Below are 57,671 nucleotides of genomic sequence, written 5' to 3' on the forward strand. Positions count from 1 at the left end.
TTGGCCTCGTTGTCGTCCATGCGGAACATGCTGATCGCGGTGGACAGCTGCGGGGTGTACCCGACGAACCAGGCGGACTTGTTCTCGTCGGTCGTACCCGTCTTGCCCGCCACGTCGCGGCCGGGCAGCCTCGCCGCGGTACCGGTGCCCTTGTCGACCACGGTCTTCAGGACGTCGGTGACGTTGTCGGCGACCTTTGAGGTGAACGCGTCCTTCGCCTGCTTGGTGTGCTGGAAGACCACCCCGTCCTTGCTGCTGACCTTGTCGACCGAGTACGGATCGTTCTGCTTGCCGCTGGCCGCGAAGGTGGCGTAGGCACCGGCCATGCGGATCGCGCTCGGGGAGGAGGTACCGATGGAGAACGAGGGATACCTGGCGCTGGCCAGGCTGCCCTCCAGGATGCCCGCGTCCAGGGCGCTCTGCTTCACCTTGTCCAGGCCGACGTCCATGCCCAGCTGAACATAGGCGGAGTTCACCGAGAACTGCATCGCCTCGCGCAGGTCGATCTTGTAGTCCGGCGGGTCGCCCACCGACTCATCGCCGTCGTTCGTCTGCAGCCACTCCTCGCCCTTCTCGTTCTTCCAGACGGTTCCGTTGTACTCCTTGATCTTCAGCCTGTTCTTGCCGCTGTAGAGACTCTTCGGCGAGGCGACGGTGCGCTCGTCCTGCGCCTGCTCCGGCCCGAGGTCCGGATTGCGGACGCCCCACTTCATCGCCGCCGCCAGCACCAACGGCTTGAACGTCGATCCCACCTGGGCACCGGTCGCGTCGGCGTTGTTGGTGAAGTGCTTGGTGGCGTCCTCGCCACCGTAGATGGCCTTGATGGCCCCGGTGCCCGGGTCCACGGAAGCCCCACCGAACTGTACGAATTTGTCCGTGTTCGGGCGCAAGTTGGGCTTGATATTGGCCTTCCGAACGTTCTTGACCGCGGTCTCGAGCTGCTCGACCTTCTTCTTGTCGAAGGTCGTATAGATCTGGAGCCCGCCCTGCTGCAGCTTTTCCTGGGTGATGTGGGTTGTGTCGCTGTGAGTGACCAGGTAGCTGTTGGCCAGGTCGACGAGATAACCGATCTGGCCGCTCAGCCGGGTGTTCGACCGCGGGTTCTGGACCTTGGGAAGGGCCGTGTACTTGGCGCGCTCCGTGGCGCTCAGATGCCCGTACTTGACCATCTTGTTGAGGGTGTCCTGCATCTGCAGGGTCGCGCGCCTCTGGTTGGCCTGGGGAGTGGCGTTCTTCGGGTCGATGGACGTGGCGCCCGCGGGGTCGTAGTACGTGGCGCCCTTGAGCATCGCCGCCAGGAAGGCGCACTCACCGGGGTCCAGCTTGAGGGCGGGCTTGTTGAAGTACGCGTGCGCGGCGGCCTCGATACCGTAGGCGTTCCGCCCGTAGTACGCGGAGTTGAGGTAGCCGGCCAGGATGTCGTCCTTCTTGACGGTGGCGCCCACCTTGATGGCGATGAAGATCTCCTTGAACTTTCTGGAGATCGTCTGTGACTGGTCGTCCAGCCTCGCGTTCTTCACGTACTGCTGGGTGATGGTGGAGCCACCCTGGGTCTGACCACCCGTGGCCATGTTGAAGACGGCCCGGGCGATGCCCGTCGGGTCCACACCGCTGTCGGTGTAGAAGGTCTTGTTCTCCTGGGAGATGACCGCCCACCGCATCGCCGGAGGGATCTGCGAGAGGTTGACGATCTGCCGGTTGGTCTCGCCACCCGTGGCGACCATCTGGCTGCCGTCGGCCCAGTAGTAGACATTGTTCTGGGACTGCGCGGTCTTGGCGACATCCGGCACGCTCACCATCGCGTACCCGACGCCCGCCACCGCCACCAGGCTCCCCATGAAACCGATGAACAGCCCCGTGACCAGCTTCCAGGAGGGCACCCAACGCGCGACGCCATACCTGCCCGCGCGCGGGTAGTCGATGAGGCGTTTCCTGGCGGCAGCGGCCTCCCTGCCACGGCCCGCGCCGTCGGCCGCTCTGCGTCGGCCGCCCGTGTTTCTCTGAGCCGCCCGGCGGGCCTCGGCTCGGCCACCGTACGGGCGCTCCTCACCTCCCGCTCCATACGGGGCGGACGGAGACCCGGTGGCGCCTCGCGGTGCCGCGCGGCGGCCGGGGGACGCCGACTGGCCGCGTCGGGCCGCGGCACGTCCGCCTCCCTGCGGCTGCGGCGGTTTGCGACGGTGCTCGCTCATCGAACGACTACTCCTAGGGCAGGCGCACCCTTGCGCGCCTGGAAACGGCGGCTGGTTTCCGGTCCCCCCGAAGTACGGATGCGGTCGTTTCGGCATTCACCCGTACTGCACCAAGGACGAGGACGTCCCCCATAGGTCACTCGGTTCCCGGTGGTGTGCATGGCGCACAGACTACGCACCGGCAAATCCTGCCGAGCCCCGAACTTCACCCCAAACCAGGCAACTTGCGTCCTACGAATCGGTGATGTGATCCCGTTCACCGTGCCCCCTCTTGTCGCATCCGGAGGGGCGTTCTATCGTGCTGATGTATCGAGTCGATACATCAGCACGGCATAAAGACCGTGCGGACGGGACTGCGAAAGGAGGGAGGCGCGCATGAGCCGGCGTTCCGGGATCCTCGAGTTCGCCGTCCTCGGCCTGCTCCGCGAGTCCCCGATGCACGGCTATGAGCTGCGTAAACGACTCAATACGTCACTGGGTGTATTCCGCGCGTTCAGCTACGGGACGCTCTATCCGTGTCTCAAGACTCTGGTCGCCAACGGCTGGTTGACCGAGGAGCCGGGGAGCGTCTCCGACGACGCGGGCGCCGCCCCGCTCGCCGGGCGACGCGCAAAGATCGTCTATCGGCTGACACCCGAGGGCAAGGAGCACTTCGAGGAGCTGCTCTCCCAGACGGGTCCCGACGCGTACGAGGACGAGCACTTCGCCGCTCGTTTCGCCTTCTTCGGACAGACGTCCCGTGACGTGCGCATGCGCGTCCTGGAGGGCCGCCGCAGCCGACTGGAGGAGCGCCTGGAGAAGATGCGTGCCTCGCTGGCGCGCACCCGGGAGCGCCTCGACGACTACACCCTCGAGCTCCAGCGCCACGGAATGGAGTCCGTGGAGCGCGAAGTGCGCTGGCTGAACGAGCTCATCGAGAGCGAGCGGGCCGGACGGGACCTCAGAGGTTCCCCTGCCGACGGCTCCGCTCCTGGCAGCACATCTGGAGCAACGGGCGGCCTGCCCCGGCACCGGGACAGCACCCGGCCGGATCCGTCCGACGACACCACCCCGTGAGGCCCGGTCGGGGCCTCACACGTACACACAGGGAGCAACCGGAATGGGTTCGGTTCGCGTAGCCATCGTCGGCGTGGGTAACTGCGCCGCATCGCTGGTGCAGGGAGTCGAGTACTACAAGGACGCCGACCCGGCGTCCAAGGTGCCGGGTCTGATGCACGTCCAGTTCGGCGACTACCACGTGCGTGACATCGAGTTCGTCGCCGCGTTCGACGTGGACTCCAAGAAGGTCGGCCTCGACCTGGCGGACGCCATCGGCGCCTCGGAGAACAACACCATCAAGATCTGCGACGTCCCGTCCACCGGCGTGACGGTCCAGCGCGGCCACACCCTCGACGGTCTCGGCAAGTACTACCGCGCCACCATCGAGGAGTCCGCCGATGAGCCGGTCGACGTCGTCCAGGTCCTCAGGGACAAGCAGGTCGACGTCCTCGTCTGCTACCTGCCCGTCGGCTCCGAGGACGCGGCGAAGTACTACGCCCAGTGCGCGATCGACGCCGAGGTCGCCTTCGTCAACGCCCTTCCGGTCTTCATCGCCGGCACCAAGGAGTGGGCCGACAAGTTCACCGAGGCCGGCGTCCCGATCGTCGGTGACGACATCAAGTCGCAGGTCGGTGCCACCATCACGCACCGCGTCATGGCGAAGCTGTTCGAGGACCGGGGCGTGATCCTGGACCGCACGATGCAGCTGAACGTCGGCGGCAACATGGACTTCAAGAACATGCTCGAGCGCGAGCGCCTGGAGTCCAAGAAGATCTCCAAGACGCAGGCCGTCACCTCCCAGATCCCCGACCGGGACCTCGGTGAGAAGAACGTCCACATCGGCCCGTCCGACTACGTGGCCTGGCTCGACGACCGCAAGTGGGCCTACGTCCGCCTCGAGGGCCGTGCGTTCGGCGACGTCCCGCTGAACCTGGAATACAAGCTCGAGGTCTGGGACTCCCCGAACTCCGCGGGTGTCATCATCGACGCCGTGCGCGCCGCGAAGATCGCCAAGGACCGCGGCATCGGCGGACCGATCCTGTCCGCGTCCTCGTACTTCATGAAGTCTCCGCCGGTCCAGTACTTCGACGACGAGGCCCGCGAGAACGTCGAGAAGTTCATCAGGGGCGAGGTCGAGCGCTGACGTCGCTCCCGTGCCCGTGCCGGGGTCCCCGGGGCATCTGCCCGGGGACCCCGGCACGTGTGTGAGGCTGTGCCCCATGTCCGTCGTGCGCGATCTGCGGGTCCTCCTGCGCTTCAGCCGTTTCAGGCGCCTGCTCGCCGTACGGCTGCTGTCCCAGGGGGCCGACGGCGTCTACCAGATCGCACTCGCCACGTACGTGGTCTTCTCCCCCGCGAGACAGACCTCGGCCACGGCCATCGCCTCCGCCATGGCGGTGCTGCTCCTGCCGTACTCCCTCGTCGGCCCCTTCGCGGGCGTCCTGCTGGACCGCTGGCGGCGCCGCCAGGTCTTCCTCCACGGCAACCTGCTGCGCGCCCTGCTGGCCTGCGCCACCGCCGCCCTGATGGTGAGCCATGTCCCGGACTGGCTCTTCTACGTCTCCGCGCTGTGTGTCACCGCGGTCAACCGTTTCATCCTCGCGGGCCTGTCCGCGGCGCTGCCCCGGGTGGTCGACACCGAACGCCTGGTGATGGCCAACTCGCTCTCCCCGACGGCCGGCACGCTCGCCGCGACCGCGGGCGGCGGACTCGCCTTCGCCGTACGGCTGGTGATCGCCGACTCCGATGCCGCGGTGGTGCTGCTGGCTGCGCTGCTGTATCTGGGATCGGCCCTGGCATCGCTGAGTCTCGCCCCGGGGGCCCTTGGCCCGGACAGGGATGCGGTGCCGCCGCACCTCGGCGCCGTGCTGCTCGGCACCACGCGTGATCTGGTGGCCGGTGTACGGCATCTCGCGGCACCCCCGCGCCGGGAGGCCGCCTGGGCACTCACCGCGATGACCCTGATGCGATTCTGCTACGGCGCGCTGCTCGTTCTGCTGCTCATGCTGTGCCGCTACGCCCTGTCCGGGACCCCGCGCCAGGGGCTGGCCCTGCTGGGGCTGGCGCTGGGCGTGTCCGGGGCCGGGTTCTTCGCCGCAGCCGTGGTGACACCGTGGGCGGCGGGGCGGCTCGGTCCCGGCCGTTGGATCGCGGTGTGCGCGGGGTCCGCCGCCGTGCTGGAGCCCTCACTCGGCCTCCCGTTCGCCGCGGGGCCCATGCTGGTGGCCGCGTTCGTCCTGGGGCTGACCACACAGGGCGCGAAGATCTCCACCGACACGATCGTTCAGTCCTCGGTCGACGACGGCTTCCGCGGCCGGATCTTCTCGGTCTACGACGTGCTCTTCAACGTGGCCTTCGTCGGTGCGGCCGCGGTCGCCGCCGCCATGCTGCCTCCCGACGGCCAATCAGTCGCTCTGGTGGTCATGGTCGCTGTTGTCTACGCGGCCGTTGCCTTGTTCATGTCCCGCTTTGAGCGCCGGTAAGTGTCACATCAGGGCCACGGTGCCCTATGGGACTTCAGAGTTGTCAGTACATACCTGTAGCTTACGGGCGTCTTACTTCGCACCAATACGCACCCGCGTTCGAGGGGGACCCCGAAAGTGACCACTCCGCCGCCCCAGGGCACGAATCCGTACGCCCAGCAGTCCACCGTGCCCATGGGGCAGCAGCCCGGCCAGCCGGGAGTCGCCCAGCAGCCGTACACACCGCAGCCGCCGTATCCGCCGCAGGGATACCCGCAGCAGCCGGGGTACCAGCAGCAAACGGGATACCAGCAGCTGCCGTACCCTCCCTTCCCCCAGCAGCAGGGCGCTCCGGCGCCACTACCGCCGCAGGCGGGTCCGGGCAAGCGCGCCGGCAAGAAGGGGATACAGATCGTGGGCGCCATCATGGGCGCCATCGTCATCGCCGTCATCGTCGCCGCCATCAAGTTCGGGGCGGGCTGGTTCCCGACCCGCGACGACGCGGAGACCACGTCGGCGGGTTCCTGCATGCACAACGACGGCACATACTCCAACCCCAAGCTCAACGAGGTCGGCTGCTCTTCCAGCGACGCCCAGTACAAGGTCGTCCAGAAGTTTGACGGCAGCAGCAACCAGAACAAGTGTCAGGACGTCAAGGAGGCGACGCTCTCCTACGTTCAGTACGGCGGCGGCCACGATGTGGTGCTCTGCCTGATCGAGCTCAAGAAGTAGTTCGGTCCGTACACGCGAAGGGCGATGTTTCACGTGAAACATCGCCCTTCGCGTGTGCCGCCGCGCTTGTTCCGGGGTCATGTTTCACGTGAAACATGACCCCGTTTCTCAACTCTCGCCCTGCTCGGCCCACCACTCCTTGAGCGCCCCCGCCGCGGCGTCGTACCCCATCGGACCGTTCTCCAGGCGCAGTTCCAGGAGGAACTTGTACGCCTGGCCGACGACCGGGCCGGGGCGGACCCCCAGGATCTCCATGATCTGGTTACCGTCCAGGTCGGGTCGGATCGCGTCCAGCTCCTCCTGCTCCTTGAGCTGAGCGATGCGCTCCTCCAGGCCGTCGTACGCTCGGGAGAGCGCGGCCGCCTTGCGCTTGTTGCGGGTCGTGCAGTCCGACCGGGTCAGCTTGTGGAGACGTTCAAGGAGCGGGCCCGCGTCACGGACGTAGCGGCGCACCGCGGAATCCGTCCACTCTCCCGTGCCGTAACCGTGGAACCGCAGGTGGAGTTCGACCAGACGTGAGACGTCCTTCACCAGGTCGTTGGGGTACTTCAGCGCCGTCATCCGCTTCTTGGTCATCTTGGCACCGACCACCTCGTGATGGTGGAAGGAGACCCGGCCGTCCTTCTCGAAGCGGCGCGTCTTCGGCTTTCCGATGTCATGCAGCAGCGCGGCGAGTCGCAGTGTCAGGTCGGGGCCGTCCTGCTCCAGCCCCATCGCTTGCTCAAGGACGATCAGCGTGTGGTCGTAGACGTCCTTGTGCCGGTGGTGCTCGTCACGCTCCAGCCGCAGAGCGGGCAGCTCCGGCAGAACATGATCGGCGAGCCCTGTCTCGACCAGGAGCGTGAGCCCCTTGCGTGGGATGGCGGACAGGATCAGCTTGTTCAGCTCCTCCCGTACACGTTCGGCGGAGACGATCTCGAGACGCCCGGCCATCTCCTTCATCGCCGTGACGACCTCGGGAGCCACCTCGAAGTCCAGCTGGGCCGCGAAGCGCGCGGCCCGCATCATCCGCAGTGGATCGTCCGAGAACGACTCCTCCGGGGTCCCCGGAGTGCGCAGCACCCGGCCGGCGAGATCGTCGAGCCCCCGGTGCGGATCGATGAACTCCTTCTCGGGCAGCGCGACGGCCATGGCGTTGACCGTGAAGTCACGCCGGACCAAATCCTCCTCGATGGAGTCGCCGTACGACACCTCGGGCTTACGCGAGCTCCGGTCGTAGGCCTCCGACCGGTACGTCGTCACCTCGATCTGGAAGCGCTGAACAGCGTCTCCGACGCGGGCTTCTTTCTGGGCCCCGACCGTGCCGAAGGCGATCCCCACGTCCCATGTGGCGTCCGCCCACGGCCGCACGATCTTGAGGATCTCCTCCGGGCGGGCGTCCGTGGTGAAGTCCAGATCGTTGCCGAGCCGGCCGAGGAGGGCGTCCCGTACCGAGCCGCCGACCAGAGCGAGCGAGAAGCCCGCTTCCTTGAAGCGGCGGGCGAGATCGTCGGCGACAGGGGAGACCCGCAGCAGTTCGCTCACAGCGCGCTGCTGTACCTGACTCAGGGCACGGGGATTGTCTTCGTTGGCGTTCGGCACAACAGAAAAGGGTACGTGTCCCGGACGCGGGTGGGCGCCCGCATTAAACCTGCACGAGCTTTCCGTAAGCGCACCCCGACGCTCCGTGGCGACAGGGCGTGCCGTGCCCGCCTTCACCGGGCAGTCCCGCTCCGTTCCGATCTTGTGGTCCGGACCGCGGCACTTCCCTTCCGCGCACATCGTTACCATGCGTGGACGCACATTCCGACGACCACTGACGACGACGAGGGACGGGCGAGCGCGTGGCCGAGGCGGCAGACTTCCAGGGGATGAGTTCCTCACCTGCCCGCCGGTGGCTCCGGCGTACCGGAGCCCTGCTCGCGGGCGCACCCCTGCTGGCCGGCCTGCTGCAGCTGCCCGCCGGCCCGGCTGCGCACGCCGCCGGGAGAAGCGCCGCGGTGGAGGCCGGCAGCTCCCCCGCGGTCAGTGTCTCCCTCAGCTCCCTCAGCCCCAGCGTGCCGACGGACAGCGACACCCTCACCGTCTCCGGTACCGTCACCAACAATGGCAAGCAGGCCGTCACGGACGCCCACGTGGGTCTACGCGTCGGCCAGGAGCTGACCAACCGCGCGTCCATGGACTACGCCGCACGACGCACCGGCTATCTGCCGAACGTCGACGGCACCGAGGTCGGCGGCAAGTACGTCGAGAAGTTCGCCCGGCTCCCGGCGGGCGCCACCCAGGAATTCAGCATCTCCGTGCCCGTCAAGGAGCTGGACCTCGGCTCCGACGGGGTCTATCCGCTCGGCGTCTCGCTCTCCGGCCGGACCGCCGCGCAGCCCTACGAGCAGGTGCTCGGCATCCAGCGGACGTTCCTGCCCTGGCAGCCCGACGACGCCGCCGCCAAGACGCAGACGACGTTCCTGTGGCCGCTGGTCTCCGATGTCCACATGACCGCGGAGACGCTCCCCGACCAACAGCAGACACCCGTCTTCCAGAACGACGACCTGGCCAAGGAGATCTCTCCGGGCGGCCGCCTCTCGCAGCTCCTGTCACAGGGCAAGGACCTCGACGTCACCTGGGTGGTCGACCCCGACCTGCTCGCCTCCGTGGACGCGATGACGGGCAGCTACAGCATCAAGGGCGACGGCGGCAGGGTCACGGCGGGCAAGAACCAGGCGGTCGCCAAGCAGTGGCTCGCCGACCTCGAGCAGGCGGTGCAGAACAAGGAGGTCGTCGCCCTCCCCTTCGGCGACCCCGACCTGGCCTCGCTCGCCCACAACGGGAAGAACGTCACCGGCTCCCTCAGCCACCTCAAGGACGCCACGGACGTCGCCGGGAGCACCGTGGAGACCATCCTCCACGTGAAACCGGACACGGACTTCGCCTGGCCCGTGGACGGCGCGATCGACCCGTCCATCATCAAGGTCGCCACCTCGGCCGGCGCCGACAAGGTGATCGCCCGCAGCGACAGCCTGCGGGAGACCGGCGGCCTGTCCTACACACCCACCGCCGCGCGCCCCATCGGGGGCGGCACCACGGCGGTGGTCGCGGACAAGGGCCTGTCGACCGCGTTCGACGGCGACATGACCACGGCCGCGAACTCCACCCTCGCCGTGCAGGATTTCCTGGCTCAGAGCCTGATGATCAACCTGGAGGAGCCGGGCAAGCAGCGCAGCATCGTGGTCGCTCCCCAGCGGATGCCGTCCGCGAGCCAGGCCCAGTCGATGGCGGAGGCGCTGACGGCCCTGCAGGGCAGCCACTGGTCGCAGTCGGCCGATCTGTCCGCTGCCGCCAAGGCCGAGCCGGACCCGGATGCCACGACAAGGGTGCCCGCTCCGTCCCGCTACCCCTCCCCGCTCCGCCGGAAGGAGCTGCCGCATGCGGCGTTCGACCAGATCGAGAACACGCAGGACAAGCTCGACAGCTTCCAGGTGATCCTCAACGACCCCGCCCGCGTCGTCACACCCTTCGGGCGGGCCATAGACCGCGCCATGTCGACCTCCTGGCGCGGGCACGCCGTCCAGGGGTCGGCCTTCCGCCAAGGCGTGGAGTCCTATCTGGACGGGCTCACCGGCCAGGTCCGGCTGATCGACAAGTCCGAGACGAAGCTCTCCGGCCGCAGCGCGACGATCCCCGTGACGGTGCAGAACAACCTCATGCAGGGAGTCGACCACCTGGTCCTGCGCCTCACGTCCCAGCAGCCGACACGTCTGAAGATCGGCAGCGGCCCCTACTCCGAGCAGCCCATCTCCGTCTCGGGCGGGCACAGCCAGTCCGTGAAGTTCACCACCACCGCCAACGCCAACGGGCGGGCCACGCTGATCGCCCAGCTCTTCACCGAGGACGGTCATCCCTACGGCCCTCCGATCAGCTTCGACGTGAACGTCACCGAGATCACCCCCACAGTGATGCTCGTCATCGCCGGCGGCGTCCTGCTGCTGGTGCTCGCCGGGTTCCGCATGTACACCCAGCGCAAGCGCCTGGCCGCACGGCAGGCCGAGGAGGAGCAGAACGACAGCCCGCGGAACGCGGAGGACGGGGTTCTGAACACGGCCGCCGAAGGCACCGTAGACACTGGGGACACCGCTGGATCCGCGAAGGCACCTGCACAGGGGTCGGACGCGGGGACCGGGGCAGACGACCCGGAGCACCCGAGTGACCCGGGGCCGGACACCGCACCGGAAAGCACCGACCCGTCCGGGACGGGTGAGAGAGTGGACCGTTGAGCGATGTCGTGGCCAAGGGCCCGGGGACAACGAGGTGGGGTAAATGAACGCGCCGTACGACGGTGACCGCGAGCAGGGCGCCGTGGACAGCTCGGGCCACCCCGAGGGCCCGCCACCGCACCAGCCCGGTCAGGTACCGCCGCAGCCGCCGGCCGACATGTACCTTGAGGACGCCTACCACCAGGACCCCTACCAGGGGCATGACCTCTCCGCTCAGGACCCGGTGACCGAGGCGCTCTACGACCGCGCCGCGCACCCCCCGCCGCCCCCCGGCCCGTACCAGCCGCAGCAGCCCCTGTACGGGCGGCCGCCGACGCCGCAGTACGCCCCCGATCCCCATGTGTGGGCCCAGCCGCCGGCGCCCGAGCCGGAAGGGCCGTCGCAGCACCTGCCGTACGGCGACGATCCCCGCACCACCCAGTTCGTGGGCGTCGACGACCTCGTCACCCGGACCGGTGAGGAGCGCCACGAGCCGGACGCCTTCGCGCACCTGTTCAGGGACCAGCAGGGCGGCGGACAGCCGTATGTGCAGCAGCCGTCCGTACCTGGCCCGGCACAGGCTCAGGGCCCGGTCGGGCCCCACCCGGCACCTGCCTACGCCCAGGTGTCCCCGCAGGAGCGGGCGTACGCCACCCCGGCCCCGACCGCGGCCGCAGCACCGGTGTCAGCGCCCGCGGCGACCGTCGAGCCCCCCGCGGCCCTCGCGCCGGAGGAGAAGAAGGGCGGGCGGGCCTCCAACCTTCTGAAGTCCAGCGCCGTGATGGCGGCGGGCACGATGGTCTCCCGGCTCACCGGGTTCATCCGCTCGGCGCTGATCGTCTCGGCGCTCGGCGTCGGCCTCCTCGGCGACACCTTCCAGGTCGCCTACCAGCTGCCGACGATGATCTACATCCTCACCGTGGGCGGTGGCCTCAACTCCGTCTTCGTGCCGCAGCTCGTGCGCGCCATGAAGGAGGACGAGGACGGCGGCGAGGCGTACGCCAACCGGCTGCTGACCCTGGTCATGGTGGCGCTCGGCGGCCTCACGGTGGTCGCGATCCTGGGGGCGCCCTTCCTGATCCGTCTGCTGTCCGACTCGGTCGCCAGCGACCCGGCGGCCAACGAGGTCGGCGTCACCTTCGTCCGTTACTTCCTGCCGTCGATCTTCTTCATGGGCATCCACGTGGTGATGGGGCAGGTCCTCAACGCGCGGGGAAAGTTCGGCGCGATGATGTGGACCCCGGTCCTGAACAACGTCGTCATCATCGTGACGCTCAGCGCGTTCATCTGGGTGTACGGCAGCGCGGCCCACTCCGGGATGAAGGTGACGAACATCCCGCCGGAGGGGCAGCGGCTGCTCGGAGTCGGCGTCCTGCTCGGCATGGTCGTCCAGGCCCTGGCGATGATCCCGTACCTGCGCGAGACCGGTTTCCGGCTGCGGCCGCGCTTCGACTGGAGGGGCCACGGCCTCGGCAAGGCCGCGACGCTCGCCAAGTGGACCGTCCTGTTCGTCCTCGCCAACCAGGCGGGCGCACTCGTCGTCTCCCAGTTGTCCACCTCGGCGGGCAAGCACTCCCCGGTCGTCGGCACCGGCTTCGCCGCCTATGCCAACGCCCAGCTGATCTGGGGACTCCCGCAGGCGATCATCACCGTCTCCCTGATGGCCGCCCTGCTGCCGCGCATCTCGCGCTCGGCCGCCGAGGGCGACGGCGGAGCCGTCCGCGACGACATCTCCCAGGGCCTGCGCACCACGGCCGTCGCGATCGTGCCGATCGCATTCGGGTTCGTCGCGCTCGGCATCCCGATGTGCACCCTGATCTTCGGCTCGTCCGGCACCGGCGCCTCCACCAACATGGGCTACATGCTGATGGCCTTCGGCCTCGGCCTCATCCCCTACTCCGTGCAGTACGTCGTGCTCCGCGCCTTCTACGCGTACGAGGACACCCGCACCCCCTTCTACAACACGGTCATCGTCGCCGCCGTGAACGCGGGCGCCTCGACCGTCTGCTACTTCATGCTTCCGGCCCGCTGGGCCGTGATCGGCATGGCGGCCTCCTACGGCCTCGCCTACGCGATCGGCGTCGGCGTCGCCTGGTCCCGGCTGCGCAAGCGGCTGGGCGGCGACCTGGACGGTGCCCGGGTGCTGCGGACGTACGCACGGCTCGGCATCGCCTCGGTGCCGGCCGCCCTGCTGAGCGGAGCGACCTGCTACGAGATCGGCCAGACGCTGGGACAGGGTGCGGTCGGCTCACTGGCAGCCCTGGTCGGCGGTGGCGTCCTGCTTCTCGGTGTCTTCTACGTGGCAGCACGCAAGATGCGCATCGAGGAACTCAACTCAATGGTCGGCATGGTCCGAGGGCGCCTGGGGCGCTGAGGCGGGGGTAGGCGCACAACCATCGTCCGCCGTCGCGTGTCGTGCATAGCGGCGGACTGTGGGCACAATTGGTTTCTGCGTCGGACAGCGCGCAACGGATGGGGAGGCAGGTACGACGGTGGCGGAACGGAGCACGGCTGCCGTCGACGTGGCAGACAACAGCGGTGACGAGCCGCTGGCCGCCAAGGCGGACCAGTCCACGTCCGACGGGGTGGCCCAGGACCGGGAGCGGGACACGGACAGCGACGAGCCGCAGGGGAGCGGCGGGACCGAGCGTCCCGGAAAGACCTCACCACCTGAACTGCACAGCGGCCACAAGCTCGCCAGACGCTACCGTCTCGAGGAGTGCGTCACCCGTCTGGACGGATTCAGCAGCTGGCGTGCGGTGGACGAGAAGCTCCGCCGCGCCGTCGGCATCCATGTCCTTCCCTCGGACCACACGCGGGCGCGTTCCGTACTGGCCGCGGCCCGCTCCTCCGCGTTGCTCGGCGACCCGCGATTCGTGCAGGTCCTGGACGCGGTCGAGGAGAACGACCTGGTCTATGTCGTGCACGAATGGCTGCCCGACGCCGTCGAACTGACCACGCTGCTCGCCACCGGGCCGCTGGAAGCCCACGACGCCTACCAGATGGTCACCCAAGTGGCCCAGGCCATGGCCGCCGCCCACCGCGAAGGCCTCTCCCATCTCCGTCTGAACCCCAGCACCGTTCTGCGCAGTTCCTCCGGGCAGTGGCGCATCCGCGGCCTCGCGGTGAACGCCGCCCTGCGCGGCATCGGGTCCGACACTCCGCAGCGCACCGACACGGAGGCCATCGGCGCGCTCCTGTACGCCGCCCTGACCCAGCGCTGGCCCTACGAGAACGACGCCTACGGTCTGTCCGGCCTGCCCAAGGGCGTCGGCCTGATCGCGCCCGACCAGGTACGGGCCGGTGTGCACCGCGGACTGTCCGAACTGGCCATGCGCGCGCTGGCCAACGACGGTGCCACCGCCTCCCGTCACGAGGCTCCGTGCACCACGCCGGAGGAACTGGTCAAGGCGATCGGTGAGATGCCCCGCATCCGCCCGCCGGAGCCCTCGTTCACCGCACCGCCCGACTACCAGCGCACCACGTACCAGCAGGGCACGTACGGGCGCCCCGTGACCCACCCGGGCGTCACCCAACCCGTACCCACGCCGCCGCCCCCACTGCAGAGCCGCACCGGCAAGGCCCTCAAGTGGGCGGTGTCCGCACTGCTGATCGCCGCGCTGGGCCTGGGCAGCTGGCAGCTGGCCGAGGCCCTGATGGACCAGGCCAAGAAGTCGGACAACACGAACCAGACGCATACGACGGACGGCAACGAAAAGAACGGCGGCGTCACGCCCAAGCCGAAGAGCGGTGAACCGATCGCCATCAGCAGGGCTCAGGACTTCGACCCGTTCGGTGACGGATCCGAGAAGCCGTCCGACATACAGAAGGCCTACGACAGCAGCCTGAGCACCTATTGGCAGACGGACTACTACAAGAGCGCCGACTTCGGTCGGCTGAAGCCGGGCGTGGGCATCATTCTGGACCTCGGCAAGGTCCAGCAGGTCGGAAGAGTGACGGTTTCCTTCGTAGGGGACACTTCGGTGGAACTCCGCGCAGCGAATGGGACCACTGACGCCCAGCCGACGTCCTTCAGCGGCTACAAGAAGGTCGCCGAAGGCTCGGGCACGACCGTGACGCTCAGGCCGCACCAGTCCCTCGAGACCAGGTATCTCCTGGTGTGGCTCACGAGTCTGCCGCAGACGGAGGAAGGCACCTATCGTGGCCGAGTGGCGGACGTCAGAGTCACCCACTGATTCTGCTCGCCGATGGTGGAAGCCCACGGTCACACAGCGGTCGGCGTCAGGCACCAGCCGACCAGGGCGCACGTGCATCCAGCCCGGGAAGAAGACCGGCAGGGCCTGCCGACGACTTGGCAGGCCCCGATGTCGTGTACGGACCCACGGGGGAAGACCGGTCCCGTAAGGTTGCCCTGAAGGAGGGGCCGATGGCAGAGGGCGTCGGGTACGGCGAAGCAAGCGATCAGGATCTGATCTCCCGTCATACAGCCGGCGACCCCGACGCCTTCGGAGAGGTCGTGCGTCGGCACCGTGACCGGCTGTGGGCCGTGGCGCTGCGGACGCTGGGGGACCGTGAGGAGGCGGCCGACGCCGTTCAGGACGCTCTTGTGTCCGCCTACCGGGCCGCCCATACGTTTCGGGGCCAGTCCGCCGTCACGACCTGGCTGCACCGGATCACGGTGAACGCATGCCTGGACCGCGCCCGTAAGGCGGCCTCCCGGAAGACCTCACCCGTGGACGACACGGAACGGCTGGAGCAGCTCCTGGAGCCGCATGAGTCGGCCTCGGCGCCGGCCGAGCGGAACGATCTGCATCGCCAGCTGCTGGAAGCCCTCGGCACCCTGCCTCCGGACCAGCGCGCCGCTCTCGTCCTCGTGGACATGCAGGGCTACCCGGTCGCGGAGGCCGCCCGCATTCTCGATGTACCGACCGGCACAGTAAAGAGCCGGTGCGCCCGAGGCAGAGCAAGACTGGTGCCGTTGCTCGCCCATCTGCGTGTGGAGAGCGACGGCGCGGATGTCAGGAAGCCGGGCGGCGGACGGAACCGGGCGCAGGGGACATCCGTCCCACCCGCAGCAGGACCACAGGATGCAGGGCCGAGCGATTCAGCTGCTGTGAAGGGCGGAGGTGGGCGAGCGTGACATCCACGACCGATAGGGCCGGGCACCCGGACGTCGAGGAGCTCTCCGACCTCAGCGAAGGACTTCTGCCGCCGCCCCGGACCACGGACGTGCGGCGGCATCTGGACGACTGCGACTTGTGCGCGGACGTGTACGACTCCCTGGGGGAGATCCGCGGGCTCCTCGGCACGCTTCCCGGCCCACCGCGCATGCCCGACGACGTGGTGAGCCGTATCGACGCCGCTCTCGCCGCGGAGGCGCTGAACCCCACGGCAGCAGCAACCGCGCCCGACACCGCCGCTGCCGACTCTCGCAAGCTCGTCGCCGCGCATGTTTCACGTGAAACAGCGCCCCCTTCCCCCGCCGGCCGCCCGTCGGGCCGCGCCCGCGCGGCCACCGGGCCGGGCCGCGCCCAGCGCACCCGTCGCGGCCGCCTCAGGACCGTGGTCCTTGCTGCCGTCTTCACGGCTGCGGCCGTGAGCCTGAGCACTCTGCTCATGCGGACGCACGGTGGCCACACGGAGAAGCCGTCGATTGCCGCTCCACAGCACACCGACGCCGCGCACACCTACTCCGAGGGCACGCTGCAGAGCCAGGTCACGAGCCTGCTCGCGGGGAAGACGGACCAGGGCCGCTCCAGCAGCGGCAAGCCCTGGGGCGTCCAGTCCGAGCCCAGTACAACCGGGTCCTCCGGCATGCGGCCGAACAAGACGTTCCAGGACACCACCGTCAACGTGCCCAGCTGCATACAGCGGGCCATCACCACCAACGAGAGCATCCTCGCCGCCGACAAGGGCGTGTACCGGGGAAGCCTCGTCTATCTCCTCGTCACCCCCGACGCCTCCGACAGCACGAAGGTCACGGCCTACATCGTCGACGCGACGTGCGTGAAGCAGGCCTCGGGGTCCCCCGGCAAGGTCCTGCTGACGCAGTCGTACGCCCGCTCCTGAGGTTTCCCGTCCCGGACGGTTCCTACCCGGGTGTCATTGGGAACTGTGTGCGGTGCCGTGTCTCCGTGTGCCCGGACACACCGGGAATGCGGGCCCCTTAGGATCCGTTGGGTGGGGTGAGAGCGCCGAGCAAGGCTCCCCCCGGCAGTAGGTAGCAGCAGTCTCCAGAGACGAGGAATCAAGCCGTGAGCGACGTCCGTAACGTGATCATCATCGGCTCCGGGCCCGCCGGTTACACGGCGGCGCTCTACACCGCGCGCGCGTCGCTGAAGCCACTGGTGTTCGAGGGCGCCGTCACCGCGGGTGGCGCGCTCATGAACACCACCGAGGTCGAGAACTTCCCCGGCTTCCAGGACGGCATCATGGGCCCCGAGCTCATGGACAACATGCGAGCGCAGGCCGAGCGCTTCGGTGCCGAGCTGCTTCCGGACGACGTCGTCTCCGTAGACCTCGCCGGTGAGATCAAGACCGTCACGGACACCGCGGGCACGGTGCACAAGGCGAAGGCGGTCATCGTCGCCACCGGCTCCCAGCACCGCAAGCTGGGCCTGCCGAACGAGGACGCCCTCTCCGGCCGCGGAGTCTCCTGGTGCGCCACCTGTGACGGCTTCTTCTTCAAGGACCAGGACATCGCCGTGATCGGCGGCGGTGACACCGCGATGGAGGAGGCCACCTTCCTTTCGCGCTTCGCCAAGTCCGTCACCATCGTCCACCGCCGTGACACCCTTCGGGCCTCGAAGGCGATGCAGGACCGCGCTTTCGCCGACCCGAAGATCAAGTTCGTCTGGGACAGCGAGGTGGCGGAGATCAAGGGCGACCCCAAGCTTGAGGGCCTGACGTTGCGGAACCTGAAGACCGGCGAACTGAGCGAGCTGCCGGTGACCGGCCTGTTCATCGCAATCGGGCACGACCCGCGCACCGAACTGTTCAAGGGCCAGCTCAACCTGGACGAGGAGGGCTACCTCAAGGTCGAAGCCCCCTCGACCCGCACCAACCTGGCCGGCGTCTTCGGCGCGGGCGATGTCGTCGACCACACCTACCGCCAGGCGATCACCGCCGCCGGTACCGGCTGCTCCGCCGCCCTGGACGCCGAGCGCTACCTCGCCGCCCTCGCGGACAGCGAGCAGCAGGCCGAGCCCGAGAAGACCACCGTCTGACCCCCGATTCGCCCAATCGCATCACCGAGGTAAGGAGCCCGCCGTGGCAGGCACCCTGAAGAACGTGACCGACGCCTCCTTCGAGGAGGAGGTCCTCAAGAGCGACAAGCCCGTCCTGGTGGACTTCTGGGCTGCCTGGTGCGGCCCCTGCCGCCAGATCGCCCCGTCGCTCGAGGCGATCGCCGCCGAGTACGGCGACAAGATCGAGGTCGTCAAGCTCAACATCGACGAGAACCCGGCGACGGCCGCCAAGTACGGCGTCATGTCGATCCCGACCCTGAACGTCTACCAGGGGGGCGAGGTCGCGAAGACCATCGTCGGTGCCAAGCCGAAGGCCGCGATCGTCCGCGACCTCGAGGACTTCATCGCCGAGTGAACGGCGGGCCGCCGAGTGAGGCGGCTGATGTTTCACGTGAAACGCGTTGGGGCCGACCCCTGAGGGTCGGCCCCAACGCGTGTGCCCCGGTTACAGAGGCCGCAGTGCCGGCTCCTTCTGCACGGCTCCCAACAGGCGGTCCAGTGCCAGCTCGACGTCTTCCTTCCAGGAGAGGGTCGAGCGCAGTTCCAGTCTGAGCCGTGGGTACGTCGGGTGCGACCGTACCGTCTTGAATCCCACCGCCAGCAGATGGTCGGCGGGCAGCAAACACGCCGGCTCCTTCCAGCGTGCGTCGCCAAACGCCTCGATCGCCTTGAAGCCCCGACGCAGCAGATCTTTGGCAACCGTCTGGACCATCACCCGGCCAAGTCCCTGGCCCTGGTAGCCGGGCATGATGAAGGCGGTCATCAACTGGACCGCGTCCGATGACACCGGGCTCGTGGGGAAGGCCGTGGAACGCGGAACATAGGCGGGCGGTGCGTACAGCACGAAGCCCACCGGTACGTCGTCCACATAGACCACCCGGCCGCAGGAGCCCCAGTCCAGCAGAACGGCCGAGATCCACGACTCCTTCTCGAGCGCGGACGTGCCGGCCTTTACTGCGGCTTCTCCGCTGACGGGGTCCAGTTCCCAGAAGACACACCCGCGACAGCGCTTGGGAAGGTCCGGAAGGTTGTCCAGCGTGAGCGGTACGAGCCGACGCCCCATGAAAGCAGTTCCTCGCTTCCTTCGCCCGCAGCACTGCGGGCGGCTGTCAGAGCGCTCCGCTCCCTGAGCAGGCTGCCGACGAACCCGCCGACCGCTCCCACACTCAGGCCTGCGGTCACCAGTCCGGTCCGGCTCATGGTTCGCATGGCCCTCGCCTCCCCGATCAAGGTGCCGCCAGGTGGATGCGCCATACCCGAACGCATCGTATCCATGATGGTGATTCGATCGATACCGCCTGAAAGAAAAGAGCGGACCGCGTTCCGGTACACACCGGACACGGCCCGCCCGGAGCGTCACCGCTCGTGCCGGGGCTCCGCCCAGAGCCCTCAGTCCTCCGGCTCCTCGGAGTCGCCGTCCTGAAGGCTCTTGTGCAGGACAGGCCCCTCGCCCGGAGCAAACGTGCTGAGGATCCGCTCCAGGTCCTCCATCGACGCGAACTCGACGGTGATCTTGCCCTTCTTCTGTCCGAGGTCGACCTTCACCCGGGTCTCGAAGCGGTCCGAGAGCCGGGTCGCCAGGTCGCTGAGCGCCGGCGAAACCCGGGCGCCTGCGCGTGGCCCCTTGGAACGCGGGGCGCTGCGCGGCCGAGACCCCATAAGGGTGACGATCTCCTCGACGGCGCGCACGGACAGCCCCTCGGCCACGATGCGGTGCGCCAGCCGGTCCTGCTCCTCCGAATCATCGACGGACAGCAGCGCCCGGGCGTGTCCAGCGGACAGCACCCCGGCCGCCACCCGGCGCTGCACCGCCGGGGACAACTTCAGCAGTCGCAAGGTGTTGGACACCTGAGGACGCGACCGGCCGATCCTGTCGGCGAGCTGGTCGTGAGTGCAGTTGAAGTCCTTGAGGAGCTGGTCGTAGGCGGCTGCCTCTTCCAGCGGGTTCAGCTGGGCCCGGTGCAGGTTCTCCAGGAGTGCGTCCAGGAGCAGCTTCTCGTCGTCCGTGGCTCGCACGATCGCCGGGATGACCTCCAGGCCGGCTTCACGGCTGGCCCGCCAGCGCCGCTCACCCATGATCAGCTCATAGCGCGCCGGACCCACCTGACGCACCACGATCGGCTGGAGAAGGCCGACCTCCTTGATGGAGGTGACGAGCTCGGCGAGCGCGTCCTCGTCGAACACCTCACGGGGCTGCCGCGGATTCGGGGTGATGGCGTCGAGGGGCAGCTCGGCGAAGTAAGCACCGATCGGCGGCGCAGGCCTCTCCACCGCTCCCTGCGCGGCCGTCTCCTCGGTTTCACGTGAAACAGTCGGCAGTGTGGCCACCTTCGCAGCCGCCACTCCTCGGTCCGTCGTCAGCACGGGCACCGCCGCAGGTGCGACGGATGTTCCGCCGCCCCCCGTGGCCTGAGCCGCCGTCTTGTCCCCTGTCGGTGCAGCAGGGATCAGTGCGCCGAGACCACGGCCCAACCCCCTCCGTCGCTCGCTCACTGGATCCCCTCCACCATGCTTTGTTCCGTCCGGGCACCGAGATGGGCGTGCTGTGCGTCGTAGTGGACGCCCACGCCCTTCAGCGCAATTTCACGTGCGGCCTCAAGATACGAGAGAGCACCGCTCGAACCTGGATCGTAAGTCAGCACCGTCTGTCCATAGCTCGGTGCCTCGGAAATACGGACCGAGCGAGGAATGCTCGTCCTCAGCACCTCGTCGCCGAAGTGGTTGCGCACCTCTTCCGCGACTTGCGACGCCAGGCGCGTCCGGCCGTCGTACATGGTGAGCAGGATGGTCGACACATGCAGGGTGGGGTTGAGGTGCCCTCGCACCAGGTCGACATTGCGCAACAGCTGCCCCAGCCCCTCCAGTGCGTAGTACTCGCACTGGATCGGAATGAGCACCTCCTGTCCGGCGACCAGGGCGTTGACCGTCAACAGGCCGAGGGAGGGCGGGCAGTCGATGAGGATGTAGTCCAACGGCTGCTCATAGGCCTGGATCGCCCGCTGCAGTCGGCTCTCCCGCGCCACCAAGGACACCAGCTCGATCTCCGCACCGGCGAGGTCGATCGTGGCGGGAGCGCAGAAGAGACCTTCCACGTCAGGGACCGGCTGGACGACCTCCGCGAGCGGCTTGCTCTCGACCAACACATCGTAGATGGATGGGACCTCTGCGTGGTGGTCGATCCCCAGTGCGGTGGACGCATTGCCCTGCGGGTCCAAGTCGACCACCAGGACGCGGGCGCCATGCAAGGCGAGGGAAGCGGCGAGATTGACGGTCGTCGTGGTCTTGCCCACGCCACCCTTCTGGTTGGCGACCACGATGACCCGGGTTCGCTCGGGCCGTGGCAGGCCCTCACCGGCGCGACCCAGTGCCTCCACCGCAAGTTGGGCAGCACGACCGATGGGAGTGTCGTCCATCGGAGGCGGTGTTTCACGTGAAACATCCTCCCCCATCGACTCGGTACGGGGACCGGGGACCGGATCGGTCATCGGTCCCGCGATGTTGGCGTCGGACCGCAAGGATTCACTCTCCTCGACATCAGGCTCGCAATGAACAGAGCCTCCCATGCCTGCGGGGTTGGGAACCAGTGAGGTCTGGCCTTCTGTGGAGAAATCCACCTCTGTGGACAACTCCGTACCCTCCACGGGGGATACCGCGCTACGGGGGGACGACTCTCCGAGAGATCCAAGGGGCTTACGGTCGCGGGGTTCGGCCGCAGCCCGGCCGCGACTGATGATGCCGTGCAGCAGTGAGCGACGTTTCACGTGAAACACGATGCACAGCAGCCGCGGTCGAGACTCAGCGACACTCCGAGATGCATAGGTTTGGCAGCTTGTGTGGCGTACCGTCCACACTCAGACCAGATCGGACAATCGCCGGATCAACGACGCCGACGTGCCCGCCCCGTCCGGGCCGCCTTCGCCCGTTTGGCCGCGAACCGCACCCCACCGGGACTCTCCCCGACCTCTACCCGCACCACGGTCGACGGTGGGTCCACAATGCCGTCCCCGACATGGAGGATGGACGTCTCGACCGCACCGAGCTTGGCCAGAGCAGTGGCCGCGCTCTTGAGTTCCTCCTCCGCCGTGTCGCCCTTGAGGGCCAGCATCTCCCCGTAGGGGCGCAGCAGCGGAATACCCCAGGTGGCCAGACGATCCAGCGGAGCCACCGCCCGCGCGGTCACGACATGGACCGGCGGAATCTTGCCCATGACCTCCTCGGCGCGACCACGAACGACGGTCACATGGTCGAGGCCGAGCAGTTCGACGACCTCGGTGAGGAAGTTGGTGCGCCGCAGCAGTGGCTCGAGCAGCGTGATCTTCAGGTCTTCCCGGACGAGCGCCAGGGGAATGCCGGGCAGGCCGGCACCCGAGCCGACATCGCACACCGTCACCCCCTCGGGGACGACCTCGGAGAGCACCGCGCAGTTCAGCAGATGCCTCTCCCAGAGGCGGGGAACCTCACGCGGACCGATCAGCCCTCGCTGAACACCCGCCTCGGCCAGCAACTCGGCGTACCGGACCGCATCCGCGAAGCGATCACCGAATACGTCACGTGCCTGCTCGGGCGCAGGGGGGAGCTCCGCTGCCTCCGTCACGGGGACCGTCCTTCCGTACCGCATCAGCGCCACCAGCGCCGATCACCAGAACTACCAGGCTGACAAAGTTCGGCCCCGCCTGCGCTACAGACGGGGCCGGAGAGATGTACGGACCGATTCAGGCGGGAAGCACGACGACGAAGCGCTCCGGCTCCTCGCCCTCGGACTCACTGCGCAGGCCCGCGGACTTCACCGCGTCGTGCACCACCTTGCGCTCGAACGGCGTCATCGGCTTGAGCTTCACGGGCTCCCCGGTGCTCTTGACCTCGGCCGCCGCCTTGGCACCGAGCTCGGAGAGCTCCGCACGCTTCTTGGCGCGGAAGCCCCCGATGTCGAGCATCAGCCGGCTGCGGTCGCCGGTCTCCCGGTGCACGGCCAGGCGCGTGAGCTCCTGGAGCGCCTCCAGCACCTCGCCGTCACGGCCGACCAGCTTCTGCAGGTCACGGCTGCCCGTGTCGCTGATGATCGAGACGGACGCGCGGTCGCCTTCGACGTCCATGTCGATGTCGCCGTCGAGATCGGCGATGTCCAGCAGACCCTCGAGGTAGTCCGCCGCGATCTCACCCTCCTGCTCCAGGCGAGTCAGGGTGTCTGCACCCTCGGCAGCGGCGGAGGTGGTGCCTTCCGTCACGGGATGGACTCCTTCTTACTTCTTGGACGAGGACTTGGGCCGCTGCGGACCCTTGCGCTGACCGGACTGGGCTCGGCTGCGGGTACCACTGCCGGGCTGCGGTGTCGCCTTGTCGGCCGCGTCGGCCGGCTTGGCGTCCTGCGGTGCGTCGGCCTTGTCCAGCGACGGCGAGGAGGACGTCGGCTCGGAGCCCCCGGCCGGCTTGGCGCCACCGGACTGGCGCTGCGCCTTGCTCTGCCGCCTGGGCTGCTGCCGCTTCGGTCCGGCGGCACCGGCGACCGTCGTAGCGTCCTCGGCGGTGGCGACAGCCGTGGCCTCGCTCTTCACCACAGTGCCGTCGGGTTGGGCCGCGAGGCCCGCCTTGGTCAGACCGTTGATGAACTTGCGCTCGAACTCATTGCGGTCGCGGCCCTTGGCGACGATCGCCTTGATGATGGCCTTCTCGCTCCGCCGGCGGATCTTGCCGTGGTGCGTGACGTGCTTGTACAGGCGCTCCAGGTAAGCGGCCTGAGCCTTGGAACCCGGGGTCGGATTGTTGTGGATCACGTACATCTGCTGGCCCATGGTCCACACGTTGGTGGTCAGCCAGTAGATGAGGACACCGACGGGGAACCGGATGCCGAAGAAGGCGAACATGATCGGGAAGACGTACATCAGCATCTTCTGCTGCTGCATGAACGGTGTCTTCACCGTGGTGTCGACGTTCTTCGTCATCAGCTGGCGCTGCGTGTAGAACTGCGACGCCGACATCAGGACGATCATGATCGCGGTGACGACACGGACGTCGGTCAGCGAGGCACCGAGCTTATGCGCCGTGTCGGCACCGTCCAGGAACTTCGCGGCCAGCGGGGCGCCGAAGATGTGCGCCTTCTGCGCGCTGGCGAGCAGCTGCTGGTTGATGACACCGATGGTCTTGCCCGACGCGATGCCGTTGAGCACGTGGTAGAGCGCGAAGAAGAACGGGGACTGCGCCAGGATGGGAAGGCACGAGGAGAGCGGGTTGGTCCCCGCGTCCTTGTACAGCTTCATCATCTCTTCGGACTGACGCTGCTTGTCGTTCTTGTAGCGCTCCTGGATCTTCTTCATCTCGGGCTGGAGCGTCTGCATGGCCCGGGTCGCCTTGATCTGCTTCACGAAGAGCGGGATCAGGCAGATACGGATCAGGATCACCAGGGACACGATGGAGAGGCCCCAGGCCCAGCCGGTGTCAGCGCCGAAGATCGCGCCGTACACCTTGTGGAACTGGACGATGACCCAGGAAACGGGTGTGGTGATGAAACTGAAGAGGCTGGCAATCGTGTCCACTAATCATGCTCCTTGGGCATGGGACGAGGTCTTCGCGGCCGGGCTCGAAGGGAGCATCCCCTCGGTGGCCGGTTCGGCGGCGGAGGGCCCGCCCTTGCGTGCACGCCAGGCGTCACGCAGCATTTCGTGCCACCGCGGACGCTTGCGCGGCGGGACATGGTCCACACCGCCGAGCGACCACGGATTGCACCGCAGGATGCGCCAGGCGGTCAGTGCCGTCCCCTTGATCGCACCGTGCCGGTCGATGGCCGTGTAGCCGTAGTGGGAACACGACGGGTAGTACTTGCACACGGGCCCGAGCAGCGGACTGATCGTCCACTGATAGAGCTTGATCAGGGCCAGCAGCGGGTACTTCATCGCGTGCCCTCTCCTCCCAGCCGCCGGAGAGCGGCATCCAGGTCTCGGGCCAGCTGTGCATGGTCGGCGTCACCCGCACCGGGCAGCGCTCGTACGACTACCAGGCTACCGGGGGGCAGCAGAGCCACTCGGTCACGCATCAGGTGGCGAAGCCTGCGCTTCACCTTGTTGCGGACGACCGCTCCGCCCACGGCTTTGCTCACGACGAAACCCGCACGCGTCGGGGGAGCGCTCTCCCCAGGCGCGTGCGGGTCCGTGGCACCGCTGCGAAGGTGGACGACGAGAAGCGGGCGCCCGGCCCGGCGTCCTCGGCGTACCGCGGTCGCGAAGTCCTCGCGCCGCCTCAGCCGATGCTCGGTAGGCAGCACGTCATGACCTGTACGCGATCAGGCGGACAGGCGGGCGCGACCCTTGCTGCGGCGGGACGCCAGGATGGCGCGGCCGGCACGGGTGCGCATACGCAGCCGGAAGCCGTGGGTCTTCGCGCGACGACGGTTGTTCGGCTGGAAGGTGCGCTTGCTCACTCGGGGGCTCCAGTAATGATTCGGTGGGTGGCGGGGTGTCGCCTGGCTGTCACCGTGCGCCCACGAGTAGCTCGCATTACGCCCGAGTGCACCGCTTCCCGATCACCGACATGTGCCATGGGTCGGCACACTGGTTCGTGATCTGTGCCCATCGGAGGCAGGCGGCAGCAGCCATCGACAACTCGACCTGGTTACGGTACGCGGGCCTGCGCCATTCGGTCAAACCGATGACCCGTCGGAGACACTTGTCCACAGGCTGGGGACAACAACTTGAACCGCACGGGCCGCCCTGACTACCGTGACTGAACTCCGATTCGTTCCCTTGTCCCTGACCGAGCAGTTCTGCTCCCGACCCGACCGAAGCGATTCACATCCCGACCCGTCCCGCAACCACACGTTCGTGGGACCTGTGAGAGAGCGTGCCCTGTGGCTGACGTACCCGCCGATCTTGCCGCAGTGTGGCCGCGAGTACTCGAGCAGCTCCTCGGGGAGGGCCGCGGGCCGGGTGTCGAGGCGAAGGACGAACACTGGATCAGGCGCTGCCAGCCGTTGGCGCTGGTGGCGGACACCGCTCTGCTCGCCGTTCCGAACGAGTTCGCGAAGGGTGTCCTGGAGGGCCGGCTGGCGCCGATCGTCAGCGAAACGCTGAGCCGTGAGTGCGGCCGCCCGATCCGTATCGCCATCACCGTCGACGACTCCGCAGGGGAGCCCCCGGCCCCACCCGCCCAGTCGCGCTACGAGGAACCCGAGCTGCCCTCCCCGCAGGGCCGCGACGCCTACGACGGCGGCGGCTACGAGGGGTACGGCCGCCACCGCGCCGACGACCGGCGCGACCACCGCGCCGGCCGCCCCGATCCGCGTCCCGGCGACCAGCTCCCGGCCGCCCGGCCCGCGTACCCCGGCGAGTACCAGCGCCCGGAGCCCGGCGCCTGGCCGCGCCCCAGCCAGGACGACTACGGCTGGCAGCAGCAGCGGCTCGGCTTCCCCGAGCGTGACCCGTACGCGACACCGGACTACCGCACACAGTCGCTGGACCGGTCGCCGTACGAGCAGCCGCGCCCGGACTACGACGGCGGGCGATCCGATTACGACGGCGGGCGCCCGGACTACGACGGTGGACGCCCGGACTACGAAAGTGCGCGCCCGGACTACGAGCAGCAGCGGCCCGACCGCCGTGAGTTGCCGGAGCCGCCCCCCGGCAACGGCCATGTGCACAGAGGCGGCCCGGTCGGGCCGAACCTTCCCACGACCGGAGCCCCGGGCCCGCTGGCCGCTCAGCCCGCGCCGGCGACCGGGCCGGGCGAGCCCACCGCGCGCCTGAACCCGAAGTACCTCTTCGACACGTTCGTCATCGGTGCCTCGAACCGCTTCGCGCACGCCGCCGCCGTCGCCGTCGCCGAGGCACCGGCCAAGGCGTACAACCCCCTTTTCATCTACGGTGAGTCGGGGCTCGGCAAGACCCACCTGCTGCACGCGATCGGACACTACGCGCGCAGCCTGTACCCCGGCACCCGCGTGCGGTACGTGAGCTCCGAGGAGTTCACCAACGAGTTCATCAACTCCATCCGCGACGGCAAGGCGGACGCGTTCCGCAAGCGTTACCGCGACATGGACATCCTGCTCGTCGACGACATCCAGTTCCTGGCGCAGAAGGAGTCGACGCAGGAGGAGTTCTTCCACACCTTCAACACCCTCCACAACGCCAACAAGCAGATCGTGCTGTCGTCGGACCGGCCGCCCAAGCAGCTGGTCACCCTGGAGGACCGGCTGCGCAACCGCTTCGAGTGGGGACTGATCACCGACGTCCAGCCACCCGAGCTGGAGACGCGCATCGCGATCCTGCGCAAGAAGGCGGTGCAGGAGCAGCTGAACGCGCCGCCGGAGGTGCTGGAGTTCATCGCCTCCCGGATCTCGCGCAACATCCGCGAGCTGGAGGGCGCGCTGATCCGGGTGACGGCCTTCGCGTCGCTCAACCGGCAGCCCGTGGACCTGGGCCTGACGGAGATCGTGCTGAAGGACCTGATCCCGGGCGGCGAGGACACGGCCCCCGAGATCACCGCGACGGCCATCATGGCGGCCACCGCCGACTACTTCGGACTGACGGTGGAGGACCTGTGCGGCACCTCACGCGGCCGCGCCCTGGTGACCGCCCGGCAGATCGCGATGTACCTGTGCCGTGAGCTGACCGATCTGTCGCTGCCGAAGATCGGCGCACAGTTCGGGGGCCGCGACCACACGACGGTGATGCACGCCGACCGCAAGATCCGCGCGCTGATGGCCGAGCGGCGCTCCATCTACAACCAGGTGACGGAACTGACGAACCGCATCAAGAACGGCTGACGCGGTCGGCGCGGGCCATAGCGCACGCGGTCGGCGCGGGCCACAGCGCACAGAACGGCACACACGGTCCTGCGCCACCGCGGACGCCCTGGGGCAAGGCCCCAGGGCGCCTTTTGTGCCCCGATCGTGTGCCCCGATCGTGCCCGCGCCTCCGTGTACCCGCGCCTCCGGGTGCCCGCGTCCCGGGTCCACCGGACGCCCCCCGGCACCCGCTGTTCGATTACCTGGCGGGTTACGGCCACTCTCCACAGATCCGGTGACTTTCTTCCGTCCACATCCTGGGGACCGCGGAGTTGTCCAGACCCCGTCCACAGGTCGCGCCGGGGGAGAGCCATCCGGCCAGCTCAACCGCTTGTGGATTCGTGGACGGAGGATCTCCACAGTCTGTGGACGACAAAAAGATCCACAGCCTGTGCACCGAGTTGTCCACCGGCAACCCACAGGCCGGAGCCGGTTGTCCCCAGCGATCCCCAGCTTCTCCACATCCCTGTCCACTGTTCGGCAACGCGGCGCGCCTCCTCACCGACGGGAGTGAAAGGCGTCACATCAAGGTGCTGGGTTGCCCTGTGGGAAAGACGGGTAAAACTGGGGACGCCACTGGGGAGAAGTGCCCCGAGGCTGTGCACGGGGTGTGCAGAACTTTCCGTTCTCCACAGAGACCCCTGGTTGTCCACCGGCTGCGCCCACAGGCCCCGTGGACAAAAATCCGCCTCCCACCTGGGACGACGCGGTTATCCACGGTTTCCACAGCCCCTACTACTACTCCCAACTAGAGAGACCGGGGAATTCGCTTGGAAGCGGGGTCTGTGCACAACTCGCCCTCCGGCTCCCGACTGCCCCTCGTGACGACTTGACCCCGAGAGGCACCTACTGTCAGTGGGGTGCGTCAGACTGGTCCCCGGTGTCCTTCCCCTCGCCGGGACCCACGACACCGAGTCAGACGACGAAGTCCAAGCAGGGCGAGAGCGCCGGCAACAGCAGGAGGCGGCTTACGGTGAAGATCCGGGTGGAACGCGACGTACTCGCGGAGGCAGTGGCCTGGGCGGCGCGCAGCCTCCCGGCCCGTCCGCCGGCGCCGGTCCTCGCGGGCCTGCTGCTGAGGGCGGAGGACGGCCAGCTGAGCCTGTCCAGCTTCGACTACGAGGTCTCCGCGCGCGTGTCCGTGGAGGCGGAGGTCGAGGAGGAGGGCACGGTCCTCGTCTCCGGCCGCCTGCTCGCCGACATCTCCCGCGCCCTCCCCAACCGTCCGGTGGAGATTTCCACAGACGGTGTACGGGCGACGGTGGTCTGCGGCTCCTCGCGGTTCACCCTGCACACACTGCCTGTGGAGGAGTACCCGGCGCTGCCGCAGATGCCGAGCGCGACCGGCACGGTCCCCGGCGAGGTCTTCGCCTCGGCCGTGCAGCAGGTCGCCATCGCGGCCGGCCGTGACGACACGCTGCCCGTGCTCACCGGTGTGCGCATCGAGATCGAGGGCGACACGGTCACACTGGCCTCCACCGACCGCTACCGCTTCGCGGTCCGCGAGTTCCTGTGGAAGCCGGAGAACCCGGAGGCGTCCGCGGTCGCCCTGGTGCCCGCCAAGACGCTCCTGGACACCGCCAAGTCGCTGACCGGCGGCGACAGCGTGACCCTGGCGCTGTCCGGCTCGGGCGCGGGCGAGGGCCTGATCGGTTTCGAGGGTGCCGGACGGCGGACGACGACCCGCCTCCTGGAGGGCGATCTGCCGAAGTACCGCACGCTGTTCCCGACGGAGTTCAACTCGGTCGCCACTCTCGAGACCGCGCCCTTCGTGGAGGCCGTCAAGCGTGTGGCGCTGGTCGCCGAGCGCAACACCCCGGTACGGCTGAGCTTCGAACAGGGCGTGCTGATCCTGGAGGCCGGCTCCAGCGACGACGCACAGGCTGTGGAAAGGGTGGACGCCCACCTGGAGGGCGACGACATCTCGATCGCCTTCAACCCGACCTTCCTGCTGGACGGTCTGAGCGCGATCGACTCTCCCGTGGCCCAGCTGTCGTTCACGACGTCCACGAAGCCCGCGCTGCTGGGCGGCAAGCCTGCCCTGGACGCCGAGGCGGACGAGGCCTACAAGTACCTGATCATGCCGGTGCGCCTCAGCGGCTGACGGTCGTCCACAGTCCCTGGGGGCCGGTGGACGACGGGTCCCCAGGGTGAAGCCGCAGGTGGGACCACGTATGAGCGCGTATGCCCACAGCTGTGCGCGACCGTCCGGGTTTAGGCTCGGACACGGGTACGAACGTGCCCCACACGCCACACAGCGACCTAAGGAACAACTGATGGAGCTCGGTCTCGTCGGCCTCGGCAAGATGGGCGGCAACATGCGCGAGCGGATACGCCGCGCAGGCCACACCGTCATCGGATACGACCGCAACCCGGACCTCGCCGATGTCCACAGCCTCGAAGAGCTTGTGGGCAAGCTGGAGGGCCCGCGTGTGGTCTGGGTGATGGTCCCGGCCGGTGCCCCCACCCAGTCGACGATCGACGAGCTGGCCGAGCTGCTGGAGCCCGGCGACGTCGTGGTGGACGGCGGCAACTCCCGCTGGACGGACGACGAGAAGCACGCCGCCGAACTCGGCGCCAAGGGCATCGGCTTCGTCGACTGCGGTGTCTCCGGCGGCGTGTGGGGCCTGGAGAACGGCTACGCGCTGATGTACGGGGGCGACCCCGAGAACGTCGCCAAGGTGCAGCCGATCTTCGACGCGCTCAAGCCGGAAGGGCCGTACGGCTCGGTGCACGCGGGCAGGGTCGGCGCCGGGCACTTCTCGAAGATGGTCCACAACGGCATCGAGTACGCCATGATGCAGGCCTACGCCGAGGGCTGGGAACTGCTGGAGAAGGTCAAGTCGGTGGAGAACGTCCGCGAGGTCTTCCGCTCCTGGCAGGAGGGCACCGTCATCCGCTCCTGGCTGCTCGACCTGGCGGTCAACGCGCTCGACGACGACGAGCACCTGGACAAGCTGCGCGGTTACGCCGAGGACTCCGGCGAGGGCCGCTGGACCGTCGAGGCCGCCATCGACAACGCGGTGCCGCTGCCCGCCATCACGGCGTCCCTCTTCGCCCGGTTCGCCTCGCGGCAGGACGACTCCCCGCAGATGAAGATGATCGCCGCGCTGCGCAACCAGTTCGGCGGCCACGCCGTGGAGAAGAAGTAGTCCACAGGACCGCGTGGCGGTCCACAACCCTGGAGATCGGCGAACGACCATGCACGTCACGCATCTGTCGCTGGCCGACTTCCGCTCGTACACCCGGGTCGAAGTCCCGCTCGACCCGGGCGTCACGGCCTTCGTCGGCCCGAACGGGCAGGGCAAGACGAATCTCGTCGAGGCGGTCGGCTATCTCGCCACCCTCGGCAGCCACCGCGTCTCCTCCGACGCGCCCCTCGTCCGCATGGGCGCCGAGCGCGCGATCATCCGGGCCGCCGTCCGTCAGGGCGACAGGCAGCAGCTGATCGAGCTGGAGCTGAACCCCGGCAAGGCCAACCGCGCCCGCATCAACCGGTCCTCGCAGGTCAGGCCACGGGACGTGCTCGGCATCGTACGGACGGTGCTCTTCGCGCCCGAGGACCTCGCCCTGGTCAAGGGCGACCCCGGTGAGCGGCGCCGCTTCCTGGACGAACTGATCACCGCGCGCTCCCCGCGCATGGCCGGGGTCCGCTCCGACTACGACCGGGTCCTCAAACAGCGCAACACCCTGCTGAAGACGGCCGCGCTGGCCCGCCGCCACGGCGGCCGCTCGATGGACCTGTCCACCCTCGACGTCTGGGACCAGCACCTCGCGCGCGCGGGCGCCGAGCTGCTCGCCCAGCGGCTCGATCTGGTCGCGGCGATCCAGCCGCTCGCCGACAAGGCGTACGAGCAGCTCGCACCCGGCGGCGGCCCCCTCGCCCTGGAGTACAGACCGTCCGCGCCCGGCGAGGCCCACACACGCGAGACCTTGTACCAGCAGCTGATGGCGGCGCTCGCCGACGCCCGCAAACAGGAGATCGAGCGCGGCGTCACCCTGGTCGGACCGCACCGGGACGATCTGCTGCTCAAGCTCGGTCGGCTGCCGGCGAAGGGGTACGCGTCCCACGGCGAGTCCTGGTCGTACGCGCTGGCACTGCGCCTGGCGTCGTACGACCTGCTGCGTGCGGAGGGCAACGAGCCGGTGCTGGTCCTCGACGACGTCTTCGCCGAGCTGGACAGCCGTCGGCGTGAGCGGCTGGCGGAGCTGGTGGCGCCCGGGGAGCAGGTCCTGGTGACCGCCGCGGTCGACGACGACGTACCGGACGTACTGGCCGGGGCGCGGTACTCCGTGTCCGACGGCACCGTGGAGCGCGTATGAGCACCGACGAACCCGCCCCGAAGAAGACGCCGGAGCTGTCCGGCGTGGACCTCGCGCGCGTGGCGCTGAGGGCCGCGAAGGAACAGGCGCGCGCGCGGGGGGAGGCGGCGCAACAGAAGAGGCAGGCGCGCAGCGGCGGTCTGCGCTCCGGCGCGCGCGGCGACCGGCGCGACCCCATGCCGCTCGGTGCGGCGATCAACCGGCTGATCACCGAGCGCGGCTGGGAGACCCCGGCCGCGGTGGGCGGCGTGATGGGGCGCTGGCCGCAGATCGTCGGCGAGGACCTCGCCCGGCACTGCGTTCCGCAGACGTACGACGAGGAGGAGCGGGTGCTGGTCGTACGGTGCGACTCCACGGCGTGGGCGACGCAGTTGCGGCTGCTGGCCCCGCAACTGGTGGCGCGGCTCAACGAGGACCTGGGCCACGGCACGGTCCGGCTGATCAAGGTGCAGGGGCCCGGCGGTCCCGCCCGCCGCTTCGGCCCCTTGCGCGCCCCGGGAAGCACCGGGCCGGGAGACACCTACGGGTGACAGACATCACAGAAAGCCGTCGCGAGCAGGGGTCGACGGCCCTTTCGGCGCACCCGGCCGCGGTCGCGAACACCGGCCCGACTCCCACGTAGCCAAGGGTTGACAGCCGGAAGCGCTGAGTGCCTCCCAGAGCCTCTTGGAGCCCCGCTCCGAATATGGGGAGTCGGCCGAGACCGGTTGAGGGCGGCACATGCGGACTCAGGTACCCGCAAACCCCCATCACTGTCGGCGCTACCGGTAGACTGGAGGACAATCCCGCCCCGACCGTGGGGACCGTCCGGGAAAAGCTGAGCAACGCTGATCAGGGCTTACCAACGCAACATGCCGCAGCCGCTCCGGCAACCCTCCCCCAAGGGGGGCTCCCCCAGGAGCCCGGCTCGTGCTGTGCCAGAAAGGGCGCTTCGTGGCCGATTCCGGCAACCCCAACGAGAACATCCCGTCCACCGACGCCGTCGTGAACCCCGCGGAGGCCGCCTCCAACGGCGAGGTCACCGCGTCGTACGACGCCAGCGCCATCACCGTCCTCGAGGGTCTGGACGCGGTCCGCAAGCGACCCGGCATGTACATCGGTTCGACCGGTGAGCGAGGACTGCACCACCTCGTGTACGAGGTGGTCGACAACTCCGTCGACGAGGCGCTGGCCGGCTACGCGGACACCATCGACGTGACGATCCTCGCCGACGGCGGCGTCCGGGTCGTCGACAACGGCCGTGGCATCCCCGTGGGCATCGTGCCCTCGGAGGGCAAGCCGGCCGTCGAGGTCGTGCTGACCGTGCTGCACGCGGGCGGCAAGTTCGGCGGCGGCGGTTACGCCGTCTCCGGTGGTCTGCACGGTGTCGGTGTGTCCGTTGTGAACGCGCTGTCCATGAAGGTCACCGTGGAGGTGAGGACCGACGGCCACCGGTGGACGCAGGACTACAAGATGGGCGTCCCGACGGCCCCGCTGGCCAAGCACGAGGCGACCGAGGAGACCGGCACGTCGGTGACCTTCTGGGCCGACCCGGAGATCTTCGAGACCACCGAGTACTCCTTCGAGACGCTGTCCCGGCGCTTCCAGGAGATGGCGTTCCTCAACAAGGGCCTGACGATCAGGCTCACCGACGAGCGCGAGTCGGCGAAGGCCACCAGCGGCGCGGACGAGGCGGGCGCGGACGAAAAGGCCGAGGTCAAGTCGGTCACGTACCACTACGAGGGCGGCATCGTCGACTTCGTGAAGTACCTCAACTCCCGCAAGGGAGAAGTGGTGCACCCCACGATCATCGACCTCGACGCCGAGGACAAGGACAAGAGCCTGTCCCTCGAGGTCGCGATGCAGTGGAACAGCGGCTACAGCGAGGGCGTGTACTCCTTCGCGAACATCATCCACACCCACGAGGGCGGTACGCACGAAGAGGGTTTCCGCGCCGCGCTGACCTCCCTGATCAACAAGTACGCGCGCGACAAGAAGCTGCTGCGCGAGAAGGACGACAACCTCACCGGTGACGACATCCGTGAGGGCCTGACCGCGATCATCTCGGTCAAGCTGAGCGAGCCGCAGTTCGAGGGCCAGACCAAGACCAAGCTGGGCAACACGGAGGCCAAGACCTTCGTGCAGAAGGCGGTCTACGAGCACCTCAACGACTGGCTGGACCGCAACCCGAACGAGGCGGCGGACATCGTCCGCAAGGCCATCCAGGCGGCCACCGCACGCGTGGCGGCCCGCAAGGCCCGTGACCTGACCCGCCGCAAGGGCCTGCTGGAGACGGCGTCCCTGCCGGGCAAGCTGGCCGACTGCCAGTCGAACGACCCGACCAAGTGCGAGATCTTCATCGTCGAGGGTGACTCCGCCGGCGGCTCGGCCAAGTCCGGCCGCAACCCGCAGTACCAGGCGATCCTCCCCATCCGCGGCAAGATCCTGAACGTGGAGAAGGCGAGGATCGACAAGATCCTGCAGAACCAGGAGATCCAGGCGCTGATCTCCGCCTTCGGCACGGGCGTGCACGAGGACTTCGACATCGAGAAGCTCCGGTACCACAAGATCATCCTGATGGCGGACGCCGACGTCGACGGCCAGCACATCAGCACCCTGCTGCTGACCTTCCTGTTCCGCTTCATGCGGCCCCTGGTCGAGGCCGGGCACGTGTACCTGTCCCGTCCTCCGCTGTACAAGATCAAGTGGGGCCGGGACGACGTGGAGTACGCCTACTCGGACCGCGAGCGCGACGCGCTGATCGAGATGGGCCGCCAGCGCGGCAAGCGCGTCCGCGAGGACTCGATCCAGCGCTTCAAGGGCCTCGGCGAGATGAACGCCGAGGAGCTGCGCGTGACCACCATGGACCAGGAGCACCGGGTCCTCGGCCAGGTCACCCTCGACGACGCCGCCCAGGCCGACGACCTGTTCTCGGTCCTCATGGGCGAGGACGTCGAGGCCCGACGCGCGTTCATCCAGCGCAACGCCAAGGACGTCCGCTTCCTCGACATCTGAGTCGGTCTCAGCTGACCGCACCAGGAAGGATCTTCACCAGCAATGGCCGACGAGAACACCCCCGTCACCCCGCAAGAGGGCGGCGAACTCGCGATGCGCGTCGAGCCCGTCGGGCTCGAGACGGAGATGCAGCGTTCGTACCTGGACTACGCGATGTCCGTCATCGTGTCCCGCGCGCTGCCCGACGTCCGTGACGGTCTCAAGCCCGTCCACCGCCGTGTGCTGTACGCGATGTACGACGGCGGCTACCGCCCCGAGCGCGGCTTCTACAAGTGCGCCCGTGTCGTCGGCGACGTCATGGGCAACTACCACCCCCACGGCGACAGTTCGATCTACGACGCCCTGGTGCGCCTCGCCCAGCCGTGGTCGATGCGGATGCCGCTGGTCGACTCCAACGGCAACTTCGGCTCCCCGGGCAACGACCCGGCGGCGGCGATGCGCTACACCGAGTGCAAGATGGCGCCGCTGTCGATGGAGATGGTCCGTGACATCGACGAGGAGACCGTCGACTTCACGGACAACTACGACGGCCGCTCCCAGGAGCCGACCGTCCTGCCCGCCCGCTTCCCGAACCTCCTGATCAACGGCTCGGCCGGTATCGCGGTCGGCATGGCGACCAACATCCCGCCGCACAACCTGCGCGAGGTGGCGGCCGGCGCCCAGTGGTACCTGGAGAACCCCGAGGTCTCGCACGAGGAGCTGCTGGACGCGCTCATGGAGCGCATCAAGGGCCCCGACTTCCCGACCGGGGCGCTCGTCGTCGGCCGCAAGGGCATCGAGGAGGCGTACCGCACCGGCCGCGGCTCCATCACGATGCGCGCGGTGGTCGAGGTCGAGGAGATCCAGGGCCGCCAGTGCCTGGTGGTGACCGAGCTGCCGTACCAGGTCAACCCCGACAACCTGGCGCAGAAGATCGCCGACCTGGTGAAGGACGGCAAGATCGGCGGCATCGCGGACGTGCGCGACGAGACGTCGTCCCGCACGGGCCAGCGCCTCGTCATCGTCCTGAAGCGGGACGCGGTCGCCAAGGTCGTGCTGAACAACCTGTACAAGCACACCGACCTGCAGACGAACTTCGGCGCCAACATGCTGGCGCTGGTGGACGGCGTGCCGCGCACGCTGTCCCTGGACGCGTTCATCCGGCACTGGGTGACGCACCAGATCGAGGTCGTCGTCCGCCGTACGCGCTTCCGCCTGCGCAAGGCGGAGGAGCGCGCGCACATCCTGCGCGGTCTGCTGAAGGCGCTGGACGCCATCGACGAGGTCATCGCGCTGATCCGGCGCAGTGAGACCGTCGAGATCGCGCGCGGCGGCCTGATGGAGCTGCTGGAGATCGACGAGATCCAGGCCAACGCGATCCTCGAGATGCAGCTGCGGCGTCTGGCCGCCCTGGAACGCCAGAAGATCGTCCAGGAGCACGACGAACTCCAGGCGAAGATCAACCAGTACAACGAGATCCTCGCCTCGCCGGTCCGCCAGCGGGGGATCGTCAGCGAGGAGCTGGCCGCGATCGTCGAGAAGTACGGCGACGACCGCCAGACCAAGTTGATCCCGTACGAGGGCGACATGTCCATCGAGGACCTGATCGCCGAGGAGGACATCGTCGTCACCGTCACGCGCGGCGGCTACGTCAAGCGGACGAAGACGGACGACTACCGGGCCCAGAAGCGCGGCGGCAAGGGCGTGCGGGGCACGAAGCTCAAGGAAGACGACATCGTCGACCACTTCTTCGTGTCCACCACGCACCACTGGCTGCTGTTCTTCACCAACAAGGGCCGGGTGTACCGGGCGAAGGCGTACGAGCTGCCCGAGGCGGGCCGGGACGCGCGCGGCCAGCACGTGGCGAACCTGCTGGCCTTCCAGCCGGACGAGGCCATCGCCGAGATCCTCGCGATCCGCGACTACGAGACCGCGCCGTACCTGGTGCTGGCCACCAAGTCCGGCCTGGTCAAGAAGACGCCTCTGAAGGATTACGATTCGCCCCGCTCCGGCGGTGTCATCGCGATCAATCTCCGCGAGACGGTGGACGGTTCTGACGACGAACTGATCGGGGCCGAGCTGGTCTCGCCCGACGACGATCTGCTTCTGATCAGCAAGAAGGCACAGTCGATCCGGTTCACGGCGACCGACGATTCCCTGCGCCCGATGGGCCGCGCCACCTCGGGTGTGAAGGGCATGAGTTTCCGTGAGGGAGACGAACTCCTCTCGATGAATGTTGTTCGACCCGGTACGTTCGTGTTCACTGCCACCGATGGCGGGTACGCGAAGCGGACCCGTGTCGACGAGTACCGCGTCCAGGGTCGCGGCGGCCTCGGTATCAAGGCCGCCAAGACCGTCGAGGATCGCGGTGAGCTCGTCGGCGCGCTGGTGGTCGAGGAGACCGACGAGATCCTCGCCATCACGCTGTCGGGCGGAGTGATTCGTACCCGGGTCAATGAGATCAGGGAGACGGGCCGTGACACCATGGGCGTCCAACTGATCAACCTGGGCAAGCGCGATGCCGTGGTCGGTATCGCACGTAACGCCGAGGCGGGACGCGAGGCGGAGGAAGTCGACGGCGACGTGGCCGTGGACGAGACCGCGGAGGGTGCCGCGACCACCGGCACGGACGAGGGCGAGGCGCCCTCGGCCGAGTAGGCATGAGGAGTGAGTCAGCGTGAGCGGAGCCACGGGCGCCGGATCGACCGGTACGGACACGGACGGCGGCGGCCGTGGCTCCGCCGCGGAAGCGACAGATCCGCACACGACGAATCTGAAAGCGATCAAGCCGCCCGCGACCGACGCGGTCTCGCCCGACCCGCAGCAGAGGTCCGGCGGCTCGGCCGTCTCCGGCGCCGCGCACCCGGCGCCGGACGCACAGCCGGCCACGTCCCCCCTGCCCTCGGAACGCCGCCAGCAGCAGGCCTCGGTCCCCTACCACCCGCCGCAGGCCTACCAGCCGCAGGCCCCGGGCGCCGCCGTACGCCGTCCCCGCACCGGGGCCACCACGATGCCCCGCACCCGCAAGGCACGCCTGCGCGTGGCCAAGGCCGACCCGTGGTCGGTGATGAAGGTCAGCTTCCTGTTGTCCATCGCGCTCGGCATCTGCACGATCGTGGCCGCGGCGGTGCTGTGGATGGTCATGGACGCGATGGGTGTCTTCTCCACGGTCGGCAGCACGATCTCCGAGGCCACCGGCTCGAACGAGTCGAACGGCTTCGACCTGCAGTCCTTCCTGTCCCTGCCGAACGTCCTGATGTTCACCACGATCATCGCGGTCATCGACGTGATCCTGGCGACGGCCCTCGCGACGCTCGGCGCCTTCATCTACAACCTGTCGGCAGGCTTCGCGGGCGGCATCGAACTGACCCTGGCGGAGGACGAGTAGACACCGCTCCGCGGCCTCCCGCGGAGGCCGGGCAGCCCACCCCCGGGTATCGATTTTGGGACTTCCCACCTGGTGCGCTAATCTTCAGGGGTCAGCGCGCGGGAGACATACCGCAGAGCGCGGCGGGGCTATAGCTCAGTTGGTTAGAGCGCATCCCTGATAAGGATGAGGCCACAGGTTCAAATCCTGTTAGCCCCACCAGCGAGAAGACCCCCGGTCCACTAGGGCCGGGGGTCTTTTGTCGCCGACGGCCTGGAGTGCAGGCTTCCGGTGAAGAGCGGTACCGACAGCAGGAGCAGGGTTCCTTCGACGGCCAGGCTGAGCAGTCCGAGCGGTTCGGTCCAATTGCCGATGTCGTCGCCGTAGTCGGGCAGTCCCGGCCCCCTGGAGAGGATGTAGCCCAGCAGGGGGCCGACGGCGACACCGATGGCCAGCAGCCATCCCGGTCGGACGAAGCCCGCGAGGAGCAGCACGGCGGTGACCACGGCCGCGATCTCCAGGACGTGGTAGGCGATGCCGACGTAGTAGGGGTCCCTCGTCACCGTGATGCCGCCTTGGTCCACCACGTGGATGGCTGCCACGGCGAGGGCCAGCAGAGCTCCGGCCCATCTGGCCACCCAGGCGGTTCCCGACACCGGCGTGGTGTGGTGTGACATCCGAGGTGCCTTCTCCCTGCTTCGGCAGCGCCTGCGCGCCGGTCCTGTGTCAGGTCCAGCTTCGGCGCACGACTGCTCGCCGTCGTCCCCTACGGGGCAGACGGGTGACAGGGGGAGGGACCGCCGCGGACGGCGCTGCTGCGGCCGGCACCGCCGATCGCGCCTCGGGCGGGGCGGCGGCAGGGCATGGAAAGGCCCGACCGCCGGCGACGGGGGATGCACCGGCGATCGGGCTATGGCCAAGGGTAACAAGGTCACCTGCGCGGCGGGGGCCGACTGCCCGACCCCGGACGCAGGTTGTGATCCGGATCACTGCCGACCGCATGGTGGGTCGTAGGAGAGGCGCGGCAGGTACTCGTGCCATTTCGCGGGCGTCAGCACGCCCCGCGTGCTCGAGCAGATGCGGCGGATGGCGTCGTCGACGTCCAGGTTCCACAGCCGGACGGTGTCCGCACCGCTCGACACCCCGAGCAGATGGTTCAGGGGGCTGAAGGAGAGGAAGTTGCCGGTCTTGGCGTTGGGGCTCATGGACTGGCCGATGGGGGACGCCTTGGCCGGGTCGGTGATGTTCCACAGCCGCACGGTGTTGTCGTTGCCACCGCTGGCCAGGGTGCGGCCGTCCGGGCTCACCGTGAGGGAGACGACCGCCTCGGTGTGGCCGGTGAGGGCGGCACCCAGCCGGGTGGCGTGGAGCGGGTCGGTGACGTTCCACAGCCGGACCGTGTCGTCGTCGCTGCCGCTGGCCAGCGTGTGGCCGTCCGGGCTGTAGGCGAGCGTGTTGACCGGGCCCAGATGCCCGGTGAGCGGCGCGCCGAGAGAGCGCGGGTGCAGGCGGTCGGTGACGTCCCACAGCCGTACGGTGCCGTCGGCGCTGCCGCTGGCCAGCGTGTGGCCGTCCGGGCTGTAGGCGAGGGCGTTGACGTAGCCGGTGTGACCGGTGAGGGGCTTGCCCAGGCGGTGGGGGCGGGCGGGGTCGGTGATGTCCAGAAGCTGTACGGTCCGGTCGTCGTAGTCGACGGCCAGGGTGCGTCCGTCGGGGGCGAGCGCCAGCGCGTCGGCGCCCGCGTACCGGGTGAGCAGCGGGAACGAGGGGCCGTGGGCGACGGGGTGGGCGGGATCGGCGACGTTCCACAGCTGGACCGTGTTCCTGGTTCCCGTCAGGACGACGAGAGTGCGGCCGTCCGGCGAGAACAGCATCGACCGCAGGTCGCGCTCCCCGGTCGTGAAGGGCTTGCCCAGTGCCACGGGCCGCAGGGGATCCGTCACGTTCCACAGCCGGATCCTGCTGTCGCCCGCGGCCGTCGCGAGGACCTTCCCGTCCGGGCTGAACGCCCCGATCCGTCCGATCATGTCCGATCCCGGTATCGACCACAGCCGGACCTTGCCGTCGCCGCTGCCGGTGGCGAGGGTGTGCCCGTCGGGGCGGAAGCCGAGGGCGTACATCTCGCCGCTGCTGCCGGCGAGGGGTTCGCCGACCTGCGAGGGGTAGGCCGGGTTGCTGACGTTCCACAGGCTCGCCGTGCTGTCCGCGCTGCCTGCGGCGAGCAGGGACCCGTCCGGGCTGAAGGCCACGGACCACACGGGGCCGGTGTGCCCGATCAGCGGTTCGCCGAGGGGGCTCGGGTGCCGTGGGTCGGTGACGTTCCACAGCCGTACGGTGTCGTCCGAGCTGCCGCTGGCCAGGGTTGTGCCGTCCGGGCTGAAGGCCACGGAGTGCACGGTGTGGGTGTGGCCGGTCAGCGGCTCACCCAGGGAGTGCGGGTGGCGCGGGTCGGCGACGTTCCACAGCCGGATCGTCGTGTCGTCCCCGCTGGACGCCAGCGTCCTGCCGTCGGGGCTGAACGCGATGGACCGTACGGAGTTGGTGTGGCCGGTGAGCGTGGTGAGCGAGACCGGATTCCGGGGGTCGGTGACGTTCCACAGCCGTACGGTGTGATCTTCGTCGGCGGTGGCCAGCGTGTGCCCGTCCGGGCTGAAGGCGACCAGGAAGATCGTGCCGTCGTGGCCGGTGACGGGTGCGCCGAGGGAGCTCGGGTGCCGGGGGTCGGCGACGTTCCACAGTCGTACGGTGCCGTCGTCTCCCGCCGTGGCCAGTGTGTGCCCGTCCGGGCTGAAGACCGCGCTGCTCACCCAGCTCGTGTGACCGGTGAGCGGCTTGCCCAGGGGCCGGGGGCGCGTCGGGTCGGTGACGTCCCACAGCCGGACGGTCCGGTCGTAGCTGGCGGTGGCCAGGGTCCGCCCGTCCGGGCTGAACGAGGTCAGGTAGACCGCGCCGCTGTGGCCGAGCAGCGGCGTGGCCAGCGGCGCGTTCACGATGGAGATCAACCGGCTGTTGGTGCCCTCGTCGTCCGGCCGCAGGTGGTGGGCGACCAGGTCGATCTGGGCGGACAGCGACGGATCCGTGGACTGCACACGGTCCGCTTCGGCGACCACCTGCTCGAACACCGCGTCGTCCCGCTGCTGCCACGCGATCACCGACGAACCGACGGCCAGCAGGGCGAGGACGACCAGAGCCGCCACCGCGCCCCTGAGCAGCCGGACGGTGCGCTTGCGCAGTCTGACCGAAGCGGCCAGGAACTCCACCGCGCTCCGGGTCAGAACGGTGTCGCCCGCGGACCTCGCCCAGGTGTGCGCCTGTTCCAGGCGGGAGCCCCGGTACAGCAGCGAGTTGTCGCGGTGCGACTCCTCCCAGGCCCGGCCGTCCTCCTCCAGCCGCTGGCGCAGCAGGTTGCCGTTCCTGTCGTCGTCGATCCAGTCGCGCAGCCGCGGCCAGGCGTGGAGCAGCGCTTCATGGGTGATCTCGACGGTTTCCGCGTCGAGCGTCACCAACCGGGCCCGGACGAGCGCTTCGAGCGACTCCTCCGTCTTGTCGGGGTCCGCCGACTCCTCCGCCAGTTGCCGCCGGGTCCCCCGCCTGCGCGTGGCCTGGGTGTCCTCGCCCAGCCGGACCAGCCTGAGCAGGAGCAGGCGCGCGGCCGTGCGTGCTGCCGGATCGAGCCCCGACCAGGCCCGCTCGGCGGTCGCCGCCACCGCCCCCTGGATGCCGCCCGACGCGCGGTAGCCGGCCAGCGTGAGCTTCCCCGCCTTCCGCCGCTGCCAGGTGGCGAGCAGGGCGTGCGAGAGCAGGGGCAGCACGCCCGCGTCGTGCGCCCCGCGGGGGCCGTCGACGCTCACCTCCCGCACGATCAGCTCCGCCAGCCCCGGTTCGAGTTCGAGCCCCACGGCCTTGGCCGGGCCGGACACCGCCTCGCGCAGTTCCGCGGTGGTCAGCGGCCCGAGCACCATGTGCCGGTGCTGCAGCGCGTCGGCCAGCTCGGGATACCCGAGGCACTGCTCGTAGAAGTCGGCACGTATGCCGAGGATCACGAGCACGGGTGCGGGGTCACCGGGAGCGGCGGGCGAGCAGGCGGCGTTCAGGAGCTGGACGAACGTGCGGCGGTCGGCCTCGCCGGGGCAGAGAGTGAACGTCTCCTCGAACTGGTCCACTATGACGACCGGACGGGCCGCGCAGGACGTCTCGCGGCGCGCCCAGGTGGTGACGGCCTCCCGCACCGCGTGCGTGAAGCGCGCACTGCCGGGCTCGGACGCCTCCGTCTGCTTCGCGGCGGACACGACGGGGGCGAGCTCGGGGATCCGGCGGGTCAGCTCCGCGAGGGGGTCGCCGCCCGGCACGAGTTGCAGCACGTCCCTTCCCGGGCCGCCGCGCAGGGCGGGCACCAGGCCGGCGTTCAGCAGGGACGACTTCCCCGCGCCCGAGGCGCCCACGAGCATCACCAGCCCGCCGGTGCTCTCCGCCGCTTCGAGCTGGGCGACGAGGGCGGCCGTGCCCCGCTCCCTGCCGAAGAACCAGCGGGCGTCCTCCTGGCGGTAGGGAGCCAGTCCCCGGTACGGGCACACGCCTCCGGGGACGGCCGGGGTGCCGGAGGACCGCCGCTGCTCCTCGTCCGGCTCCCCCGCGGACTCCGGGGGACGGTCACCGACCGGGTCGGCCACCGCGCGTTCCCACAGCAGCTGCCACTGGGCCAGGTCGTACAGTCCGGTGGACACCGGTGCCGGCCGGGAGCGCCGGGCTTCGGGAATCAGCACGTGCAGCACCGCCGCGAGGGCGGCGAACTGGGCGGGGACGTTCCTGGCCCGACGCCAGTCGCTGATCCGCTGCGCGGACACCCGCACGGGGCGTCCGCGTTCGTCGACCCGCTGGAGCCGGACGACCGCCTCCGCCACGCGTTTGAGGGGAGGGTTGCCGGCCTCCCGGTACAGCAGGGCGAGACGTTCCGCGAAGGCCGTGCGTGCTCCTGAGTCGGAACTCAAGGTCCCCACCCCTTACTTCCCCCGCACCTGGACGTCCGGACCGGAAAACTCACCTTATACAGCTGACCTGCGGTTAATTCCCCCGGACGGTACCGGAATCTCCTCCCTGAGGACATCAACTGGCAGGATCACAGGGCGAGACCGAACCGACCGCGCGGCGCCCGGACAGGCCACCGGATCGGCGCTCGGCGAGACGATGTGCGACACCGTATGTCCGCGACGCGCCCGGCCTTTCCCCGACCGCGCCGGTAGGGCTCGGCTCGACGTCACCACCCGGTTCGGCACCGGTCTCCACGAGGGGAGGGACCGGTGCCGAAGGGTGGGGCACCGAGAGCGCCCCGGTCACGTCGGGGGCGCCCCGTCGCCGTACCCCTGGATAGCTGACGGTCTGTCAGTTATGGTCTGCCCTGCCGTGCCGTTCGCGAAAGGGTGGGTGCCGTGCAGACACATCCCCAGAGTCCTCGGCCGCCGGGCACACCGCGGTGGGTCGCGATGTACCACCAGCCGTCCACGGCCTCCTGGCGGGTGGCGGCTCAGTCGCCCCACCGTTCGGCCGTGCTGTACGCGGTCGGTGAGATGTCCCAGACCGTGCGGGCACGCGGAGGCGAGGCGACGGTCGCGCTGTGGGGTCCGCGGAACGGCGTCTGGCACCTGTTCGAGCCGCCGGCGGACAAGGCCGCGACGGCATCGCTTGCCGAGCGGCCTTCGGAGCCCGTCGGCGGGCCGGGCAAACTCGCCGAACGCATGGCCGACCGCCGCCACCAGGTCCTGATGGCCGGCCTGAACAAGGCGGGGCTGTACGACCTCACACGGGAGGACGCGGCGGCCCTTCAGGAGCTGGTGGAGCGGCTCGACGAGCCCACGGTGCGCCGCGTGGCCCACTGGCTCGCCGCGGCCGGCGGCCGGGGAGCGCTTGTCTGACGATCCCCGCCGGGCCCTCGGCGCCCGGCGGAAGGCCGGACGCCGCGGACCCCGCCCCCGGACCGTCACCGCACGCGCGCGGACCGCCCCCGGACCGTCACCGCACGCGCGCGGACCGCTACGGTTGCCCCTGTGCGGACGGAGAGAGGCGGACCGGATGAGCAGTACCGTCGCGGAGGCCCTGGTGACCCTGGGCCGCCGGTACGTACGGGACGCTCCGGGCTCGCTCGGCAAGGCACTCCTGGCCGCCCGCTTCCTGAACCCGCGTCTGCGGGACCACCCCCGCCGACGGGTCGTCGAGACCCGCTTCGGCGCACGGTTCGCGGTCGACACCCAGGACCTGATCCAGCGGTATCTGTATCTCTTCGGGGTGTGGGAGCCGCACATGACCCGCTGGATCCAGCGCCGGCTGAGGCCGGGCGACGGCTTCGTCGACGTCGGGGCCAACATCGGCGTCTTCAGCGTGCTCGCCTCACACCTCGTCGGCGACCAGGGACGGGTCGTCGCCATCGAGGCGTCCCCGGCGTTCCACCACCGCCTGCTGCAGCAGGCCCGGCTGAACGACTGCCGGAACATCCGCGCCGTGAACGCCGCCGTCTCCGATGCCCCCACCACGCTGACCTTCGTGCTCGCCAGCTCGCGCAACATGGGCGCCAACAGCATCGTCCCGTACGACGGTCCGGCCGAGTCCACCTTCGAGATCGACGCCCTGCCGCTGCCGGAGCTGCTCGATCCCCAGGAGCTCGCGAACGCGCGTGTGATCAAGATAGATGTCGAGGGGGCGGAGGGCGGCGTCGTCCGCGGCCTGGCGCCCGTGCTGGACAGGCTCCGGCCGGACGCGGAGATCACCGTGGAGGTGACTCCCGAGCGCATGGCGCGACTCGGCGACCGTGCCGAGGACCTGATGGGCACCATGGCCGACGCCGGCTTCCACGCCTACCGGCTGGCCAACGACTACGCGCCCGGAAGCTACCCCCGAGCGCTGAGCGGGACGCCCGGCGTGGCGGTACGGCTGCGGGGCCCCGTCGTCGAGGAGAGCGACCTGGTCTTCTCGCGGGTGGACGCCGAGATCCTGCCCTGACGCGACGCCGGGTGACGTCGACGACACATGCTGCCACGACCCGGCGCGGTAGGCCGGGCCCGCGGTCAGGGCGTGCTGCTTCCGACGCCCGGGTACCGCCAGCCGCAGGACGCGAGAGCCCCGGCCCGCGCCTCCACCACCGCCATACGCCGCTCCCGCTCGGCGGGATCGGCATGCGAGGCCTGGCCCGTGACCTGCCCGGGCCACTTCCGGTACAGCAGTCCCACCTCCCGGGAGAACCAGCCCCGGCTCACGGCGTTCAACGCGAGCAGCAGGCCCGTGTCCTCGGATGCCGGCAGCGCCATCCAGCCCCCCAGCGCCAGCAGCAGGTCACGCCGGACGCAGAGTGTCGCCGGATGGACCTGGGCGCGGAATCCGTTCGCCTTCCAGAAGTCGAGGACCGCGCCGAGCTCGACCGGCCCGTCCGCTGGATCGCCGGGGAAACCGGTCGTCGAGCCGTCGGGCAGGAGGTCCAGCGCGCGGGAGGTCGTCCAGCCGAGAGCCGGTTCCGCTTCGAGGACGGCCAGGTCGCGGGCCAGGGTGCCGGGCGGGAGCTGGTCGTCGGCGTCCAGCACCTTCACATACGCGCCGTCCGTGTGCGCCAGGGCGATCGTGCGGGCGACGCCGGGACCGCCGGGCCGGCCCTGGCGAAAGGTCACCCGCTCGTCGTCCGGGACGTACGGACGGACCTCGTCCGTCTCCCCGTCCTCCTGGATCACCCAGTGCCACTCCCAGCCCTCCGGAAGCCGCTGTTCGCACAGGGACTTGTACGCCTCCGGCAGGAACCGGGCCGACGGGGCGTGGACAGCGGTGACGACGACGACGCGCCGGCTCACGGCAGCGCTCACCACCTTTCCAGGGGAGTGACGAAGACCAGTTCGGTGCGGTCGCCGGGCAGGGTGACGTCGGTGATGTCCACGACGCGGTCGCCGGTGTCGTACGAGGTCTTGTGCAGAAGGATCACCGGCGTGCCGGGCGGGAGCTCCAGCTCCTGCGCCTCTTCCGGCGTGGGCGGACGGACGGTGACACGCTCCTCGACGCGGTCCACCTCGATGCCGACCGTGTGGAGTTGGTGGTGCGTGCCGCCCGGCCAGGGCTCGTTGGAGTCGTCCAGCAGGTCCGGGTTCGCCGCGACCACGTCGCGGACGAGGTAGGAGGTCACGAGGCCGAACGGGGCGGTCTCGGCCGCGCCGCGCGTCCGGTACGTGCGCTCCAGCAGGACCGTGCCTTCCGGGACGCCGAACGCGTCCGCGAGGTCCTTGGGCGCCTTCGTCTCGCGGTACGTCGCGTCGAACACGAGGTGGTGGGACGTGAGCCCGGTGTCGTGCTCCGTCGCCCCGGTCCGCGCGCGTGTGGCAAGGGGCTGCCGGGCGCGGTCCTTCTCCCACTGGTGCCGCCGGTTGTGGCGCACCACGCGCGTCCGCGGACGTCGCGGGTCGTCGGCGATCAGCTGGTACGCCTCGGGCACTGGTGCTCTCACCGATCCGTCGGGGGCCGTCCAGGCCAGCGTAGAACTGCTCAACGGGTCCTGACGACTCGGGAGCGCGAGCGGGAGCGGGAACAGGTACGGAAGCGGGCATCGCGGCCGACCGCACGACGGACGGCCCGGCACCTGGGAGCAGGTGCCGGGTCGTCCGCCGTCGGCGCGTACGCAAGTCGCCTTGGTGAGTCTGGGGGTGTTCTGGACTGCTCTGGACGGACCTTGGGAGATCTGGATGGATCTCGATGGACCTGGACGGATGTGGACTGATCCGGATGGTCCTGGATGGTCTTGGATGGTCCTGAGGGTCCGTGGATCCGTCAGCTGCGCAGCCGCACGATCGGCTCGTGGGAGGTTCGTGGTGCGTCGCGGGTGCGGAGGGCGTGTCGGATGAGGGGCGTGGTCGCGGCGCGGGCCGTGGACGGGCGGCGGCAGGACGGGGAGGAGCCGTGGGCCTCTGCCCTGATGCGTTGCTTCATCGTGGGGGGCAGGGCCTGTCCGCGCGGCCAGTGCCCGTACGCCGGTCCCGGCAGTGTCACCTGCGTCCCCGAGGCGCCCGAGGTGCCCGCCGACTGCGGCTGTGGTACCGGCGCGGCGGCGGCCGTGCCGGCGGTCGTGGTGGCGAATCCGAGCGCGGCGCACAGTGCCAGGAAGGCGGAGACTACGGCGGTCCACAGCTTCATGACCTTGTTCCGGGCCATGACCCCTCACTTTCGGGTTGGGCGATTTGCGTACTTTCCTCATGATGTGTATGGGGGCTGCGAAGTGGTGGACCGACGCCCGTGCCGCGTCGATCTTCGGATGAACACCACCCGGATGGGCGCACGGGCTCACACAGGACGGGAAAAGGCCGGAAAACGACGCTGGAGGGCGGTGAACATCACACACCGTGAGGTCCGATTCACCCGCGGATCGTCAGCGGTGAGGTCCGGACGTACTGCGCTGTGCCGGGCCGGAGTTGGGCATCGGCTCAGGTCACCGATCGATATCGATCGGTGTGTATAGTCGGGCGCCAGAGGTCCCCTACGTCAAGGAAAGACGAGGTCGCGCGGTGAAGAAGCTTCTCCTGGTCGCACTGGCCGCCATCGGCGGGCTCCTCGTGTACCGCCAGATCCAGGCGGATCGCGCCGAGCAGGATCTGTGGACGGAGGCGACCGACTCCGTGCCCACGGGTTCGTGAGTTCCGACAGACAGCAGTTCAGAGCAGACCCCGGCCGCCGGCGCGGTCGGGGTTTTGTGTTGTTCGCCGCACGTGCCGTTTCCCGGGTGGGCATTTCGGCCGCTCCGGCGTGATGGTGCCTCTGTGGCCGACGGGGCAGGATGGGCGGCGGCCCGGGCGGGGCGGGTGTACGGCCAGAGGGGGCGCGGAATGTGGTGGCGCACGGAAGCGCGGCGTGGAGCGCGGAGGCAGGGGCTCACGCGGGCGCGCGTGGTGATGGCTCTGTGCGCGACGGTGGCGCTCACCGTCCCTCTGACGCTCCCCGCGCGAGCCGTTCCCGCCACCGGCGCCGCCCGCGCCGCCTCGGCCGCCGACGGTACGCCCGCGCCGTACGCCTTCGCGCCCGGCGCCGGGACGGTCCAGGGCTCCGCCGGTACCACGGGCGCCGCACGACTCGACCCCGGACACACCTACCGGAGTGCTCTGCCCGCGGCCGGCAGGGTCTACTACCGTCTGGACCTCGACGCCTCCACCAACGCCTACGTATCGGCGACCGCCGTGCCCTCGGCCGATGCCCAGGTCTCCGCCTCCGACGGCCTGCGGATCTCCGTCCAGGACGCCGACGGCACCACCTGCTCCTCCGGCACCGCACACTTCGGCCCCACCCAGAGCCCGCACCCCGTCGCCGCGTGGGCCGCCCGCGAGACCGGACCCGGCAGCTACGGGTGCAAGGACGCCGGGGTGTACTACGCGGTCGTCGAACGGCGCGACCTGTCCGGCTCCGCCACCGGCACCTGGGACCTGGAACTGGACTACGTCTCCGAACCCTCCCTGCGGCAGCCGGACGCCGCGGCCACCACCCCGCCCGACGCGTGGAACCCCGCGACCCCCGACGCCCTGCCGGGCGAACCCGCCCGGCGCGCGGGCGGGGCCGGCTTCGCCACGGCGAGCGCCCTCGGCCAGGGTGTCTGGCAGGACGCCATCAGGCCGGGGCAGACCCTCTTCTACAAGGTGCCCGTCGACTGGGGCCAGCAGCTCTCCGCCACCGCCGAGCTGGGCGGCTCCCCCGGCGGCCCTGCCGGCGGCTACGTCGGCACCGCCCTGGCGATGGCGCTGTACAACCCCGTCCGCGCGCACGTCGACGACGCCACCACCGGGTACAGCGGCGCACAGACCTCCGCGGCCCTCACCCCCCTGCCGCCCGTCGCCTACGCCAACCGCCGTGCCGCCGGTGACCGCACCAGCGGAATGCGGTTCGCGGGCTGGTACTACCTGACCGTGCACCTCGGCGCACCCGTGGCACAGCGGTTCGGGAACGGCCCGTTCGGGCTGACGCTGCGCGTGCGGGTGAGCGGGACGGCGACGTCCCCTCCGGCGTACGCGGGATGGTCCGCGCCGCGCGACGTGTTCCAGGTGACGGTGGCCGACCGCCAGGAAGCCGCGGTGGGGACCCGCGGAGGTGGCGGGGGAGAGGGCACGGCCGCGGCCGGTGAGGACGGGGACTCCCGCACGATGACGCTGGTCGCGGTGGGCGGAATCGGCACCGGGACAGCCCTGGTCCTCGTGCTCGCGGTGTGGACGGCGACCGCCCGGCGGCGGGCGCGGAGCCGATGGGCCGGGTGACCGCCGCTCAGATCCGCGTCAGCGCCCAGAACCCGACCGCGTAGCACAGCAGCGCGAGGAGCAGCACCGGCACGGCGACCTTCGCGGGCGGGCCGGCGCGCCGGGCGGCCGCACGCCTGCCGTGCCGCGCCACCCGCTGCGGCCGTGTGGGGGCGTGCGGGGACGGCACGACCCGGGCCTGGATCGGTGGGCGCCCCGCGGGTCCCGGGGCCGGGGCGGGCACGGTGGCGGAGGGCATCCGGGCGGGGTCGTGGGGTGGGCCGTGGTGGGGGGCATGGTCCGTGGCCACGGCCGCCCCGGGGGGCGGCGACGGCGGCCGGGCGGGCGGGCACGGCACCCCGGGGACCCCCTCGCGCCGCAGCGGCGGCGGCAGATGGAAACCTCCCGTGTCCGACAGGGCGAACGGCTCCGGAGGCGGCACCGGACCGGACGTCGGGGTGGGGTCGGGCGTCGGGGCGGCTGTCGGGCCGGGGCCGGTGGCCGGTGTGGGGCCGGGTCCGGTGGCCGGTGCGGCCCCGGGCGTCCACGTGCGGGCGGACGTCGGGGCGGGCCCGGCCGTCGGCGTCGGGGCGGCCGTCGGGGTGGGCCCGGCCGTCGGCGTCGGACCGGGCGTCGGGGTGGGGTCGGGCGTCGGGCCGGGGTCGGGCGTCGGGGCGGCCGGCGGTGAGGGATCCGCCGCGGGCCTGGGTGGTACGACGACGGGAGCGGCCATGGGCCGCCCGGGAGGGGGAGGCGGCCCGGGCGTCGCGGTGCGCGAAGCCCCGGCCGCACCCGCAGCGGTCGCCGGGGGCGCCGTGGCCGGGCGCGGCGGTAGGGAACCGGTCGCCGGCCAGGACGCCGACACCCCGCCCGCCGACATCCCACCGGTAGCGGCACCCACCCCCGCACGCACCGGTCCCTCGGGGCCGAACCCGGCCGGAAGCGGCCCGAGTTGGTCGAAGATCTCCACCTGCTCCTCGTCCGGCCCCGGCTCCGGCAGCAGCTCCACGGCCGCGGCAAGCGCCTTGCGCGCCCCGGTCGCCGTACGGAACCGCGCGGCCGGATCCGGCTGGACCAGACTCGCGACCACCTCCCAGAGCGGTCCCGGGACGCCCTGCGGCGCCCCCGGTGTCCCGTTGGCCGCGAAGTACTCGACCAGCGCCCTGGCGTCGGGCTTGGCACCCTGCAGCAGATACAGGGCGACCAGGCCCACGGCGAACAGGTCGGCCGGGAAGTCCGGCTCCGCGCCGAGCAGTTGCTCCGGCGCGAGATAACCGGGCGTGCCCACCACGTAGTCGGTCTCCGTCAGCCGGGGCTCTCCCAGCCGCATGGCGATGCCGAAGTCCGACAGCCGCAGCCGGGGCCGGGCCGTGCCGGTGGCCTCCAGAAGGATGTTGGCGGGCTTGATGTCCCGGTGCACCACCCCCTCCGCGTGCACGGCCGCCAGCCCGGACAGCAGCTGGTCCAGCAGGGTGCAGACGAACAGCGGCGGCAGCGGCCCGTAGTCCCCGACGAGGTGGACGAGCGAGCCACCGGCGACCAGGTCCATGGTGAACAGCACCTTGTCGTCGTCCGCGGCCCAACTCGCGGGTGCCAGCACATGGGGGTGGTCGATGCGCAGCGCCTGCTCGCGGACGAAGCGGAGCAAGGAGTGGGCGTCCCTCTGCTGCAGCACCTTCGCGGCCACGTAACGGCGCCGCCGGTGGTCCCAGGCGCGCCAGACAGCACCGACTCCCCCGCGCCCGATGGGGTCGACCAGCTCGTACCGCCCGGCGAAGACCTCACCCATGGTCGTACGTCGCTCCCCCTCCCGGACGGCGACGAGGACCCTCGCGCACCCCCCGGCGCGGGAGTCCCCGGCGGCAAAGGCGTCGGCTCAGTTCTGGTGGGACTGGTAGTGGGCGACCGCGTCGGAGGTGCGGCCGGCGCCGTACACCCGGAGGAACTCTGCCAGTTCCGGGTGGCTCGGGGCGAGGGTGTCCGCCGCCTCGATGATGTCCCCGGCCGCCGCTACCGAGCGCAGCAGCGACTGGATCTCGCGGACCACACGCTTCACCGTGGGCGCCCCCGAACTGGTCGTCGTCTGCGCGGTGTTGCTCAGCACCGAGCCCCCCTGGGACTTCTTGATCTCCTCCATGCGCTCGGTCGCCTCGGCCGCGCTGACACTGCCGTCCGCCACCTGCGCCGACAACTCCTGGAGCAGCTGCACCCGCTGGACCACCGCCGGATTGCCGATCTTGGCCCGCTGACCGCTCATCAGCTGCGACAGCATCGGAGCGGACAGTCCGAGAACCCCCGCGAGACGGGCCTGGTTGAGGCCGAGATCCTCGATGAGCTTACGGAAGAGCGCCCCCAACGGCTCCCCGTACCAGTTCCGCTGCAGCTCCCGCGCTCTTGCGGTGGCTTCCTGCTGTGCGGCGTCCATTGCGTCTCCCCATCGCTTCCCCAAAAACCGCGGTTCGCTGTAGCGAACCACGACGAGCATCTTACGGAGAGTGGTCGTCCACGGGGACCCCCATCTTTTTGTGAGATACCGGCCAGGACCCGGTACTCTGGTCCGCAGCGCCCGCCGGTTGGTGTTCCACCGGCCGGACGCCTCTCCTCGGGGCCTTAGCTCAGTTGGTAGAGCGCTGTCTTTGCATGGCAGATGTCAGGGGTTCGACTCCCCTAGGCTCCACCCTCGAAACCGGTCGGACGCCGCTCCGCGGCGATCGACCGGTTTTTGCGTGCGCCGTGACTCCGGTCACACGCGGGATTTGCAGTCGTTGCAATCCGCAGCGGGAACGTCCGGTGCAGGCCGGGCTCCTCGAGCTCTCCCCGCGAGGGCCCGGCGGGCTCGGTCCCTGCGCCGGGGCGGACGAGCGGTCCATGTACGGCCTGGTGGACCCGGTCTGTGCAACCGCGCACGCACGCTCGGTGAGCGAAGTCTCCATGGAACTTGCACACGAGAGGCGTTGCAAACGTCATCACGGAGGCGAGGGGTGAACGCCCGGCCTCCCCCCCGCACGCCCGCCCTCGTTCCACGTGAAACAGCGCCGTGGGGCAGGGGAACCCTCACCTTCCCCTGCCCCACGGCGCGCGATGGGCAGCCCAGCCGACGGGCGGACTCAGCGGCGGTCGTCGCCGTCCGTGGAGTCCTCCTCCGCCTGCTTCGCCTCCTCCTCCGCCTGCTTCGCCTCGACCTCCGGGTCCAGCGCGCTCGGACCACTGCCGTCCACCGACGACAGCCGCTCGCTCTGCGGGACCTCGGTCGCCGCAGGCGGCTCGACCAGCCAGTCGGGGTTCGCCTGCTTGTCCCACCACTTCCAGGCGGCAAAGGCACCACCTGCCGCGACGCCCAGCAGGGCCAGTCCCTTCATCAGACGGCCGGCCCTGGCCCGCCGCCGCTGCCGGCGCACCAGCTTCTCGATCTGCCGCGCTGAGATCTGACCGCGCAGCGCGGCCAGCGCGGCCGTCCCACGGGCCGCCGCCTCCTCCCGTACCGGACCGGCCGCGGCGACCGCCTGCTCGATCTTCGGACGGGAGTAGTCGGCCGCCTGACGGGCCGCCTTGCGTGTGCGGACCGCCGCCTGGTCCACGGCCGGCGGCACATGCGCGCGGGCCTGTTCCAGGCGCGGGGCGAGATGGGCGTCGTACTGGACGCGGGCCTGCTCGGCGGCCTGCGACACCTTGGGCGCGAGACGGACACGCGCCTCATGTGCGTAGTGCGCTGCCTTGTCCTTGGCCGTGTCGGCGTAGGGCGCCACCACTTCCGCGGCATGCAGCACGCTGTCCTTCGCCGAACCGGTCGCGGCGCGCACGCTGTCGATGCGGGTCACGGGGTTCCTCCTCCTCGGTGGCGTACGGTAATTCGACTTTCCAGCCTTTTACGGATCATGCCTGTCGAACAGCACCCGGGCATGCGAGGAAGGGCATCCGGGTCATGCGGTCCCAAGCGGGCCGCCGCGGTCCGCACCCGGGCGGACGACGAGAGACGATCACGCGCATCGGCCGATCACGTGCAAGAGCGGATGAATACGGAGTAACAGGGGCTTGTCCCCGACAATGCCACGGATCGTCCCGCCGCGCCCTGGAGACGGGACGAGTCGGCCGGTTTTCCACACGCCCGCAGCCGCCACGGCACCCCGCGCCACCCGCTGTCCCGACCTCCGCCGCAGCCGCATCACGGACATCACCGGCGCATGGCCGCCCGGATGTGGCCGTCGGACGACGCGGAGGGCGTAGCGTGCGAGGATCGGGGAGTCACAAAGGACAACGGAAGGCAGATCGTGGCTGAGCAGCTCTACGCCACCCTGAAGACCAACCACGGCGACATCCAGGTCCGGCTCTTCCCGGACCACGCCCCCAAGACGGTCAAGAACTTCGTCGAACTCGCCGAGGGCGAGCGTGAGTGGACCCACCCCGCCACCGGCGAGAAGTCCGCCAGGAAGCTCTACGACGGCACGGTCTTCCACCGGGTGATCAGCGGCTTCATGATCCAGGGCGGTGACCCGCTGGGCAACGGCACCGGCGGTCCCGGCTACCAGTTCGAGGACGAGTTCCACCCGGACCTCCGCTTCGACAAGCCCTACCTGCTGGCCATGGCCAACGCGGGCCCGGGCACCAACGGTTCGCAGTTCTTCATCACGGTCGCCCCGACGGCCTGGCTGAACCGCAAGCACACGATCTTCGGCGAGGTCACCGACGCGGCCAGCCAGAAGGTCGTGGACTCCATCGCCGCCACCCAGACCAACCCGCGCACCGACCGCCCGGTCAACGACGTCGTCATCGAGTCGGTCGTCGTCGGGACGCGCGAGGGCTGACCCACAGGGCACCCCGCACGAGGGAACAAAAGCGCCCCGCCCATCCGTACAAGGAGGGGCGGGGCACCCCGTCGTACGGAGAAGTGAGGGACCCATGGACCAGGCGCCAGGCAGCCCACAGGGCCCGCAGAACCAGGGGCCGCCCGAGGCCGGGCAGCTACCGGTCTGCTACCGGCACCCGGACCGCGAGACCGGCATCCGCTGCACCCGCTGCGAGCGCCCCATCTGCCCGGAGTGCATGGTCAACGCCTCGGTGGGCTTCCAGTGCCCCGAGTGCGTCCGCACCGGTTCCGGCACGGGCCACGCCCCGGCCGCCTCCCGGCCGCGCACGCTCGCGGGCGGGGCGGTCACCGCCGACCCGCGCCTGCTCACCAAGGTGCTGATCGGGCTCAACCTCGCCCTCTTCCTCGTCCAGCTCTCCGTCGGCGACCGCTTCACCGAGCGGTTCGATCTCCTCGGCCAGGCCTACGTCCCGCTCCTCGGCTCCGCCCAGGGAATCGCGCAGGGCCAGTGGTACCGACTGCTGACCGCGATGTTCCTGCACGGCAGCTACATCCACATCCTGTTCAACATGCTCAGCCTGTGGTGGATCGGCGGCCCGCTGGAGGCGGCCCTCGGCCGCGCCCGCTACCTCGCGCTCTACTTCGTCTCCGGGCTCGCCGGAAGCGCCCTCACCTATCTGCTCGCCGCCCCCAACCAGCCCTCGCTCGGTGCCTCCGGCGCCATCTTCGGCCTCTTCGGTGCCACCGCCGTGCTCATGCGCCGGCTGCGCTACGACATGCGGCCCGTCATCGCGCTGCTGGTGATCAACCTGATCTTCACCTTCAGCCCGGGATTCAACATCGCATGGCAGGCCCACATCGGGGGACTCGTCGGCGGAGTCGTGGTCGGCTACGCCATGGTCCACGCCCCGCGTGAGCGGCGGGCCCTCGTGCAGTACGGGGTGTGCGCGCTGGTACTGGCCGCGGTGGTCGTCATGACACTGGTGAGAACGGCCCAGCTCACCTGAGTGGCGGATGTGCACAGGCCGTAGCCCGGGGTTGTACCCAGAGTTGTCCACAGCTCGCCGCAGGATCTTGTGCATGCCGCCGGGAACGTATGTGCCCCCTGTCACCGACCGGAGTTTTCCCAGGTGAGACAGGGGGCGAACATGTTTGCGGAGGCCGGTGATTCCGTCATACCGGCGTCAACGTCCGACGGGTTATCCACAGATCGTCGTTCTTTTTCCACTGGCCGCAGGGGTTGTGGACAGAACTGTGGATAACTCGGGGTGCAGCTGTGGGCAGAGCTGGGCCGCGGACGGGTGGGGCGCCTACTTCCACTGGGTGGAGACGCCGAACCCGGCGGCGATGAACCCGAAGCCCACCACGATGTTCCAGTTGCGCAGCGCGTGGATCGGCAGTGACCCGTCGGTCACATAGAAGACGACGATCCAGGCCAGCCCGATGAGGAACATGGCCAGCATGACCGGCGCGACCCAGCCGCGGTTCTCCAGCTTGACGACCTGGGCCTGCTTGGTCGGCGGTGGTGAGTAGTCGGCCTTCTTGCGGATACGTGACTTCGGCACGAGGGTCTCTCCTGTCGATGCGCTGCGTCGCCGCGCAGGGAACTGGGGCTGGCTCGGGGGCGGCGTACAAGGGGACATGAGCTCTCCCCCGGGCGTCCGTTAGCGTAGTGCTTCCGCGGCGCCGAAGGAGATAAGGGTACGTGAGCGATACGGCCGACTCCCCCCGGACGGGTTCCGGTTCCCCGGATGCGGGGCCCCCGTCCGTCCGTACGCGCCGCTTGCGGCCCGTGCGGGTCCTCACCGTGGGCGTCTTCGCTCTCGCCGGTCTGCTGTTCATGACGAGCTTCAACACGGCCAAGGGCACCAACCTCCGGAGGGACTCCTCGCTGCTGAAGCTGTCCGACCTCATCCATGAGCGCAGTCACAAGAACGCCCGGCTCGACGACTCCAACGCGGCACTGCGTGCCGCCGTGGAGGGCCTGGCCAAGCGCACCGGCGGCACCACGAGCAGGGCCGAGCAGGACCGGCTGGCGGCCCTGGAGAAGAACGCGGGCACGCAGAAGCTCACCGGCCGGGCCGTCACGGTCACGCTCAACGACGCCCCGCCGAACGCCACCGCCAAGCTTCCCGGATACCCGGAGCCACAGCCCGACTACCTGGTGATCCACCAGCAGGACCTCCAGGCCGTGGTGAACGCGCTGTGGCAGGGCGGTGCCCAGGGCATCAGGGTCATGGACCAGCGGCTGATCTCCACCAGCGCGGTGCGCTGCGTCGGCAACACCCTGATCCTCCAGGGCCGGGTCTACTCGCCCCCCTACAAGATCACCGCGGTCGGGAACCCGGACAAGCTGCAGAAGGCGCTCGCGGACTCGCCCGCGATCCAGAACTACATGGTGTACGTCAACGTCTACGGCCTCGGCTGGAAAGTCACCGAGGACGGGACGGTGACTCTTCCGGGCTACTCGGGCACAGTGGACCTCCACTACGCCAAGCCCGTGGAGTAGGGGCCCGCTGCCGCTGGGGGGTTCCGTGCCGGTGCGCGTGATCGTCAGGACCGTCAGCGAACTGTGCGTCACCGTGGGTGCGCTCATCGTGCTGTTCGTGGTCTACGTGCTGTTCTGGACCGGGGTGAAGGCGGACGGCGCCATGGACGAGCAGATCGGCCGGTTGCAGAAGCAGTGGGCGAAGGAGAGGGTGCACGCGACCGCCGCGCCGACGAGCGCCGCGGGTCCCGGGAGCCCGGGCCCGTATGCCGCGGGCCGGCCGTTCGCCGTCATGTACATCCCGCGGTTCGGTTTCACGTGGAACAAGCCCGTGCTCGAGGACACTGCCGTGGACACCCTGAAGAAGGGGCTGGGCCACTACGCGGGCACCGCGCGGCTCGGCCAGGTGGGCAACTTCGCGGTCGCCGGCCACCGGCGCACGTACGGCGACCCCTTCGAGCACTTCCCTCTGCTGCGGCCCGGCGACGCGGTGGTCCTCACCGACGGCACCACGTGGTTCACGTATCGGATCGACAAAGGCCCTTACAAAACGGTGCCCTCCGACGTTGAAGTGATCGACCCTGTGCCACGTACGTCCGGGTACACGCGTCCGGGTCGTTATCTGACGCTGACCACGTGCGATCCCGAGTGGGGGCACAGTCATCGGCTGATCGTCTGGGCGCATTTGGATTCCACACAGCCTGTGGAGGCAGGGAAACCGGTGGCTCTGCGCCAGTAGTCTGGTGCCGTACGGCGTGAGTCTGGTGCCGTGGTGAGAGGGAAGGGACGGCATGTACGGCTGGATCTGGCGGCATCTGCCGGGGAACGCGTGGATGAAGGCATTGATTTCCG

Annotated in this window: 48 protein-coding genes and 2 tRNA genes (2 of these 50 cut by a window edge); 30 read left to right on the forward strand and 20 right to left on the reverse strand. The window is 69.6% G+C overall.

Annotation, left to right across the window (positions count from 1 at the left end; translation table 11 throughout):
• Positions 1-2,192, reverse strand: partial view of a transglycosylase domain-containing protein gene (locus tag AC5WS8_RS08010; RefSeq protein ID WP_496102592.1) — the 5' portion only. 457 nt of this gene lie to the left of the window's left edge; only the first 2,192 of its 2,649 coding nucleotides appear in the window; the start codon lies at positions 2,190-2,192; its stop codon lies beyond the left edge, outside the window.
• A gap of 375 nt (positions 2,193-2,567) precedes the next feature.
• Here AC5WS8_RS08010 and AC5WS8_RS08015 point away from each other — a divergent pair, with 375 nt between their 5' ends.
• From AC5WS8_RS08015 to AC5WS8_RS08030, 4 genes are all read left to right on the forward strand, one after another.
• Positions 2,568-3,248: a PadR family transcriptional regulator gene (locus tag AC5WS8_RS08015; protein ID WP_496102593.1), complete on the forward strand. Its 681-nt coding sequence runs from the start codon at positions 2,568-2,570 to the stop codon at positions 3,246-3,248.
• Between the two features lie 43 nt (positions 3,249-3,291).
• Entirely contained in the window at positions 3,292-4,374 is a 1,083-nt protein-coding gene (locus AC5WS8_RS08020) for an inositol-3-phosphate synthase (protein ID WP_496102594.1), read from the forward strand.
• 76 nt (positions 4,375-4,450) lie between these two features.
• The gene (locus tag AC5WS8_RS08025) at positions 4,451-5,713 is read left to right on the forward strand and encodes an MFS transporter (protein ID WP_496102595.1); all 1,263 of its coding nucleotides are present in this window, start codon (positions 4,451-4,453) and stop codon (positions 5,711-5,713) included.
• Between the two features lie 117 nt (positions 5,714-5,830).
• Positions 5,831-6,424 carry an LppU/SCO3897 family protein gene (locus AC5WS8_RS08030; protein ID WP_496102596.1) on the forward strand — a complete coding sequence of 198 codons (594 nt, stop codon included), beginning with the start codon at positions 5,831-5,833 and terminating at the stop codon, positions 6,422-6,424.
• Between the two features lie 108 nt (positions 6,425-6,532).
• On the opposite strand, the gene AC5WS8_RS08035 is transcribed toward AC5WS8_RS08030, so the two are convergent.
• Positions 6,533-8,005: a CCA tRNA nucleotidyltransferase gene (locus tag AC5WS8_RS08035; RefSeq protein WP_496102597.1), complete on the reverse strand. Its 1,473-nt coding sequence runs from the start codon at positions 8,003-8,005 to the stop codon at positions 6,533-6,535.
• A 242-nt stretch (positions 8,006-8,247) separates the two neighbouring features.
• On the opposite strand from AC5WS8_RS08035, the gene AC5WS8_RS08040 reads away from it, so the two are divergent.
• From AC5WS8_RS08040 to trxA, 7 genes are all read left to right on the forward strand, one after another.
• Positions 8,248-10,674 (forward strand): DUF6049 family protein, encoded by a 2,427-nt coding sequence (locus AC5WS8_RS08040; protein ID WP_496102598.1) that lies wholly within the window; start codon positions 8,248-8,250, stop codon positions 10,672-10,674.
• A 43-nt stretch (positions 10,675-10,717) separates the two neighbouring features.
• Positions 10,718-13,027, forward strand: a complete 2,310-nt coding sequence (murJ, locus tag AC5WS8_RS08045) for a murein biosynthesis integral membrane protein MurJ (protein ID WP_496102599.1) — start codon at positions 10,718-10,720, stop codon at positions 13,025-13,027.
• Positions 13,028-13,145: 118 nt separating this feature from the next.
• On the forward strand, positions 13,146-14,849 hold the full coding sequence (locus AC5WS8_RS08050) for a protein kinase family protein (RefSeq protein ID WP_496102600.1): 1,704 nt from the start codon (positions 13,146-13,148) through the stop codon (positions 14,847-14,849).
• 191 nt (positions 14,850-15,040) lie between these two features.
• Positions 15,041-15,754, forward strand: a complete 714-nt coding sequence (gene sigM, locus AC5WS8_RS08055; protein ID WP_496102601.1) for an RNA polymerase sigma factor SigM — start codon at positions 15,041-15,043, stop codon at positions 15,752-15,754.
• Positions 15,751-16,683, forward strand: coding sequence for an anti-sigma factor family protein (locus tag AC5WS8_RS08060; RefSeq protein WP_496102602.1), 933 nt, complete (start codon positions 15,751-15,753; stop codon positions 16,681-16,683). Before sigM ends, AC5WS8_RS08060 begins: the two co-directional genes overlap by 4 nt.
• Positions 16,684-16,868: 185 nt before the next feature.
• Positions 16,869-17,840 (forward strand): thioredoxin-disulfide reductase, encoded by a 972-nt coding sequence (gene trxB / locus AC5WS8_RS08065; protein ID WP_496102603.1) that lies wholly within the window; start codon positions 16,869-16,871, stop codon positions 17,838-17,840.
• 43 nt (positions 17,841-17,883) lie between these two features.
• The gene (trxA, locus tag AC5WS8_RS08070; RefSeq protein WP_496102604.1) at positions 17,884-18,216 is read left to right on the forward strand and encodes a thioredoxin; all 333 of its coding nucleotides are present in this window, start codon (positions 17,884-17,886) and stop codon (positions 18,214-18,216) included.
• 90 nt (positions 18,217-18,306) lie between these two features.
• Here trxA and AC5WS8_RS08075 read toward each other — a convergent pair whose 3' ends face one another.
• From AC5WS8_RS08075 to rpmH, 9 genes are all read right to left on the reverse strand, one after another.
• A complete protein-coding gene (locus AC5WS8_RS08075; protein ID WP_496102605.1) occupies positions 18,307-18,924 on the reverse strand; it encodes a GNAT family N-acetyltransferase in 618 nt (205 codons plus the stop codon).
• Positions 18,925-19,250: 326 nt separating this feature from the next.
• Positions 19,251-20,354, reverse strand: coding sequence for a ParB/RepB/Spo0J family partition protein (locus AC5WS8_RS08080; RefSeq protein ID WP_496102606.1), 1,104 nt, complete (start codon positions 20,352-20,354; stop codon positions 19,251-19,253).
• Positions 20,351-21,424: a ParA family protein gene (locus AC5WS8_RS08085; protein WP_496102786.1), complete on the reverse strand. Its 1,074-nt coding sequence runs from the start codon at positions 21,422-21,424 to the stop codon at positions 20,351-20,353. Before AC5WS8_RS08085 ends, AC5WS8_RS08080 begins: the two co-directional genes overlap by 4 nt.
• Before the next feature lie 314 nt (positions 21,425-21,738).
• A complete protein-coding gene (rsmG, locus tag AC5WS8_RS08090) occupies positions 21,739-22,455 on the reverse strand; it encodes a 16S rRNA (guanine(527)-N(7))-methyltransferase RsmG (RefSeq protein WP_384610909.1) in 717 nt (238 codons plus the stop codon).
• A gap of 118 nt (positions 22,456-22,573) precedes the next feature.
• Positions 22,574-23,086, reverse strand: coding sequence for a Jag family protein (locus tag AC5WS8_RS08095; protein WP_496102607.1), 513 nt, complete (start codon positions 23,084-23,086; stop codon positions 22,574-22,576).
• Between the two features lie 15 nt (positions 23,087-23,101).
• Positions 23,102-24,391 carry a membrane protein insertase YidC gene (gene yidC / locus AC5WS8_RS08100; protein ID WP_496102608.1) on the reverse strand — a complete coding sequence of 430 codons (1,290 nt, stop codon included), beginning with the start codon at positions 24,389-24,391 and terminating at the stop codon, positions 23,102-23,104.
• A 3-nt stretch (positions 24,392-24,394) separates the two neighbouring features.
• The gene (yidD, locus tag AC5WS8_RS08105; protein ID WP_388569728.1) at positions 24,395-24,748 is read right to left on the reverse strand and encodes a membrane protein insertion efficiency factor YidD; all 354 of its coding nucleotides are present in this window, start codon (positions 24,746-24,748) and stop codon (positions 24,395-24,397) included.
• Positions 24,745-25,116: a ribonuclease P protein component gene (gene rnpA, locus AC5WS8_RS08110; protein WP_496102609.1), complete on the reverse strand. Its 372-nt coding sequence runs from the start codon at positions 25,114-25,116 to the stop codon at positions 24,745-24,747. Before rnpA ends, yidD begins: the two co-directional genes overlap by 4 nt.
• Positions 25,117-25,134: 18 nt before the next feature.
• Complete coding sequence (gene rpmH / locus AC5WS8_RS08115) at positions 25,135-25,272, reverse strand: 50S ribosomal protein L34 (RefSeq protein WP_003956500.1); 138 nt, start codon at positions 25,270-25,272, stop codon at positions 25,135-25,137.
• A 426-nt stretch (positions 25,273-25,698) separates the two neighbouring features.
• Here rpmH and dnaA point away from each other — a divergent pair, with 426 nt between their 5' ends.
• From dnaA to AC5WS8_RS08160, 9 genes are all read left to right on the forward strand, one after another.
• Complete coding sequence (dnaA, locus tag AC5WS8_RS08120; RefSeq protein ID WP_496102610.1) at positions 25,699-27,612, forward strand: chromosomal replication initiator protein DnaA; 1,914 nt, start codon at positions 25,699-25,701, stop codon at positions 27,610-27,612.
• A 994-nt stretch (positions 27,613-28,606) separates the two neighbouring features.
• On the forward strand, positions 28,607-29,737 hold the full coding sequence (gene dnaN, locus AC5WS8_RS08125) for a DNA polymerase III subunit beta (protein ID WP_496102611.1): 1,131 nt from the start codon (positions 28,607-28,609) through the stop codon (positions 29,735-29,737).
• Between the two features lie 172 nt (positions 29,738-29,909).
• Complete coding sequence (gene gnd / locus AC5WS8_RS08130; protein WP_496102612.1) at positions 29,910-30,785, forward strand: phosphogluconate dehydrogenase (NAD(+)-dependent, decarboxylating); 876 nt, start codon at positions 29,910-29,912, stop codon at positions 30,783-30,785.
• 49 nt (positions 30,786-30,834) lie between these two features.
• Positions 30,835-31,956, forward strand: coding sequence for a DNA replication/repair protein RecF (gene recF, locus AC5WS8_RS08135; protein ID WP_496102613.1), 1,122 nt, complete (start codon positions 30,835-30,837; stop codon positions 31,954-31,956).
• Positions 31,953-32,486: a DciA family protein gene (locus AC5WS8_RS08140; RefSeq protein WP_496102614.1), complete on the forward strand. Its 534-nt coding sequence runs from the start codon at positions 31,953-31,955 to the stop codon at positions 32,484-32,486. The genes recF and AC5WS8_RS08140 overlap by 4 nt, the downstream gene beginning before the upstream one ends.
• Before the next feature lie 379 nt (positions 32,487-32,865).
• The gene (gene gyrB / locus AC5WS8_RS08145) at positions 32,866-34,950 is read left to right on the forward strand and encodes a DNA topoisomerase (ATP-hydrolyzing) subunit B (RefSeq protein WP_496102615.1); all 2,085 of its coding nucleotides are present in this window, start codon (positions 32,866-32,868) and stop codon (positions 34,948-34,950) included.
• A gap of 42 nt (positions 34,951-34,992) precedes the next feature.
• Positions 34,993-37,587, forward strand: coding sequence for a DNA gyrase subunit A (gene gyrA / locus AC5WS8_RS08150; RefSeq protein WP_496102616.1), 2,595 nt, complete (start codon positions 34,993-34,995; stop codon positions 37,585-37,587).
• 19 nt (positions 37,588-37,606) lie between these two features.
• Complete coding sequence (locus AC5WS8_RS08155; RefSeq protein WP_496102617.1) at positions 37,607-38,317, forward strand: DUF3566 domain-containing protein; 711 nt, start codon at positions 37,607-37,609, stop codon at positions 38,315-38,317.
• A 124-nt stretch (positions 38,318-38,441) separates the two neighbouring features.
• Positions 38,442-38,518 (forward strand) — tRNA-Ile (locus tag AC5WS8_RS08160).
• Between the two features lie 20 nt (positions 38,519-38,538).
• Here the strand turns inward: AC5WS8_RS08160 and AC5WS8_RS08165 are convergent.
• Both AC5WS8_RS08165 and AC5WS8_RS08170 read right to left on the reverse strand, forming a co-directional pair.
• Complete coding sequence (locus tag AC5WS8_RS08165) at positions 38,539-38,973, reverse strand: hypothetical protein (protein ID WP_496102618.1); 435 nt, start codon at positions 38,971-38,973, stop codon at positions 38,539-38,541.
• A 309-nt stretch (positions 38,974-39,282) separates the two neighbouring features.
• Positions 39,283-43,293: a WD40 repeat domain-containing protein gene (locus AC5WS8_RS08170; RefSeq protein WP_496102619.1), complete on the reverse strand. Its 4,011-nt coding sequence runs from the start codon at positions 43,291-43,293 to the stop codon at positions 39,283-39,285.
• Between the two features lie 483 nt (positions 43,294-43,776).
• Here AC5WS8_RS08170 and AC5WS8_RS08175 point away from each other — a divergent pair, with 483 nt between their 5' ends.
• Positions 43,777-44,205: a hypothetical protein gene (locus AC5WS8_RS08175; protein ID WP_496102620.1), complete on the forward strand. Its 429-nt coding sequence runs from the start codon at positions 43,777-43,779 to the stop codon at positions 44,203-44,205.
• Between the two features lie 157 nt (positions 44,206-44,362).
• On the forward strand, positions 44,363-45,286 hold the full coding sequence (locus AC5WS8_RS08180) for an FkbM family methyltransferase (RefSeq protein ID WP_496102621.1): 924 nt from the start codon (positions 44,363-44,365) through the stop codon (positions 45,284-45,286).
• Positions 45,287-45,351: 65 nt separating this feature from the next.
• Here the strand turns inward: AC5WS8_RS08180 and AC5WS8_RS08185 are convergent, their stop codons facing one another.
• The 3 genes from AC5WS8_RS08185 to AC5WS8_RS08195 all read right to left on the reverse strand — a co-directional run bounded on the left by AC5WS8_RS08185 (position 45,352) and on the right by AC5WS8_RS08195 (position 47,467).
• On the reverse strand, positions 45,352-46,122 hold the full coding sequence (locus tag AC5WS8_RS08185; protein WP_496102622.1) for a glycosyltransferase family 2 protein: 771 nt from the start codon (positions 46,120-46,122) through the stop codon (positions 45,352-45,354).
• Positions 46,123-46,130: 8 nt separating this feature from the next.
• A complete protein-coding gene (locus AC5WS8_RS08190; RefSeq protein ID WP_496102787.1) occupies positions 46,131-46,754 on the reverse strand; it encodes a UTRA domain-containing protein in 624 nt (207 codons plus the stop codon).
• Positions 46,755-47,086: 332 nt separating this feature from the next.
• Positions 47,087-47,467: a DUF6344 domain-containing protein gene (locus AC5WS8_RS08195; protein WP_496102623.1), complete on the reverse strand. Its 381-nt coding sequence runs from the start codon at positions 47,465-47,467 to the stop codon at positions 47,087-47,089.
• A 350-nt stretch (positions 47,468-47,817) separates the two neighbouring features.
• Here AC5WS8_RS08195 and AC5WS8_RS08200 point away from each other — a divergent pair, with 350 nt between their 5' ends.
• Both AC5WS8_RS08200 and AC5WS8_RS08205 read left to right on the forward strand, forming a co-directional pair.
• Positions 47,818-47,946, forward strand: coding sequence for a DLW-39 family protein (locus tag AC5WS8_RS08200; RefSeq protein WP_003999697.1), 129 nt, complete (start codon positions 47,818-47,820; stop codon positions 47,944-47,946).
• 255 nt (positions 47,947-48,201) lie between these two features.
• Positions 48,202-49,548 carry a hypothetical protein gene (locus tag AC5WS8_RS08205; protein WP_496102788.1) on the forward strand — a complete coding sequence of 449 codons (1,347 nt, stop codon included), beginning with the start codon at positions 48,202-48,204 and terminating at the stop codon, positions 49,546-49,548.
• A gap of 7 nt (positions 49,549-49,555) precedes the next feature.
• Here AC5WS8_RS08205 and AC5WS8_RS08210 read toward each other — a convergent pair whose 3' ends face one another.
• Entirely contained in the window at positions 49,556-51,316 is a 1,761-nt protein-coding gene (locus tag AC5WS8_RS08210; RefSeq protein WP_496102624.1) for a serine/threonine-protein kinase, read from the reverse strand.
• A gap of 87 nt (positions 51,317-51,403) precedes the next feature.
• Positions 51,404-51,952 carry a helix-turn-helix domain-containing protein gene (locus AC5WS8_RS08215; protein ID WP_496102625.1) on the reverse strand — a complete coding sequence of 183 codons (549 nt, stop codon included), beginning with the start codon at positions 51,950-51,952 and terminating at the stop codon, positions 51,404-51,406.
• Positions 51,953-52,131: 179 nt separating this feature from the next.
• Between AC5WS8_RS08215 and AC5WS8_RS08220 the strand changes: the two genes are divergently transcribed.
• Positions 52,132-52,204 (forward strand) — tRNA-Ala (locus AC5WS8_RS08220).
• A gap of 430 nt (positions 52,205-52,634) precedes the next feature.
• Here the strand turns inward: AC5WS8_RS08220 and AC5WS8_RS08225 are convergent.
• Positions 52,635-53,345 (reverse strand): DUF5324 family protein, encoded by a 711-nt coding sequence (locus tag AC5WS8_RS08225; RefSeq protein ID WP_496102626.1) that lies wholly within the window; start codon positions 53,343-53,345, stop codon positions 52,635-52,637.
• Positions 53,346-53,795: 450 nt separating this feature from the next.
• Here AC5WS8_RS08225 and AC5WS8_RS08230 point away from each other — a divergent pair, with 450 nt between their 5' ends.
• Together AC5WS8_RS08230 and AC5WS8_RS08235 are read left to right on the forward strand one after the other, a co-directional pair.
• Positions 53,796-54,329, forward strand: coding sequence for a peptidylprolyl isomerase (locus tag AC5WS8_RS08230; protein ID WP_496102627.1), 534 nt, complete (start codon positions 53,796-53,798; stop codon positions 54,327-54,329).
• Positions 54,330-54,423: 94 nt separating this feature from the next.
• Positions 54,424-55,338: a rhomboid family intramembrane serine protease gene (locus AC5WS8_RS08235; RefSeq protein ID WP_496102628.1), complete on the forward strand. Its 915-nt coding sequence runs from the start codon at positions 54,424-54,426 to the stop codon at positions 55,336-55,338.
• Between the two features lie 303 nt (positions 55,339-55,641).
• Here the strand turns inward: AC5WS8_RS08235 and crgA are convergent, their stop codons facing one another.
• A complete protein-coding gene (crgA, locus tag AC5WS8_RS08240; RefSeq protein ID WP_496102629.1) occupies positions 55,642-55,896 on the reverse strand; it encodes a cell division protein CrgA in 255 nt (84 codons plus the stop codon).
• Positions 55,897-56,036: 140 nt separating this feature from the next.
• On the opposite strand from crgA, the gene AC5WS8_RS08245 reads away from it, so the two are divergent.
• The 3 genes in view from AC5WS8_RS08245 to AC5WS8_RS08255 are tightly spaced (at most 52 nt apart) and all read left to right on the forward strand, a layout consistent with a single transcriptional unit that may run on beyond the window.
• Positions 56,037-56,840: a DUF881 domain-containing protein gene (locus tag AC5WS8_RS08245; RefSeq protein ID WP_496102630.1), complete on the forward strand. Its 804-nt coding sequence runs from the start codon at positions 56,037-56,039 to the stop codon at positions 56,838-56,840.
• A 31-nt stretch (positions 56,841-56,871) separates the two neighbouring features.
• Positions 56,872-57,558, forward strand: coding sequence for a class E sortase (locus tag AC5WS8_RS08250; protein WP_496102631.1), 687 nt, complete (start codon positions 56,872-56,874; stop codon positions 57,556-57,558).
• Positions 57,559-57,610: 52 nt separating this feature from the next.
• A protein-coding gene (locus AC5WS8_RS08255) for a hypothetical protein (protein ID WP_496102632.1) crosses the window boundary here: on the forward strand, positions 57,611-57,671 show its 5' end (the start). It continues 101 nt past the right edge of the window; the window shows 61 of its 162 coding nt (coding positions 1-61); the start codon lies at positions 57,611-57,613; its stop codon lies off the right edge, out of view.

It is taken from the genome of Streptomyces sp. PTL18 (assembly GCF_059510295.1).

What these genes read in the sequence shown, in the direction of transcription:
- AC5WS8_RS08180 (WP_496102621.1), top strand. Translation starts at nt 44,363, where the DNA reads ATGAGCAGTACCGTCGCGGAGGCCCTGGTGACCCTGGGCCGCCGGTAC.
- AC5WS8_RS08235 (WP_496102628.1), top strand. Translation starts at nt 54,424, where the DNA reads ATGGACCAGGCGCCAGGCAGCCCACAGGGCCCGCAGAACCAGGGGCCG.
- AC5WS8_RS08210 (WP_496102624.1), bottom strand. Translation starts at nt 51,316, where the DNA reads ATGGGTGAGGTCTTCGCCGGGCGGTACGAGCTGGTCGACCCCATCGGG.
- AC5WS8_RS08025 (WP_496102595.1), top strand. Translation starts at nt 4,451, where the DNA reads ATGTCCGTCGTGCGCGATCTGCGGGTCCTCCTGCGCTTCAGCCGTTTC.
- AC5WS8_RS08175 (WP_496102620.1), top strand. Translation starts at nt 43,777, where the DNA reads ATGTACCACCAGCCGTCCACGGCCTCCTGGCGGGTGGCGGCTCAGTCG.
- AC5WS8_RS08075 (WP_496102605.1), bottom strand. Translation starts at nt 18,924, where the DNA reads ATGGGGCGTCGGCTCGTACCGCTCACGCTGGACAACCTTCCGGACCTT.
- sigM (WP_496102601.1), top strand. Translation starts at nt 15,041, where the DNA reads ATGGCAGAGGGCGTCGGGTACGGCGAAGCAAGCGATCAGGATCTGATC.
- AC5WS8_RS08085 (WP_496102786.1), bottom strand. Translation starts at nt 21,424, where the DNA reads ATGGGAGGCTCTGTTCATTGCGAGCCTGATGTCGAGGAGAGTGAATCC.
- AC5WS8_RS08215 (WP_496102625.1), bottom strand. Translation starts at nt 51,952, where the DNA reads ATGGACGCCGCACAGCAGGAAGCCACCGCAAGAGCGCGGGAGCTGCAG.
- AC5WS8_RS08020 (WP_496102594.1), top strand. Translation starts at nt 3,292, where the DNA reads ATGGGTTCGGTTCGCGTAGCCATCGTCGGCGTGGGTAACTGCGCCGCA.
- AC5WS8_RS08140 (WP_496102614.1), top strand. Translation starts at nt 31,953, where the DNA reads ATGAGCACCGACGAACCCGCCCCGAAGAAGACGCCGGAGCTGTCCGGC.
- AC5WS8_RS08015 (WP_496102593.1), top strand. Translation starts at nt 2,568, where the DNA reads ATGAGCCGGCGTTCCGGGATCCTCGAGTTCGCCGTCCTCGGCCTGCTC.
- gnd (WP_496102612.1), top strand. Translation starts at nt 29,910, where the DNA reads ATGGAGCTCGGTCTCGTCGGCCTCGGCAAGATGGGCGGCAACATGCGC.
- gyrA (WP_496102616.1), top strand. Translation starts at nt 34,993, where the DNA reads ATGGCCGACGAGAACACCCCCGTCACCCCGCAAGAGGGCGGCGAACTC.
- recF (WP_496102613.1), top strand. Translation starts at nt 30,835, where the DNA reads ATGCACGTCACGCATCTGTCGCTGGCCGACTTCCGCTCGTACACCCGG.
- AC5WS8_RS08195 (WP_496102623.1), bottom strand. Translation starts at nt 47,467, where the DNA reads ATGGCCCGGAACAAGGTCATGAAGCTGTGGACCGCCGTAGTCTCCGCC.
- AC5WS8_RS08205 (WP_496102788.1), top strand. Translation starts at nt 48,202, where the DNA reads ATGGCTCTGTGCGCGACGGTGGCGCTCACCGTCCCTCTGACGCTCCCC.
- yidD (WP_388569728.1), bottom strand. Translation starts at nt 24,748, where the DNA reads ATGAAGTACCCGCTGCTGGCCCTGATCAAGCTCTATCAGTGGACGATC.
- murJ (WP_496102599.1), top strand. Translation starts at nt 10,718, where the DNA reads ATGAACGCGCCGTACGACGGTGACCGCGAGCAGGGCGCCGTGGACAGC.
- AC5WS8_RS08165 (WP_496102618.1), bottom strand. Translation starts at nt 38,973, where the DNA reads ATGTCACACCACACCACGCCGGTGTCGGGAACCGCCTGGGTGGCCAGA.